This is a genomic window from Bradyrhizobium sp. P3_C3 (assembly GCF_056402655.1).
The window spans coordinates 1-45,733 of sequence record NZ_JBFUGY010000054.1 but is presented as its reverse complement, the minus strand read 5'-3'; the positions used below and the strand labels follow the sequence as shown (position 1 = coordinate 45,733).

Below are 45,733 nucleotides of genomic sequence, written 5' to 3'. Positions count from 1 at the left end.
CCAAAGCGCTACCAGCTACCCCGCAGCCCAAGACGAAGCCCGACGATGCGTTCGAGCCCGCTGAGGGCGCCGAGACACTGGGGCCGAGCGAAAACGCATCAGAGGCTCGGAGAATGCTAGGGCGCATCGGCACCCCGAGATGCATAGGAGAAGAGGCAGGGTCCTAGACAAAAGATTGACACCGCAAACTTCAGGACTGCAAGCTGCTGAAACAATTCCGAGATTTTACTTCCACTACAAGTACAAGCACTGCCACGGGCGGTACGCGTAGTCGCTAGCCCCGCTGTCATGCGCGCGTGAGACGCGATGTTCGTGCCTCACGCTCCACTGTCGTCGCCCGGCTCGACCGGGCGATCCAGTACGCCGCGGCCTCTCGGTTGAATCACTGGCGTCTCTGGAATACTGGATCGCCCGCTTTCGCGCGCGATGACGGCTGTGTGTGTGGCGGTTTGCGCCATGCCCTCACGAGATGAAGTGTTGCGAGAGCTCGCTAAGCCAGCCCTCAATTCGAGCTGTCGATCAAGCTCTCCAGCAGCCGCTTCAATTCGCTCGTCGACTTGTCGCCGTAGCTCTCCAGGATGTGCTCCTCCTGGTCCACCGCGAGCGAGTTGAGCTTCTTGCACAGCACCTTGCCGCGGTCGGAGATGAACATCAAAACCTTGCGGCGGTCGTTCGGGTCCTGCACGCGATAGACCAGCGTGTCGGAAACCATGCGGTCGATCATCTTGGTCAGCGTCGGATGATTGAGCAGCACCGCGTCCGCGAGTTCGCCCATCGAGTGGCCATCGCCGTCCGACAACACCTTAAGGATGCGCCACTGCTCGACGGGAACGCCTTCCTTGCTCAGGCGCAGTTCCAGCTGCCGGTTGATCTCCCGGTTGGCTTGCGCGAGCAGGTAGGCGAGGTGTTCGGTGATCGGGGAGTTCGGTTTTGCCACGGCTAAGACTTCGTCTTGACCCAAATGAGTGAATGTCTTGCAATCAATGCTGCTTCTATATGCACTTCAATTGTTGAATATTCAATATTTTCAAAATAGGATGTTTGCCTAACAAAAGGGCGGATGCCGCGGCCGCCTGCTCATTGTGCTTTCAGGTCTGGTGCCAGACAGGAGTTGGCGTGCACGCGACGGTAAACTTCCCGGCTCACGGCAGTCCGGCGATGCCGCCGTCCTTGCTGCTGAGGAATCTGTCGTCGTCGGGAGCCGATAGCTCGCTGTCGCCGGGCGATCATGCGTTCCTCAGGCGGCGTGGCGCGAACAAGCTGCGCATCGGCGGCTTCATCTGCTGCACGGGATCGCCGGGTGTGTGGGGCCCCTGCGCGACCAACAGCGCGCAACTCGCCGTTGCCGAGATCAACAAGCGCGGCGGCATCCTCGGCCGCGAGATCGAGTTGTCGATCTACGACGCCGGCGGGCCGCTCGATGAGGTGCTGAACCGCGCCGAGCAGGCGATCGCATTCGACGAGGTCGATCTCATCGTCGGGCTGCACACCAGCGCGGTCCGCGTCGGCTTGCGCGACGTCACCACGCGTCATCGCATCCCCTACATCTATACGCCGGTCTATGAAGGCGGCGAGCGCACGCCCGGCGTGATGGCGATCGGCGAGACGCCGCGCTGGCAGAGCCGGCCGTCGATCCACTGGCTTGCCGACGTCAAGAAGGCGTCGCGCTGGTACCTGATCGGCAGCGATTACGTTTGGCCCTGGCAATCGCACCGCGCCGTGAAGAACTACATCAGGGAAACCGGGGGCCACGTCGTCGGCGAGGAGTTCGTCCCCCTCGGCGAGGACAATCACGAGCCGCATCTGGCGCGCATCCGTGCCGCGCGGCCCGATGTCGTGCTGATCTCGCTGATAGGCACCGACAGCGTCACCTTCAATCGTGCGTTCGGCGAATGCGGCCTCGGTGCCACGACGCTGCGGCTGGCGGGGGCCATGGACGAGACGGTGCTGCTCGGTATCGGCGCCGACAACAGCGAGAACATGTTCTGCGCATCCGGCTATTTCTCCGGTATCGGCTCGCGAGCCAATGACGACTTCCAGATCCGCTATCGCGCGATGTTCGGGCCGAACGCCCCGCCGATCGGCTCGCTTGGCCAGTCCAGCTATGAAGGCCTGCGTTTCCTCGAAGCCGTGGCGAAAAAGGCAGGTTCGCTGTCGATGGCGCCCATGCTCGCGGCGGGCCGCAACATCGTTTACGGCGGCGCGCGCGGCCCGGTCGTCGTTCGCAACGGCCACGCCCGCATGCAGATGTATCTCGCGGAGGCCGACGGCCTCGACTTCAAGCTGATCAAGCCGGTCTGAGCCTGCTGCGGCAATCCGGACAGCCCCATCTTAAAATAATACTTGAAAAGGAAAATATTTCCGCTTTGAATGTTTCAGCAGGGCCGCTGCGCGCGTCGCGCCAATCGCGGCCGCGCGCAGGGACCGTACCAAGAAACTTCAGGAGAGCGCCGTGACAGTTGTCCTTCCCACGCCTGCCCAACTTCTTGACGTCGCCAAGCAGTGCGGCCTTTCGCTGACCGATGCCGATGTCGCCTCGTTCCGCGGCCTGATGCAGGGCTCGATCGAGGCCTATAATCTCGTCGGCGCGATGCCGGACGAAGTGCCGGAGGTCAAATATCCCCGCACGCCGGGCTACCGGCCCTCGCCCGAGGAGAACCCGCGCAACGCCTGGTACCGCAAGTCGACCGTGAAGGGTGCGGCGAGCGGCAAGCTCAAGGGCAAGACCGTCGCGCTGAAGGACAACATCATGCTGGCCGGCGTGCCCATGATGAACGGCTCGGCGACGCTCGAAGGCTACGTCCCCGATTTCGACGCCACCATCGTCACGCGCATGCTCGACGCCGGCGCCGAGATCGCCGGCAAGGTGCATTGCGAATCCTTCTGCATGTCCGGCGGCAGCCACACCGGTGCGGTCGGTGCCGTGCACAATCCGCACAAGATGGGCTATTCGGCCGGCGGCTCGTCCTCCGGTTCCGGCGTCGTCGTCGCGCTCGGCGAGGTTGACATGGCGATCGGCGGCGACCAAGGCGGCTCGATCCGCATGCCGTCCTCGTTCTGCGGCACCTACGGCATGAAACCGACCTGGGGCCTCGTCCCCTACACCGGCATCATGCCGATCGAGATCTTCGTCGACCACACCGGTCCGATGACCGCGACCGTCGCCGACAATGCGCTGCTGCTCGAAGTGCTCGCCGGCGACGACGGCTACGATCCCCGCATCAAGGCGCCGAAGGTCGAGGAGTACACCAAGGCGCTCGGCCAGGGCGTCAAGGGCATGAAGATCGGCATCCTCAAGGAAGGCTTCGAGCAGGCGAACGCGGAGGCCGCCGTCAACGAAAGCGTCCGCGAGGCCGCCAAGCGCTTCAAGGACCTTGGCGCCACGGTCGAGATCGTCTCGATCCCGATGCATCTTGTCGGTCCCGCGATCTGGACGCCGATCGGCACGGAGGGCATGACCCAGACCATGATGTATGGCGATGGCTATGGCCTGAGCCGTTCCGATCTCTACTCGACCTCGCTGATGGACTTCCATCGCGGCTGGCGACGGCAGGCGGATTCGCTGTCGGAGACGACAAAACTGTTCCTGATGCTCGGGACATACATCAACAACAGCTTCGGTCCCCGCTATTACGGCAAGGCCCTCAACATCTCGCGTCGCCTGACCGCGGCCTATGACAAGGCGTTCGGCGAATACGACCTGCTGCTGCTGCCGACCACGCCAATGAAGGCGACGAAGCTGCCGGAGCCCACCGCCAGCCGCGAAGACTATGTCGCCCGCGCGCTCGAGATGATCTCCAACACCGCGCCGTTCGACATCACCCATCATCCCGCGATGTCGCTGCCCTGCGGCATGGTCGACGGCCTGCCCGTTGGCCTGATGCTGGTCGGCCGCATGTTCGAGGAATCCACGATCTACCGCGCCGCGCATGCCTTCGAGCAGATCGGCGACTGGAAGAAGATGTGAGAGGAGAATTAATGCAGACGGACGGAAGACCAGAGCGTTTTCGAGCGAAGTGGGTACCGGTTCGCGTCGAGAAAACGCGTCAAAACAAGAATCTAGAGCCCCGTTCCGATTCCATCGGAACGGGAAAGGCTCCAGCGCATGGCTAACGCGTTCGTCGCGGCGTTCGAGATCCTGAGCTTTGGCGCGATCATCGTCCTGATCGTGCTGGGGCTCGGGATCATCGCCAGCATGATGGGCATCTTCAACTTCGCCCAGGGAGAGTTCGTCCTGCTCGGGGCCTACATCACCTATCTCGCCTACGCCAAGGGCCTGCCGATCTGGGCCGGCATGGTCGCGGCGCCCTTCGTGGTCGGTGCGCTCGGCTTCGTGCTGGAGGCGCTGATCATCCGCCGCTTCTACGCCGCGCCGATCGTGGCGATGCTCGGCACCTATGCGCTCGGCCTGATCATCCGCGAATCGGTGCGCGGCCTGATCGGCGGCTTCTATCTCACCGTGCCCGAGCCGATCGGCGGCTCGATCGATATCGGCGCCATGCACATCTCGGCCTGGCGTTTCACCATCATCGTCATCACGCTTTTGGTGATGGCGGGCTGTTACCTCCTGCTGTCGCGCACGAGTTTTGGCCTGCGCATGCGCGCCACCCTGGAAAATCCCTCGCTGGCGCGGGCTTCAGGCATTTCCACGCCCCTGATGTACGGCGCCACGTTTGCGTTCGGCTCCGCGCTCGCCGGCCTTGCCGGTGCGCTGATCGTGCCGGTGTTCAGCCTGTACGCCGATCTCGGCCTGCGCTTCCTGATCCAGGGTTTTGTCGCGGTGATGGTCGGTGGCGTCGGCTCCTTCATCGGACCGGTGGCGGGCGCCGGCGTCATCGGCACCCTCAGCGCCGCGCTGCCATGGGTGATGGCGCCCGTCATCGCCGACGTCCTCGTCTTCGTGCTCGCCATTGTCTTCATCAAATTTCGGCCACAGGGCCTCATCGCTGGAAAAGGGGTTTAGTCATGTTCGATCGTACTCAGCTTTCGCGTCGCCGCTTCCTCTCCAATCTTGCCTTTACCACCGGCGCGGTCGCGACCGGCGTCGGCAGCTGGGTGATCCCGGCGCCGTGGGCGAACGCGGCGGAAGGCCCGATCAAGGTCGGTATCGCGACCGATCTCACCGGCCCGATCGCCTATGCCGGCAATGCCGACGCCAATGTCGCCAAGATGGTGATCAAGGAGATCAACACGGCCGGTGGCCTGCTCGGCCGCCCGCTCGAGCTCTATATCGAGGACACTGCCTCGAACGAATCCGTCGCCGTCGGCAACGTCCGAAAACTGATCCAGCGCGACAAGGTCGACATGGTGCTGGGCGGCATCACCTCGTCGATGCGCAACGCGATCAAGGACCCGATCGTGGCGCGCGGCAAGACGCTCTACATCTATCCGCAGCTCTACGAAGGCAAGGAGTGCACGCCCTATCTGTTCTGCACCGGGCCGACGCCGGCGCAGCAGTGTGACGAGTTCATCCCCTGGCTGATCAAGAACGGTGGCAAGAAGTTCGCGCTGCCGAGCGCCAACTATGTCTGGCCGCACACGCTCAACGTCTACGCCCGCAAGGTCATTGAGGCGAACGGCGGCGAGGTCGTGTTCGAGGAATATTACCCGCTCGACCAGATCGACTTCTCATCGACCGTCAACCGCATCATCTCCAACAAGGTCGACGTCGTCTTCAACACCGTCATTCCGCCGGGTGTCGGCCCGTTCTTCAAGCAACTCTATGAAGCGGGCTTCCTCAAGAACGGCGGGCGCCTGGCCTGCGTCTACTATGACGAGAACACGCTCAACATCAACCAGGCCGCGGAGATCGAGGGGCTCGCAAGCTGTCTCGACTATTTCAAGGTGCTGACCAAGGAGAACCCGTTCGACGCAAAAATCCAGGCGGCGTATGAGAAGGACTTTCCCGGCAACTTCCTGTTCGCGGCCGGCAGTGCCGCGACCGGTACCTATCGCGGCCTCAAGCTGTGGGAAGCGGCCGTGAAGGAAGCCGGCAAGGTCGATCGCGACTCGGTTGCCGCCACTCTCGATCACGCCAAGATCGCCGAAGGCCCGGGCGGCCCGGCCGAGATGGTGCCGGGCAAGCGGCACTGCAAGATGAAGATGTACACCGCGGTCGCCAAGGGTGGGAACTACGAGATCGTCGGACGCAGCGACGGGCTCGTCGATCCCAAGGAATGCTGAGGCGGAATGCCGAAGTCGATGAGTGTGGTAAGAGAAGCCATCGCCGGCGACGAAGCGGACGATGCGATGGCTGAACGCGTGGCCGCGGAACAGGCCAAGGAACAGGTCAAGGCAGGACGAAAGGTCCTGCCGATCGTGGAGGGCGTCGTGCTCGTCGCGGCGCTGCTCGCGCCGCTGGTGCTGCAGGACTACCTCACGGTGTTCGCGACCCGCGTGATCATTCTCGCGCTGTTCGCGTTGTCGTTCGATCTGGTCTGGGGCTATGCCGGCATCATGAGCTTCGGCCAGGCCCTGTTCTTCGGCTCGGCCGGCTATGGCGTCGCGCTGCTCGCGCGCGACCTCGACATCACCAACATCTTCCTGGTGCTCCCCGCCGGCACGATCATCGGCCTCACCTTCGCGCTGCTGCTCGGCGGCTTCCTGCTGCTCGGACGGCATCCCTCCAGTGTCATCTTCGTGTCGCTGGGCACGCTGACCGGCTCCTACGCCGCCGATCGCCTCGCGCGCGGCTGGTACTATCTCGGCGGCCAGAATGGCATCCCCTCGATCGCGCCGATGTCGCTCGGCGGCTACGAATTTACTGAAGGCCCGGCTTTCTACTATCTCGTGCTCGGCATCCTCGTCGTGGTCTACCTGCTCTGCCGCTTCCTGGTGCGCTCGCAATTCGGGCTGGCGCTCGCAGGCCTGCGCGAGAACGAGCAGCGCATCGCCTTCTTCGGCTACAAGGCGCAGCATCTCAAGGCGATCATCTTCGCGATCGGCGGCGCCATCGCAGGTCTTGCCGGCAGCCTTTATGCCTTCCACGAAGGTTTCGTCTGGCCCAACATGGTCGGTGTCGTGGTCTCGACGCAGGTGGTGCTCTATGTTCTGTTCGGCGGCTCCGGCACGTTGATCGGCGCCGTCATCGGCGCCGTGATCGTCGAGGGCGTCAGCTTCTGGCTCTCTGACAATTATCGCGAGATCTGGCCGATCATCCTCGGTCTGCTGCTGCTGCTCGTGATCCTGTTCCGGCCGCTCGGCCTGATCAGTTTTGTGCTCGGCGAGCGCGAGCGGGTCGGCAGCTTTGGTGCCAAGCCCAAGGAGACTAAGAAGGAGAAGCGCAATGCCGCTCCTTGAGGCCGCCGGCATCAAGAAGATCTTTGGCAAGCTCACCGCGCTCGACGGCGCCGCGCTGACCGTCGGCGAGAACGAGTTTCACGGCCTGATCGGACCGAACGGCTCCGGCAAGAGCACGCTGATGAAGTGCATTGCGGGGGCCGAAGTGCCGACCCAAGGCAAAGTGAGTTTCATCAACACCGACATCACCGCGTTCACGCCGACCGAACGGGCCCGGGCCGGCATGAGCCTGAAATTCCAGATCACCAGCGTGCTGCCGACGCTGACGCTCTACGACAACATCCTGCTCGCGCTGCAGGCGCAGTCCTCGCTGTTCGATCTCGTATTCTCGCGCACGCGGGGCGCGCTGCACGACCAGGTCATGACCATGCTGACGCAGTTCCGCCTCGCCGATCGTGCCTTCGACGCGGCGGCGGCGCTGTCGCACGGCCAGCAGCAATGGCTGGAGATCGCGATGGCGCTCGCGGGCAAGCCGAAGCTGCTGCTGCTGGACGAGCCGACCGGCGGCATGAGCCTGGAGGAGCGCCGCGTCACCGGTGAGCTGCTTCAGCCGATCAAGAAACATTGCTCGCTCGTCATCGTCGAGCATGACCTCGATTTCATCCGCGACATCTGCGATCGGTTGACCGTGCTCGACCAGGGCAAGGTGCTGGCATCAGGCACCGTGTCGGAGATCCAGGCCAATAAATCCGTTCAGGAGATCTATCTGCGCCGTGCCTGAATTTTTGGACATCAAGCATCTCGACGCGGGCTATGGCCGCAGCCAGGTCCTGTTCGACGTCACCCTCGGCATTCCCTGGCGCGGCGGCGTCGCCGTGCTCGGCCGCAACGGTGCCGGCAAGACCACGCTGATGAAGACCATCGTCGGCGAGCTGCCGGCCTGGAAGGGCGAGGTTGCCTTCGACGGCCGCGACATCAGCCGCCGCGCGACCCAGGAGCGCGTGCGCGCCGGCATCGGCTACGTCCCGCAGGAGCATTCGGTGTTTGCGCGTCTGTCGGTGCGCGACAATCTCGCGGTCGGCTCGCTCGCCAGCAAGAAGGCCGACGCGGTCGACCAGGTGCTGACCATCTTCCCGAAACTCGGCCAGCGCCTCGACCAGCCCGCCGGCACCCTCTCCGGCGGCGAGCGCAAGATGCTCGCCATCGGCCGCGCGATGCTGGGCGATCCGAAGCTGTTGTTGCTGGACGAGCCGACCGAAGGCGTCTGGATCGGCGTGATCGAGGAGATCACCGAGCGCCTGATCGAGCTCGCGAAGAGCATCGCCGTCATCATCGTCGAGCAGCACCTCGACCTCGCGCTGCGCGTCGCGGACTATGCCTACGTGCTCGACCGCGGCAGGGTCGCGCTGCAAGGGCAGGCGAATGATGTGCGCGTCAATCCGGAGCTGATGCGGTATTTGGCGCCGTAGGTCGCGCTGCCAGTCTTTGAGTGAGGCGCAGCGCTCTCACTGTACCTCATCAAGGGGAATGACGGCGTCAGGCTGAGATGGATCGGAGAGATTAAGCGGAGCGCCGGCCTTACTTCACCGCCCCAAAGCGGCTGTCGAACGAGTTCGACGACACCACCGGCGCGGCGCCCATGATCTGCGTCGCTTCACTCGCGCCATCCGACACCGACGGCTTCAGCGCCGGCCGCGTCGCGGCGAGGCGCGTGTCCGGCTTCACCGGTTCGGCCGGCTTGGCGGCGGCGACGGCCGGCTTCGGCGCGTCCTTGGACGTATCGCGGCCAGGCACGAACCGGGTCACTGCGGCCTTCAGCCTCGACGTCGCGGTGGGTGGTGTTGCTGGCGCAGCGGTCGGGGCCACGGACGCGGTCGCCTGCGGCGGCGGCGTGGTCGCCGTCGTGTCGGCGGTGCCGAGGCCCATCTTGCGGCCGAGGTTGGAGAAGAAGCCGCCTGACGATTTCTCTTGGGATTTCTCGCTGGCCGGCGCGGCTGCGGCGACGCGGGTGGTGGCGGCGGGGGCGCTGACGGCGACGACCGGCTCCTGGTTCGCGGGAGCGGCGGCGGCCGCATCGAGATTGGGCTTGGGCGGATTGACGTGTCCGGGGATCGTGCCCGGCGCCTTCGCCATCGCCAGCATCTCCAGGGTCGAGCCTTCGGCATTCTCCGACAGTCCGGTCGATCCCTCCGGAATCTTCGAGGCAAAAATCTTGTTCATGCCGCCGTCGATGCCGGTGTTCATGCGCGCGATTGGCGTGCCCTTGGCGACGAGCTTGTTGTACTCGACCTGGTCGCGCGCATCCTTGTCGCGCACCGCGCTGGCGATGTTCTCGGGGATCACATAGGCCGGGCACTTCGCGGACGCGTCGAACACCGGATCGCGCTTCGCGTCAGGCGTCTTCGTTGCGTCGAACACGTATTTGCGCTCGCAGAAATCGACCTTCGGCTCCTGCCGCGTCACCTCGAAATGATCATAGCCTTCCTTGATCATCTTCCAGAACGGCATGTTCGGGTTGTTCCGGTGCTTGGCCATGTTCACCGGCGTCATCTTGAACGGATAGGCCTGCAGCTGGAACGCCTTCTGCCCGCCGAAGAACGACTCGCGGCCAAGCGAATAGATCTCCGCGATCTGCTCGTCGGTCATCGCGTAGCAGCCGCGCGACGAACAATCGCCGTGCACCATCAGCTGCGAGCCGGTGCGCCCCAGAGCCTTGTCGAACGCGTTCGGATAGCCCGTGTTGAACGAGAGATAGTAGGCCGACTGCGGATTCATCTGGCCCGGATTGATCGAGTAGAATCCCTCCGGCGCCTGGCGGTCGCCTTCGCGCACCTTCGGGCCGAGATCGCCCGACCAGCGGCAGATCGGATAGGTCTTGAGCAGCGCGAACTGGCCGTTGCGGGCCTGCTTCCAGACCTCGAGCTCGGCCTCCTGCTTGAACAGGCGCACCAGGATCGGCGATTGCAGGTCCATGTCCTTCTCGACCATCGCGGCGAGAAGCTTTGGCGGCACCGGCTGGTTGGCCTTGGCGTTGGTCGCGAGCGAAACCTGGTCGGTGTCGCAGCCGGCCAGCAGAACACTGGCCGTCAGCAGCGCAACCGAAGCCAAAAGCGCGCGAGCAAGCGAACGAGAAATCAAGATGGACCCCACACCGTGCCGGGCAGAGAGCGCGAACCCCAATCTCGAAGCATGATCCGACCGGAGATCCGGACCCGTCGTGACGGGTGTTTTCGAACCACGCTCCAGCGCTTGTGCCCTGAAGCCATTGATTAAAATTCTAACCTCTGGGTCATGTGGTCGCAACCCGAGCTGGGATCACGAGCCCGTTGGCCCAGTGGCATGGTCAACGAAGACTAAATGGACGCGACTTTGGGCCGTACTTGGGCCTTTTGGCCCAATCCGCACAGAGATCGCTGATTTGGGCAAAAAAAGGGTTAACGGGGAGTTACCGGGGCGGTCGGGGGCCGCCCGAAAGGTCTCGTAGGGTGGGCAAAGGCGCAAAGCGCCGTGCCCACCATCTCGCTCCCCATACTGTTTGGAAGGGTGGGCACGCTTCGCTTTGCCCACCCTACGGCACCGAAAACGGCCGAATCAGCCCAGTTTCCGGCCGATATCGAGGAATTTCTGCCGCCGCTGCTTGCGGATGGTGTCGCCGTCCAGGCCGCGGAGCTCGTCAAAGGCCTTGGCGATGGCATCGCCCGTGGTGGCGATCATGGCGGTGGGGTCGCGGTGGGCGCCGCCGACCGGCTCCTTCAAGATGCTGTCGATCACCCCGAAGCGCAGCATGTCCTGCGCGGTGATCTTCATGTTGTTGGCGGCTTCCTGCGCCTTGGAGCCGTCGCGCCACAGGATCGAGGAGGCGGCCTCGGGCGAGATCACGCTGTAGATCGCGTGCTCCAGCATCAGGACCTTGTTGGCGGTGGTGATGGCGATGGCGCCGCCGGACATGCCCTCGCCGGTGATGATGGCGACGTTCGGCACGGTCAGCGCCATGCAGGCATCGGTCGAGCGCGCGATCGCTTCGGCCTGGCCGCGCTCTTCGGCGCCGATGCCGGGATAGGCGCCGGCGGAATCGGCGAGCGACAGCACCGGCAGGCCGAACCGCTCGGCCATTTCCATCAGCCGCACGCATTTGCGATAGCCCTCGGGCCGCGCCATGCCGAAATTGTGCCGGATGCGACTCTCGGTGGAATCGCCCTTTTCCTGGCCCATCACGCAGATGGCCTCACCGCGGAAGCGGCCGAAGCCGGCAACCAGTGCCTCGTCCTCGCCGAACTTGCGGTCGCCGGCGAGCGGAGTGAATTCGGTGATCAGGCCCTTGATGAAATCGTTGAAATGCGGCCGCTGCGGATGCCGCGCGACCAGCGTCTTCTGCCACGGCGTCAGGTTCAGATAGAGGTCGGCCAGCGCCTGCGCCGCCTTGTCCTCGATCTTCCCGATTTCCTCGGAGATATCGGTGCCCGAGGCCGCAAGCGTCCGCAGCTCGTCAACCTTGGAGTCGAGCTCGGCGACCGGCTTTTCGAAGTCGAGATAGCTGCGCATGTGATCTGGCATCAACTCAATATAGCGAGGACGGGGCGGGGCGTCGAAGCAGGTTTGGATCGGCGGAAAGAAATGTAGCTTCTTCAATGAGTTGGCTTGTGCGCTCTAAAGCAGCCCGCCAAATCATGCGTGAGGCCACGGCTCTTTCTGCGGAGATGTGGCCGAAGTCAAGGCGGTTTCATGGGTTGCCCCGGCTGGGCTCTCGTGTCCCGGACGCGCTGCAGCGCTTCTATAGCGCTGCTGCGCAGAGCCGGGGCAAGAGACCTGTCTATTTCTCCGCCAGCGGGTGCAGGTCGCGCACCAGGCTCTTCAGGCGCTCCTCGACCACATGGGTGTAGATCTGGGTCGTGGAGATGTCGGTGTGGCCGAGCAGGGTCTGCACGATGCGCAGATCCGCGCCGTTGTGCAGGAGGTGGCTGGCAAAGGCGTGGCGCAGCACGTGCGGGGAGACCAGCCGGGCCTGCAGCCCCGAGGCGACAGCAAGCTCTTTCAGGTCGCGAGCGAAATGCTGCCGCGTCAGATGCCCGCTCTCGCCGAACGATGGGAATAGCCATTTCGAGGCGGCCACGCTGTTCTTCTTGTCGGCTTTTGCCGCTTCCGTCGCCGCGAGATAATCGGCCATCGCCTGCCGTGAAGCCTCGTTGAGCGGCACCAGGCGTTCCTTGTTGCCCTTGCCGCGCACCACGATCATGCGGGCGTCGCGTTTTGCCGCGGAGCGCGGCAGCGCCACCAGCTCGGAGACGCGCAGGCCGGTGGCGTAGAGCACCTCGAGCAGGCAATAGAGCCGCAACGCGCGCAGCCGTTTCGAGGGAGAAGCGTCCTCCGCCTCGCTCAATTCCTTGGCGCGGCTGAGCATGCGGTCGACATCCGCGATCGACAGCACCTTTGGCAGGCCGCGGCCGCGCTTGGGGCCGGACAGGATCGCCGCGGGATCCTCGGTGCGGATGCGCTCGTTCAGGAGAAAGCGGTAGAGATGCCGCATCGCCGACAGCCGCCGCGCGACGCTGGTGGACTTGAAGCCGCGGCTGTCGAGATCGCCGAGGTAATCGCGCAGGATCTGCGTCTCGGCGTCGGCAAAGCTGTGCCCGACGCGGCCCAAAAATTCCGAGAAATCGGTGAGGTCGCGGCGGTAGGCGTCGAGCGTATTGGGGCCGGCGCCCTGTTCCGCCGCGAGCATGTCGAGGAACAGGCCGGTGAGCTTGCTGTCTGAGGGCTGTACGCGCATGCCCTGGAGGCTAGCTCCTATTTCTTGAGAAACTTATCCGGCGGGATCGTCACCGTCATTTCCCGCGACTTCGGGCTCACGAAGTTCGCCAGCGCGAAGACCACGCCATAGACGATGCCGGCGAGCACGGCGACGACCGTCAGGAAGCGGAACAGGCTGGGCATCGGGCAAGGTCTCGGGAAGGTCTCAGGCGTCCAAATTAACCAATGAAATCATCCAACATGTTCGCCGTTTCGTGGCAAGAGTCCTCTGGCGAGGGCCCCGAGGGGGTCGTATAGGTGGCCAAAGCATGCCGCCTCCGGCGGCAGATCGAGCGAGACCCATGCCCGACGCCGCGTTGCCGATACAAGCTGCCCCTGAGGCCGACATCCTGTCGGCGCTCGGGACGCGCTCGATCGTGCTCGTCGGCATGATGGGGGTGGGCAAATCCACCATCGGCCGCCGCATGGCGGCCCGGCTCAAGTTGCCCTTCGTTGACGCCGACACCGAGATCGAGGTCGCTCATGCCGGCATGACCATACCGGAGATTTTCGAGCGCCATGGCGAGCCGTATTTCCGGGATGGCGAGGCGCGGGTGATCGCGCGCCTGCTCGACGGCGAGCCGATCGTGCTGGCGACCGGCGGCGGTGCCTTCATGCGCGAGGAGACGCGCAATCGCATTGCGGCCAAGGCGGTCTCGATCTGGCTCAAGGCCGACCCTGACGTCATCATGCGCCGGGTGCGCCGCCGCGCCGACCGCCCGCTGCTCCAGACCGCCGATCCCGAAGGAACCGTGACGCGCCTGCTCACCGAGCGCGAGCCGATCTATCGCCATGCCGACCTCACCATCGCCTCGCGCGACGTGCCGCACGACAGGATCGTCGAGGAATGCATCGAGACGCTGCGCGCCCATCTCTGCGGCGAACAGGCCGCCCAATCACCTGCCGACGTTGCGAGTGCCGTACGATGACTGCGCCGTTGAAACATTCAGATCCCGTCAACGTCGACGTCGCGCTCGGCGATCGCGCCTATGACATCGTCATCGGCCGCGGCGTGCTGGCCTCGCTCGGCGAACGGGTCGCGCGCTTGCGGCCCGGCGTGCGTACGGCAATCGTCACCGATCGCACCGTCGCAAAACACTGGCTCGAGCCGACCGAAGCGTCGCTCGCTTCTGCCGGCATTCCGACCTCGCGCATCGTGGTCGAGGAAGGCGAGATCTCCAAGACCTATGCCGGCCTCGAAAAGGTCAGCGAGGCCCTGATCGCCGCGAAGGTCGAGCGCAACGATCTCGTCATCGCGCTCGGCGGCGGCGTGGTCGGCGATCTCGCCGGCTTTGCGGCCGCGATCCTGCGCCGCGGCGTCGATTTCGTGCAGGTGCCGACCTCGCTACTGGCACAGGTCGATTCCTCCGTCGGCGGCAAGACCGGCATCAATTCGCCGCAGGGCAAGAATCTGCTCGGCGCTTTCCACCAGCCCGTGCTGGTCATTGCCGACACCGCCGTGCTCGATACGCTGTCGCCGCGGCAGTTCCGCGCCGGCTATGCCGAGGTCGCCAAATACGGCGTGCTCGGCGACGAAGCCTTCTTCACCTGGCTGGAGAAGAACCACTCCGACATTTTCAAGGGCGGCTCGGCGCGCGAGCACGCGATCGCGACCTCGTGCCGCGCCAAGGCCGGCGTCGTCTCGCGCGATGAGCGCGAGACCGGCGAGCGCGCGCTGCTCAATCTCGGCCATACCTTTGGTCACGCGCTGGAAGCCGCGACCGGCTTCTCCGATCGCCTCTTCCATGGCGAGGGTGTCTCGATCGGCATGACGCTGGCGGCGCAGTTCTCGGCGAAGCTTGGCATGATCGGCGAGGCCGATGCCGCGCGCGTCGAGCGTCACCTCATCGAGGCCGGCCTGCCGACGCGCCTGCAGGACATCGCCGGTTTCGCGCAGGAAGGGCTTGCCGACGCCGATGCGCTGATGGCGCTGATGGCGCAGGACAAGAAGGTCAAGCGCGGCAAGCTCACCTTCATCCTGTTGGAGGCGGTCGGGCGCGCCGTGATCGCGAAGGACGTCGAGCCGGCGCCGGTGCGCGATTTCCTCAAAGAGAAGCTCGCGCAGAAGGCTTGATGCGCGGCTAACCGGTTTTTGAGTGGTGCATGGACTGGCTCGGATTCACCATCGTCATTCTCTGCCTGCTCGTCTCGGGCTTCTTCGCCGCGAGCGAGACCGCGCTGACCGGCGCCTCGCGCGCCAGCATGCTGCGGCTCTCCAAGCAGGGTAACCACGACGCCGATGTCGTCTCGCAGCTGCTCGACATGCGCGAGCGCCTGATCGGTGCGCTGCTGCTCGGCAACAACATCGCCAATATCAGCGCGTCCGCGCTCGCCACCAGCATCTTCACGGCCTGGTTCGGCGATGTCGGCGTGCTCTATGCCACCGGCGTGATGACGGCGCTGGTCGTGATCTTCGCGGAGGTGCTACCGAAGACCATCGCGATCAACGCGCCCGACCGCATGGCGCTTGCGGTTGCCCGCCCGATGCGGCTGACGATGTATGTGCTGGGACCGTTGCTGCGGATCGTCGAGGTCATCGTTCGTCTGCTGATGCGCTTGTTTGGTTTGGCCGGCGAGCACCAGGCGATCCTGTCGCCGACCGAGCGCCTGCGCGGCGCGGTCGACCTGTTGCACCACGAGGGCAAGGTCGAGAAGCAGGACCGCGACATGCTCGGAGGCCTGCTCGATCTGCGCGAGCTGCAGGTCTCCGACGTCATGATCCATCGCACCGAGATGATGATGATCAATGCCGACCTGCCGCCGGAGGAACTGGTGCGCGAGGTGCTGGCGACCGAGTACACCCGCATTCCGCTCTGGCGCGAGAAGCCGGAGAACATCATCGGCGTGCTTCACGCCAAGGATTTGCTGCGCGCAATCCGCGCATCCGACGGTGACACCTCGCGCATCGACGTCTCCACCATCGCGCTGCCGCCCTGGTTCGTGCCGGAAATGCGCCCGGTCTCCGAGCAGCTCAAGGCGTTCCGGCGCCGAAAAACCCATTTCGCCCTCGTCGTCGACGAGTACGGCGAGGTTGAAGGTCTCGTGACGCTGGAAGACATTTTGGAAGAGATCGTCGGCGACATTTCCGACGAGCACGACGTCGTGGTCGCCGGCGTGCGCGCCCAGCCGGACGGCTCGGTCGTGGTCGACGGCTCGGTGCCGATCCGCGATCTCAACCGCGCCATGGACTGGCACCTGCCCGATGAGGAGGCAACGACAGTCGCCGGTCTCGTCATTCACGAGGCGCGCTCGATCCCCGACCGCGGCCAGAGTTTCACGTTCCACGGCTTCCGTTTCCGCGTCCTCCGCCGCGAACGCAACCGCATCACCGCGCTCCGTATTTCACCGGTGCCGCGTGACGCGGAGATGGAAGAGGCCAAGCCCAGGCGGGCGGGAACGTCGTTTTGACGCACGGTGTCATCGTCCGCCTTGTGCGCAGTTGCGCACGGGGGCGGACGATCCAGTACGCCGCAGCCTATCGATTGAATCTCGCCAGCAGTGTTTACTGGATGCCCCGCCTTCGCAGGGCATGACAGCCGAATTGGCGAGCTAGGTGCCGCCTTCCCCCGGTGCCTGAGCGTGGATCGCGAGCGCGTGCACGCTGCCGGCAAGTTCCGCGGCCAGCGCCGAATTTATCATGCGGTGGCGATCGACCCGGCTCTTCCCTTTGAAGGCCTGAGACGCAATATAAACGCAAAAGTGTGTCTCGCCGCTCGGTCGATGGCCGGCGTGGCCCTCATGCAAATGTGACTCGTCGACGACCTGCAGGCTTTCCGGCGTGAAAGCTTCCCGCAACTTGTTGCTGATAGTGTCTTTCATAAACATGAGTGCCATTAAAGCGCGCAGCCGCACTCCGTCAATTGCATAGGCCGCCTGCGGCGGCCGTACCTCGAAGACGCCGGAGTGAAACTTCGGCTGCGGGTTCCCAGCTAATTGCAATGTCAAGACTTGAAGGTTTTTGCATTGCGTAGTCAAAGTCAGTCATGCCGATCGATTCATCAAAGTTCTTCGACTCCATCCGGGTCAAGCCGAAAGGCAAGCAGCCGGAAGTGAAGCCGCGCGACGCCGTGGTCAACTGCGAATGGGCCGGGTGTCAGAACAAGGGTGCGCACCGTGCGCCGAAGGGCCGCGAGAACCAGCGCGAGTACTGGCACTTCTGCTTGAACCACGTGCGCGAGTACAACCAGAACTACAATTTCTTCTCCGGCATGAATGCCGATGCCGTCGCGCGCTACCAGAAGGATGCGCTGACCGGTCACCGCCCGACCTGGAAGATGGGCGCCAATGGCGGCAAGAAGGGTGCGGAAGCCGAGATCGACATGGCGTCCGATCCGTTCAGCATGTTCAGTGAGATCAACGGCCGCGCGGGCTGGCGGAAGGGTCCGCAGGCCGAGCCCAAGGCCGAGACGCGCAAGGTGATGAACGCCGAGCGCAAGGCGCTCCAGGTCATGGGTCTCGGCCCCAATTCCACGCTCGCCGACGTCAAGAGCAAGTACAAGGCGCTGGTCAAGCAGCATCACCCCGACGCCAACGGCGGCGACCGGTCGACCGAAGATCGCCTGATCGAGATCATCAAGGCCTACAATTATCTGAAGACGGTGGTCCGCGAGGCCTAGGCTACGCCTTCCGGGAAGGACAGTTCGCAAACCAGTCCTTCCGGCCTCCACTGCCGGGTAATGGTTCCGCGCAAGGTCCGGATGATGCCGTCGACCGCGCCGATTCCAAAACCCTTGCGCGTTGGCGCCTCGTTGACCCGGGGACCGCCGCTCTCCGACCAGTGCAGCACGAGAGGCTCTGCACCATTGGTCTCCCAGCTGATCTCCAGCCTGCCCGAAGGCCTCGACAGCGCGCCATATTTGGCGGCGTTGGTGGCGAGCTCATGCAGCGCGACTGCGATCGACTGGGCCAGCGTGGGCGGCAGGCGGACGTCGTCTCCCGCGATCCTGATCCGCTCGCCGTCCCGGCTTGCGTACGGCCGGAGTTCTTCTTCGACGATGGTCTTCAGATTCGCGCCGGTCCAACGCGAAGCCGAGAACAGCCTCTGCACGTTGGCAAGCGCGCTGAGCCGGCCTGCAAACACGGTCTGGAACTCTTCCGCGGTATCCGCCTTCGTCAGCCGCAGCATCGCCTGAGCCACCGCGAGCAGGTTGTTGGAACGGTGATCGACCTCGGAGGTGAGGAGCAGCGTCCTCTGCTCTGCCTCCTTGCGAGCCGTGATGTCGACCAGCATGTTCACCGCACCAACCAAACGCCCCCGTTCGTCGCGCAGCGGCGTCGGATATGGCATGAAGCAGATCCGGGAGCCGTCCGGCCGCTCGGCCACGGCCTCGACGTCGCGCACGGGCCGGTTCTGCTTGAGCGCGATTGCCATCGGGCATTCATCGTGGGGAAGCGCCGTGCCGTCGGGCAGATAGAGCTTCCAGGTCACGCACCACATCTCGCCGATCTTCGGCATGCGTCCGGCAAAATCGATGCAGGCGCGATTGAAGAAGGTGATGCAACCTTCCGCGTCGGTTGTGTAGATCGCGGCAGGCAGAGCCTGCAGCAAGTCGCGGAATCGTCTTTCAGAATCCGTGCCGGCCTCGGTCCGGTTGGCGGCATAGCCGGCGGCGATCTCGCCGATCCTGGCCTCGTCCGCTTGTCCAAACAGGTCCAGCATTGGAATCTTGATCCGAGGGGGCTCACGGTTAAGTCCCCAAACCCGGAGATGTTCCAAGTTCGTCGACCGGACCGTGCGCGCGTTCCCGCAATTACGGCGCGACGGCTCTGTCGTGTCATCGTGCGTCCGAGCGAGGCACGACAGCGCAGTGAACGGCCCGGCTGTCGTGCGCTTTCTGCTCTATTCGCCGGAAGCCTTCGGCATTTCCCCCACATATGACGAACTCGGCCGGATCAGCCGCCCCGTCCGCTGTTGCTCGCGCGCATGGGCGGTCCATCCCGCTGCACGCGCCACGGCGAAGATCGGCGTGAAGGCCTGGCGTGGAATGGCGAGAGCATCGAGCAGAATCGCCGTGAAGAACTCCACGTTCGTCTCCAGCGGCCGGTCCGGATTCTTCTTGCGCAGCGCGCTGCGGATATAGGCCTCGACCTCGCCGGCAAAGGGCAGGTCGGCACCGTCCGCCGAAAGCCGCCCGATCGCGGCCTTGAGCACGTCGGCGCGCGGATCGCGCACGCGATAGACGCGATGGCCAAAGCCCATCAGCCGCTCGCCGCGGGCGAGTGCGGCATCGACCCATGGCTTGATGCGTTCGCTGGAGCCGATCGCATCGAGCATTTCCAGCACCGGCTCCGGCGCGCCGCCGTGCAAGGGGCCGGTCAGCGCGCAGTATCCGGCGGTGACGGCGGCAAACAGATCGGCCTGCGTCGAGGCCACCACGCGGGTGGTGAAGGTCGAAGCGTTCATGCCGTGGTCGCAGACCGTGACGAGATAGGCGTCCAGCGCCGCGACCTCGCGCGGCTCCGGTGAGGCGCCGCGCAGCATCCGCAGCGTATCGGCGGCGTGGCTCGCATTCGGATCGGGCGCAACCGGCTCGAGCCCCCTGGCACGACGGACCAGCGCGCCTGCGATCACCGGAAACGCGCCGACGATCGTCGCCTCATGTTCCAGCCCGTTCTCCGCGCGCAGGCCCGCGACCGCCGCGCGGAACCCGTCGACGATGCCCATGCCGCGTGTCGCCGGCAACAGCTCCGGCAAACGCGCGAACGCACGCTCGCGCGCCGCGCCCAGGCTCGCCCGCACATTGGCTTCGCTCAGCGTGGTCTTGCTCGCGCCATTCCAGAGCCGGGCGGTGACGCCCTCGAAGCTCGACTGGCTTGCGAGGGTGCCGACATGCTCGCCGGCGATGATCAGTTCGCCGCGCTCGCCATCGACATGGCTCAGCGCGGTCTCGGCCGCGGGAACGCCGTCCAGCCCGATCTGGCTTTTGGTGAGGTGGATGTTCATGACCCAATCTCCTTTGCACTGCACCAGGAGAAAATCAGGCCTCTCGACAGATTGATCAATCTTGATTACATAAATCAATATGAATAATTCCGAGGAACTCTATCTGTCGGCCCGGGAAGCCGCGGCCGAGCTCGCGATCTCGCCGGCCACGCTCTACGCCTATGTCAGCCGTGGCCTGATCCGCTCCGAGCCGACGCCGGATTCGCGCAAGAACCGCTATCGGGCCGAGGACGTCCGCGCCCTTAAGGAGCGCCGGGTGCCGTCGCCGGAGCCGCGCGGCCTGCGCAGCTTCGACGCTGACCTGCCGGTCATGGACACGGAGATCTCGACCATTACCGAGGAGGGCGCGATCTACCGCGGCGTCAATTGCGTCGATCTCGCTGAGAACGACACGCTGGAGCACACGGCGACGCTGCTGTGGGACGTCTCCGACGTCGATCCCTTCACGCCGGACAATCAGCCCCAGATCTCCGACGAGATGCGCGCGATCGCAGAGGCCGCGCGCCGCGCCGCGCCGATCGACCGCGCCATCGCAGTGCTGGCGCTCGCGACCAGCGCGGACGCGCGTGCCTTCACCCGAGCGCCCGATGGCCGCGCGATGGTCGGCGGGCGCATTGTCCGCCTCCTGGTTGCGACCATGCTGAACGCCGAGCCATCATCCGAGCCGCTGCACCAGCAGATCGCGAAGGCCTGGGCGCCAGACAACAAGCACGCGCCCGACCTCATCCGCCGCGCGCTGGTGCTGCTCGCCGATCACGAATTGAACGCCTCGACCTTCACCGCGCGCTGCGCGGCATCGACCGGCCTCAACCTCTATGACTCCGTGATCGCCGGCCTCGCCGCGTTGAAAGGGCCGAAGCATGGCGGCGCCGGCGTGCTGGCCTCGCAGCTCGTCAAGGCGCTGGTCGATCGCGATGTCGAGCCCATGGTCCGCGAGCGCGTCGCGCTCGGCGAGCGCTTTGCCGGCTTCGGCCACGGCGTCTACAAGCGCGGCGATCCCCGCGCGCAGTCGCTGCTGAACGCGCTGGCGCGTGCCGGCGCGCCGCGCAAATTCACGCGCGAAGTGCCGGAGCGGATCGTCGAGGCGACCGGCGAGCTCGTCAATATCGACTATGCGCTCGCCGTCCTCGTGCACGCGCTGCGCCTGCCCCTAGGCAGCGAGCTCGCGCTGTTCGCGATGGCCCGCAGCGTCGGCTGGATCGCGCACGCCAGCGAGCAATTGCAGTTCGGCAAGCTGATCCGTCCGCGGGCGCGCTATGTYGGACCGGCGCCGGGAAGAAGGGCTAGTTAGAATCTCTCTGCGAGCGCGTCGTCCTCCGCTGTCGTCCCTGCCCCGTGCGCAATTGCGCACTAGGCAGGGACGACACCGGCGCACTAAGCCCGCGGCTTGGACGTCGCGGCGAGGCCGTTCTGCCGGCGGCGGTAGTACCAGATGCCAAGGCCGCCGATGATCGCCACGGTCACCACCATCAAGATCCAGATGTGCTTGAACGGATGCCCATGGTGCGGCACGCCGAAATATTGGTGGAAGGCCGATACCGCCAGCACGCCCGGCAGCACATGGGCGGGAGCCCAGACCAGGATCGCCGGGATGTTCACCGCATAAAACGTCGCCGGCGCCATCCCCAGTGCCCCGGCGGTCACGGGCACGAAGGCGCGGATCGGCGGCACGAAACGGGCAAAGAACACGGCCCAGGTACCGAAGCGGTTGAAGAAGCTTTCGCTCTCGGCAACCACGCGCGGATAGTTGGTCAGCGGCCAGGTGTTGAGGATTTCGCGTTGCCGCCGGTGCCCGATCCAGTAGGCCGAGCCGTCGCCCAGCACGGCGCCGATTGCCGCCGCCAGCAGCACCAATTGCAGCTTCAATTCCCCGCCTGGAACCAGCGCGCTCAGCGCCAGAATGATGGTCGAGCCCGGGATCACCGATCCCACCACCGGAACGGCTTCGAGCAGCGCCGCCAGGAACAGGGTCAGATAGGCCAGCCACGCATGGGCCGAAACGAAGGATATGAGCGGATCGAGAAAGGACGTCACGTCGTCTTTCGTGGGGGGCTGGAGCACCGGGGTTCGGACCCTACATCAGTAGGTGCACGCGGTAAAAGTGCCATTCGCGTGGGCAGGCCACGCCTCCCGCCCGAAATTCGAGCGTGATTCGCAAGGCAGCCCTCCAAAAATCGCGTTCCTTGCCTATCTAGATGAAAAGACAATGGAACTTTGATTGGGGCGCGGGCTTCTGCCGGCACGTTGTCTCTGATAAGTTCGCAACCGCACCCAGCCGCAGCCAACGTGCAAATAACTGGTCTCGGGATCGCCCGGGGCCTCGGAGGATTGATGACGACCGCCGCTCTGTCCAAAGTTGAGGAAATTTCCGGTCTGCCCGACATGAAGGTGTCGGTGCGCCAGGTGTTCGGGATCGACAGCGATCTTGAAGTCCCGGCCTATTCCGAAGTCGATCCTCATGTGCCCGAAGTCGATTCTGATTACCGCTTCGACCGTGCCACCACGCTTGCCATTCTCGCCGGTTTCGCCCGCAACCGCCGCGTGATGGTGACCGGCTATCACGGCACCGGCAAATCCACCCATATCGAGCAGGTCGCTGCCCGCCTGAACTGGCCCTGCGTGCGCGTCAACCTCGACAGCCACATCAGCCGTATCGACCTCGTCGGCAAGGACTCCATCGTGGTCCGCGACGGCAAGCAGGTCACCGAATTCCGCGACGGCATTTTGCCCTGGGCGCTCCAGCACAACATCGCGCTGGTGTTCGACGAATACGACGCCGGCCGTCCCGACGTGATGTTCGTGATCCAGCGCGTGCTGGAAGTCTCCGGACGCCTGACGCTGCTCGACCAGAACAAGGTGATCAAGCCGCATCCGGCCTTCCGCATGTTTTCGACCGCCAACACGGTCGGCCTCGGCGACACCTCGGGCCTCTATCACGGCACCCAGCAGATCAACCAGGGCCAGATGGACCGCTGGTCGATCGTCACCACGCTGAACTATCTCGCCCATGACGAGGAAGTGGAGATCGTGCTGGCCAAGGCCAAGCACTATCGCACGCAGGAAGGCCGCGACATCGTCAACAAGATGGTCCGCCTTGCCGATCTCACCCGTAACGCCTTCGCCAATGGCGATCTGTCGACGGTGATGAGCCCGCGCACGGTGATCACCTGGGCCGAGAACGCTGATATCTTCGGCGATATCGGCTTCGCGTTCCGGGTCACCTTCCTCAACAAGTGCGACGAGCTCGAGCGTCCCCTGGTCGCCGAGTTCTACCAGCGCTGCTTCAACGCGGAGCTGCCGGAATCGGCGGTCAACGTGGCGCTCAGCTAGACCATGCCAAACATCACCGTCGAGCGCACCATTGGGACCACCAAAAAGGCTGTGCTCGCCGGGCTCGGCGCCTATAACGACGAGCAGTTCGGGAAGCAGAAGGTCAGGAGCATCGCGGTCTCGCTGAAAGACCGCGGCAAGATCGTCGGCGGCATCGTCGGACACCTCTGGGCCACGGTTCTGTTCATCCAGTACTTCTGGATCGACCAGAAGCAGCGCGGCAAGGGTCTTGGCACGAAGCTGATCGCGGCGATCGAGGACGAGGCAAGACGGCAGGGCGCGATCCAGGCCCATGTCGACACGATGAGTTTCCAGGCGCCGGGCTTCTATCGTTCCTGCGGGTACGAGGAGTTCGGCACCCTCAAGGGCTATCCCGGCGGCGTGACGCGCCACTCGTTTACGAAGTCGCTATGAGCACATCATCATCCAATTCCAAATTCCGTAACACCAAGGAAGCCCCGACCGAGCCGTTCAAGCGCTCGGTGGCCTCCTGCTTGAAGGCGATCGCGAAATCGCCCGAACTCGAGGTCAGTTTTGCGGCCGAGCGCCCCGGTTTGGCGCCGGGCAAAGCGCGGCTGCCGGAGCCGGCGCGAAAAATGACAAAACGTGACGCTGCGATCGTGCGCGGCCACGCCGACTCCATCGCGCTCAAGATCGCCTGTCACGATGCAAAGCTGCATCGCAAGCTGATGCCCGGCAATCCGCAGGCGCGCGGCGTGTTCGAGGCGGTCGAGCAGGCCCGCGTCGAGGCGATCGGCGCGCGCCGCATGGCGGGCGTTGCGAAGAACCTCAGCGCGATGCTCGACGACCATTTCCATCGCGGCAAGTTCGACGAAATCACCGACCGTGCCGACGCGCCGCTGGCGGATGCGCTGGCGATGCTGGTGCGCGAGCGCCTGACCGGCATGGCGCCGCCCACGGCGGCGAAGAAGATGGTCGATCTCTGGCGGCCCATTCTCGAGGACAAGATCGGCAAGCGGCTCGACCGGCTCGATGGCCTGGTCGAGGACCAGACCAGGTTCGGCGACGCCGTGCATGACCTGCTGACCGCGCTCGAGCTCGGCGACGAGCGCAGTGCCGACAGCGAAGACAACGACGACGACGAGGAAAACCGCGACGGCGACAACGACCAGTCAGGCGCCGAAGGCTCGCCCGATTCCGACGCCGCGCAGGAGATGAGCGCCGACCAGGCGCAGGCCTCCAGCGAGGAGATGAGCGAGAGCGCGATGGAAAGCGCGCAGGCCTCGACCTCCGACACGTTCGACGACGGCGAGCTTGGCGACGACGAGACGCCGGGCGAGGCGACGCGTCCGAACGCGCACGGCAAGAACGAGCCGCGCGGGCCGGAATATCACGCCTTCGCGCCGAAATTCGACGAGGTCATCGCGGCCGAAGACCTCTGCGACCATGACGAGCTGGAGCGCCTTCGCGCCTATCTCGACAAGCAGCTCGCGCATCTGCAGGGCATCGTCGCCCGCCTCGCCAACCGCCTTCAGAGGCGCTTGATGGCGCAGCAGAACCGCGCCTGGGACTTCGACCTCGAAGAGGGCATTCTGGATCCGGCGCGGCTGTCGCGCGTGGTGACCGACCCCTATCACCCGCTGTCCTTCATGCACGAGAAGGAGGCGACGTTCCGCGACACCGTGGTGACGCTGCTGCTCGACAATTCCGGCTCGATGCGCGGCCGCCCGATCACGGTCGCCGCGACCTGCGCCGACATCCTGGCGCGCACGCTGGAGCGTTGCGGCGTCAAGGTCGAGATCCTCGGCTTCACCACGCGTGCCTGGAAGGGCGGGCAATCGCGCGAGGCGTGGCTTGCCGCCGGCAAGCCGGCCAATCCCGGCCGCCTCAACGATCTCCGCCACATCATCTACAAGTCGGCGGATGCCCCCTGGCGCCGTGCGCGCAAGAACCTCGGCCTGATGATGCGCGAGGGTCTGCTGAAGGAGAACATCGACGGCGAGGCGCTGGACTGGGCGCACAAGCGCCTGCTCGGCCGGCCCGAGCAGCGCAAGATCCTGATGATGATCTCCGACGGTGCACCGGTCGACGATTCCACGCTGTCGGTCAATCCCGGCAACTATCTCGAGCGGCATCTGCGCCACATCATCGAGGAGATCGAGACCCGCTCGCCGGTCGAGCTGATCGCGATCGGCATCGGCCATGACGTGACGCGCTACTATCGCCGCGCGGTGACGATCGTGGATGCCGAAGAGCTCGGCGGCGCCATCACCGAGAAGCTCGCCGAGCTGTTCAGCGAGACCAACACCGCGCCCACGCATCAGGCCGGTCGCCCGCGACGCAAATTGCATTCGTGAGCACGCAATCGTCCCGCCGCAGCTTTCTTGGCCACGCGGCGGCGGGACTTTCCACTCTCGCACTCTCCCGACTGGCGCAGGCGCAGCCGACGACCGAGCCGCCGCCGCGCACCGCGCAGATCGAGCACGCCGTCACCGAGGCTGTCAGCGTCGAGGTGARCGCGCGGCCGATTCCCAATTTCGAGCCGCGCGACCGCTCGCGCGTGCGCTTCGGTCAGCTGCAATATCGCAGCGGCCTGGTGCTGACCTCGCCCTATCGCGGCTTCGGTGGCCTGTCCGGCATCCGGCTCGATGCGAAGGGCGAGCGCTTGCTCGCGATCTCCGACCAGGGCGGCTGGTTCACCGGCAGCATCCGCTATTCCGGCGGCAAGATGATCGGGCTCGACGATGTCGAGGCGTCCCCGATGCTCAATTCCGAGGGCCGGCCGATCACGGAGAAGCGGTTCTGGTACGACACCGAGTCGCTCGCGCGCGACGGCAATGTCGTTTATGTCGGGCTCGAACGCGTCAACCAGATCCTGCGCTTCGATTTCGCCAAGGGCGGCACGCGCGCCCGCGGCGAGGTGTTGCCGACGCCGCCCGCCGTGCGGAAGTTGCCGTCCAACAAGGGGCTCGAGGCGCTGGTCTTCGTCCCGAAGGGCCAGCCGCTCGCGGGCGCCCTGATCGCCTTCTCCGAGCGCGGGCTGGATGCCGACGGCAATCTGGTCGCGTTCCTGATCGGCGGTCCGTCGCCCGGCCAGTTCAGCGTCCGCCGCACCGAAAAATTCGACATCAGCGATGCCGTGCTGCTGCCGTCCGGCGAGCTTCTCATCCTCGAACGCAAATTCTCCTGGTTCACCGGCATCAACATCCGCATCCGGTCGATCCCCCTGAAATCCATCGCGCCCAACGCGCTGGTCGACGGGCCTGCGCTGTTCGCCGCCGATCTCGGCCACGAGGTCGACAACATGGAAGGCATCGACGCCCACGTCACGCCCGAGGGCGAGACCGTGCTGACGCTGGTGTCGGACGACAATTTCTCGATGCTCCAGCGCACGCTGCTGCTGCAGTTCACGCTGGTGGAGTGAACGTCCGCCCGCCCTTCTCCGACAAACCGTCATGCCCTGCCGCGCCATCCTCGCCCTCGCCCTCATTTTCACGCTCGCCGCGCTGTCGCCGGCCTTTGCCACGGCCGAGCATCGGTATGGAAAGAACGAATACGCCATCATCCAGGGCGGCCGTGCGCCGAATGGGAAGCTGTCCGTCGCAGCCCATGGCGGCGGCGCGTCCGGGAGCGAAGGCTTTCGCATCTACCTGATGGCTGAGCCCGGCCATCGTCGGCTGATGACGCTCGACAATGTCAACGACGACAACATTCTGGACTCGGCGCCGGATGCCTTCCACGCCGCCTGGTCGCAGGATTCGCGCACCGTCGCGGTCTCGTTCCGCAGCGAGCGCCATATCGTCACGCTGAATCTCTACGCCATCGACGGCGGCCGCGCGCGGCTGGTCGCCGGGCCGGATCTGTTCCGCGACGTGACCGGCCGCAGCGTCGACATCAAGACCGACGGCGACATGCGCACATCCGTGCCCGCGCTGACATGGCAGGCGCCGCGCCGCTTTCACCTCACCGAGTACCGCGTGTTCGTGCTCGACGACACCGCGCTCGCCGACAAGCTCGGGCCGCTCGGCAAGGCCAGCAAGCGCGACGGCGGCGGCAACACGATCCAGTTCTCGGCCGAAGCCGACGGCGAACTGTTGCCCGACGGCCGCATCCGTATGGGCAAGCCCGCGCCGGGCAGGTTCGAGGAGTTGGAGTAGGGGCCCCGAATTCGATCGTCGTCCCGGGCTCGCGCTTCGCGTGCCCCGGGATGACAGCGGAGTTCCTGGCAAGCGGCCGAGGGTTATCTCCGCCTTGTGATCATATGACGCGCGCAATGCATGGCGCCGCGGGCGGGCATGTCCGCGGCGCAGCTGGCAATTCGCCGTAGGGCTACTAAACTTCATGCAATCGCTTCCATTCCTCCATCCCCCGGAACTCCCCGCATGAGCGCCCTGTTTTCCCCGATCAAGCTGCGCGGCCTGACGCTGAAGAACCGCGTCGTGGTGTCGCCGATGTGCCAGTATTCGGCCGACGACGGCGTCGCCACCGACTGGCACTTCACCCACATCAACAATCTCGCGCTGTCGGGCGCGTCGATGTTCTGCATCGAGGCGACCCATGTCGAGGCGATCGGGCGCATCACGCCGGGCTGTCTCGGGCTTTACAGCGACGCCTGCGAAGCCGCGCTGAAGCAGATCCTTTCCTCCGTGCGCAAGCATTCCTCGACGGCCATCGCGATGCAGCTCGCCCATGCCGGCCGCAAGGCCTCCAGCGCGCGGCCCTGGGACGGCGGCCAGCTCATTCCGCAGAGTGACGGCGGCTGGCAGACGGTGGCGCCGTCGGCGTTGCCGCACAAGGAGGGCGAGGCCGCGCCGCTGGCGCTCGATGCCGCGGGCCTGAAGCGCATCCGCGACGCCTTCGTCGACAGCGCCAAGCGCGCTGCCCGGCTCGGCATCGACGCGATCGAGCTGCATGGCGCGCACGGCTATCTCATGCATCAGTTCCTGTCGCCGATCTCGAACAGGCGCACCGACGATTATGGCGGTTCGCTCGAAAACCGCATGCGCTTTCCGCTCGAGATCTACGACGCGGTGCGCAGCGTGTTTCCGCACGACAAGCCGGTCGGCATGCGGGTGTCGTCGACCGACTGGGTCGAGGGCGGCTGGGATCTGGCGCAGACCATCACGTTCGCAAACGCGCTGAAGGCGCGCGGCGTCGACTGGATCGATGCTTCCTCCGGCGGCGTCTCGCCGCTGCAGAAGATCCCGCTCGGCCCCGGCTATCAGGTGCAGTTTGCCGAGGCCATCAAGCGCGAGACCGGATTGCCCACCATCGCCGTCGGCCTGATCACCGAAGCCAAGCACGCCGAGGAGATCGTGGCATCCGGCAAGGCCGACATGGTCGCGCTCGGCCGCAGCTTGCTCTACGATCCCCGCTGGGGCTGGCACGCCGCGGCCGAACTCGGCGGCGAAGTCGAAGCCCCGCCGCAATACTGGCGCTCGCAGCCGTCGACGCAAAAGGCGCTGTTCGGCAAGACTACGTTCGGGGCAAGGTAGGGCGCGAGGGGGGCGCTGCAATCACAACTGTCGTCCCTGCCTAGTGCGCAATTGCGCACGGGGCGCAGGGACCCATACCGCGTGATCTCACTATAATGCGCGGTATGAGTTGCCACTGCACAACTTAAAGTCTTCGCCAAATCTCTCCCTGTGGTGATGGATCCCGGATCTGCGCTTCGCTTGTCCGGGACGACAGTGGTGGGTGCGGCGCGGGCCATCGTCCCCTCACTATCCCGCGCCCTCACGCATCCGTAACTCTCCTCACCTTCCACGCACCACAAAACTGGCCTACCCTCCCGCGCACCCAACTCCTCAGGGAGGCCCGCCATGCGGTTTCGTGTTCGCAAGACTGCCCACGTTTTCGAGCGCGTGGGCCTCGCGATGGCCGGCGCGGCGTGCGGGCTGTTCGTCGGCGCCTATGTGGGATCTTCGATCGCCCCGCTGACCACGCAAGGCTTCCTGCTGCTGATGATGCTGCTCGGCTTCGTCGGCTTCTATCTCGGCATCGACACGCCACAGCTGCCCTTTGACGACGCGCACAGCGCGATCGACGCCGCGGAATTCCTCAGCGCCGCCGGCACGCTCTGCGCCACGCTGACCGCGCTCGCCTCCGTCGGCGTCATCGTGCTCCGCCTCGAGCCGCACCTGGCGTGGACCTGGCTCGCTTTGTTCGGCTGGATCGCCGGCGTCGCCATGCAGATCGTCGCCGGCACGAAAGCCAGGATGCGGGCGTAGCTACGACAGCTGTTGGAAAAGGTCGCGCCACAAGCACACCGCGTTCCCTCCCCCCTTGCGGGGGAGGGCTAGGGAGAGGGGTAGCCACACGGCACGCGCCATCGAATGAAGCGAGCCTGTGTTGCATCACCTCGCACGCAGCCAACACCTATTGCTGGGCCACCCCTCTCCCCAACCCTCCCCCGCAAGGGGGGAGGGAGCAGAGCGGAATGCTCGGCGGGATTATTCAGTTGCGGCGAGCACCGCTAAAACACCACGCCGATCCGCGAGCCGCGCTTCCAGGCGATGCGGCAGCGCTTCTTGGTGTTGACGTGGAGCAGCTCGAACCTGTCGGGGATATTCACCTGCCCGCCGAGATCGACGCAGGCGCCGCCGGGCGAATAGTCGATCAGCGTGCAGGGGATCACCGGCGCGCGCGGATCGGTGATGATCTTGGCCTGGCGGGACACCAGCCCGGACGGTTTCACGCGGGCATGTCGGCGCGGATGCATTGGCACTCTCCTCCAATTCCGCGGACGGCGCGGGTGGTCTTGAGCGGCATGATGGAAAAGAGTTGATGCGATCCGACTAAGGGCGGCCCGAGAATTTTAATGAAAAGTAGCAGCGAACGCAGAAAGCGCCGGTAGCGGGGTGCGGCGGTCTCCATCTCCACTGTCGTCCCTGCGAAAGCAGGGACCCATACCGCGTGATCTATGGGTTGTCGGCGGTGGGCGTACCGAGCCACTGGTCCGCGCCAAACGGCTCCCTGTGGTTATGGGTCCCTGCTTTCGCAGGGACGACAGCTGAACGTGTGGCGCGCTCCCGCCTCCCATGACGAGCTTCGGGCGGCACCTCACACTCGCTCCGTCTCCGGCGTCTCCGCTGCCTCCGCATGCGGCCTCACCGGCATCGGCACGGTCACATAATCCTTCGGCAAGTTCACCGGCCGGTAGCCCGGCTCCACCGCCATCCGCTTCAGCACGCTCTCGTGCACATGGGCGCCTTCGGGGATCACGCGCGGCTCGCAATCGGGGATGTAGAAGCCCAGAAAAACCTTCCGCTCCGGCCATTCCTTGTATTTCGCGCTCTTCGGCAGATATTCCAGCACGCGCCAGAGCGCCGTCATCGAATTGTGCAGCTCGCCCACCTTGCCGGTGTAGGCAGGCTCGACGTATTGGAACGGCGAGTTCTTGCGCTGGATGCCCCAGGCGAGCTGGTTCACGGTGCGCGGGTTGAAGTTCAGCCCCGCCTTCGCCGCTTCCTCGATCATCCAGATCAGCGGATATTTGGACTCGCCGCTCTCGATTTCCGGATAGCCGCCGCCGACGTCGCAATGCACGCCGGCGAACCACACCTGCATGATGTCCTGCGGCACCTTCTTCTCGTCGGGCACATAGCGGTTACTCCAATATTCCTGCGGCTCCTTGTACGCCTTGAGGCGGAACATGCAGCGCCGCTCGTCGATCGCGATCGCCTGCCGGAAGATTTTTACGCTCGGATTGCGCAGCGTGAAGGCGAGCTCCTCCAGGCTGAACACGAAGAAGAAATTGTCGCGCCGCGGCACGATCACGCTCGCCACCGTGTCCCAGACGCCGATGAAGTGGATGGTCGGCCAGCGCGTCGAGGTGATGCGCGCGAACTGGGCGGCGAGGTCGAATTCGTCCTTCGGCAGCGGCCCGCTCTCGTCGAAGGCGACATCCTTGAGGTCCTCGATGTCGTTGCCGCGCCCGGTGCCGGAATATTGCTTGTAGGCGACGAGGCCCGAGCCTGCGAGGTTCGCCTGCTCCGGCGAGATCAGCCCGATCTTGTGGATCAGCCCCGCCAGCACCCGCACGGTGTAGGCGCCGCGCGAGAAGCCGAACAGATAGATGCGGTCGCCCGGCGCATAATGCTCGACCAGGAAGCAATAGGCTGACAGCACGTTGTCATCGAGCCCGTAGCCGGTGGCGAGCCCCAGCACCAGATTGACGTTGGCCTTGAGCCGGTGCCACGTCGAAGGCTCCGTCACCGTGCCGACCCCCGGATCGTAAAACACCATCTGCCGCGGCCGCGTCTTGTCGGTCTTGCGCAGGCAGCGATAGAGTTTCAGGACGTTCGAGATGTTCTCCGAGATCTCGTTGCCGGTGCCGTCACAGCAGATCACGAGGTTTTTCGGCTCCGTTTTGGGTTTGTGCTGGTCGTCGTGCTCCACGGTATGCCCCTCCCGGTGATGCTACCGGGGCGAGTATAGCCAAAATGGATGGCAGCGAGGAGACGAAGTCGGCGGCGGTGGCAACGTGCCCCATTGCCCCATCATCTGTTGACATTAACCACCTGTTAACCATGTCGTCGCCTAATGAGGACGGTGGGGGTCACCATGTCGGCCCATATGACGCGACCGAAATTGATGCCTGTTTTAGCCGATCCAGCCTTTCATGCGCTGATCGGGCCGGCGGTCCGCGTCACGGCTGTCCTACGGAGCAAAGCCATGTTCGGGAAGGACGATCTAGTGGACAATCTCAGTCGCGATCTCGATCGTGCGCGCCTGCGCCGCGATGCACTCGCATCCGAAGCCACGACTCTCACGGCTCAGATCGCCGAAATCGAAGCCCGCCTTTCGGAAGAGAAGACCAGGCGGGAGCGTGATCGCGTCTTGGCCGAGATCGAAGCGATAAGAACGCGAATCAAACAAGCCGCCGGCGCGTTCGCACCGGTCGTCGACGGTCTCTCCAGGGCGATCGAGTCGGCCTCGGCCGTCGTGCCCGAGGCTCGCGAGCTCAACAGTTTCATCGTGTCGGTGGCGACCGAAATCGACAGCGTGCTCGATCCCCTGATGCGCGAACTGGATCAGCGCGCGGATGCGGTGCGGGCAGGGCAGGCCGTGCTGGACCTCCCGCGTTCGGCCAATGAAGCACCGCCCATCGAGCCGCCAAAAGACGGCAACGATCGCCTGCTTCGCTTCCCGGCATGGCTGTCTCGCGACAAGGAGCCGGAAAAAAGGGAAACGGCGGAGACCCCGCGCAGCACGGCAGCGTGAACGATCGGCGCGCCGCGCAGATCGGAAGCTCGCCTGCGGCTATCCTTCGAGACGCCCGCCTACGGCGGGCTCCTCAGGATGAGGACGCGTTTCGCGGTGAGATATCAGAGCCTCATATCACAGTGGTTCGGCACAGCCGGGGCCACAAACTCGTCATGCCCGGGCTTGTCCCGGGCATCCACGTTCTTCGTGCCGTGGGAAAGGCGTGGATGGCCGGGACAAGCCCGGCCATGACGCTGTGGGGCATCGCACGCGAGCTCACTAAGACCAAATGCGATCGCCCCGCGCTTCCCCCGCGCCCGCTCAATTAGCGGAGCGGCGCAGGAAGGCCGGGATGTCGAGAAGGTCTTCGTCGGCTATATTGCGCGGAGAGGTGCGGCCGTAGGGATCGAGCGGCTGAGGCGCCGCGCGGCGCGCATATTCCGGATCGGGCCTTGCCGGTTGCACTGCGGGTCGGCCGGCCGCCGGGCGGAGCGGCGGGCTTTCCACCTGCGGAAGCGGCGCACTGCGCTGCTCGATGCGATCGGCGATGCGGCGGCTGTCGTCGCGCAGCCTGCCGGCGAGCTGCGTGAGTGCGGTTTCCACCGGCGCCGCCAGCTGCGCCGGGTCGACATTGTCGATCCCGGTCGCCACCACCGAGACGCGGACGATGCCTTCGAGGCTTTCGTCGAACGAGGCGCCGACGATGATGTTGGCGTCCGGGTCGGCCTCGTCGCGAATCCGCGTCGCGGCTTCGTCGACCTCGTACAGCATGAGATCCTTGCCGCCGGTGATGGAGATGATGAGGCCACTGGCGCGCTTGATCGAGGGGTTCTCGATCAACGGATTGGAAATGGCCGCCACGGCGGCGGCGAGCACGCGCTTCTCGCCGGAAGCCTCGCCCCGTCCCATCATGGCCTTGCCCTTCTCCCGCATCACGGAGAGAACGTCGGCAAAATCGAGATTGATCAGGCCTTCCTTGACGATGAGGTCGCTGATGCAGGCCACGCCCGAATAGAGCACCTGGTCGGCAAGGGCAAAGGCATCGGCGAACGTGGTCTTCGCGCTGGCCACCCGGAACAGGTTCTGGTTCGGGATGATCAGCAGGGTGTCGACCGTCTTCAGCAGTTCCTCGATGCCGGCTTCGGCAAAGCGCATGCGGCGCTGGCCCTCGAAATAGAACGGCTTGGTGACCACGCCGATCGTGAGGATGCCGAGCTCGCGCGCGGTCCTGGCGATGATGGGTGCAGCCCCGGTGCCGGTGCCGCCGCCCATACCGGCCGTCACGAACACCATGTGCGCGCCGGTCAACTGATCGCGGATCGTATCGATGACCTCCTCGGCTGCGGCGCGTCCCAATTCGGGCTGAGAGCCGGCGCCGAGGCCTGCGGTGACCTGGGTGCCCAGCTGGATCAGGCGTGGCGCCTTCGACATGGCAAGCGCCTGCGCGTCGGTATTGGCGACGACGAAGTCGACCCCCTGCAGCCCGGATGTGATCATGTTGTTGACGGCATTGCCGCCGGCGCCGCCGACCCCGAATACGACAATGCGCGCCTTCATCTCGTGAATATCGGTCATGCCAGTCATTCTGTCCTCGCGATTGCTCCGGCAGGCCGGGATGGAGAAGGGTTCGAGTGCTATCTGCGAGCCGCGCGGTCTGCGCCCACGATGGCCGCGGCCAGATGTCCCAATCGACGCGCGGCTCCCGCGGTCGTGCCGCCAGCCTGGCGACCGGTCCGTAAGTCCGCCACTTCGTCTTCCAGTCGTGCCGCCCACGCATTGGCTGCCGCCGTCTCGGCAGCCGCCTGCAGCAGCTCGACGGCCAGGCGATCGGCGCGCTCGCGCTCGCGCTCGAACACGGCCCTGTAGGCGGCTGCGACGTCTTCGAGCCGCGCGATCTCCGCCTTGAATGCTTCGGTCTCCATAGCGTTTTCGAGCGAAGTGGGTACCGGTTCGCGCAAGGAAAACGCGTCAGAACAGGAATCTGGAGCCCCGTTCCGATCTCGTCGGAACGGAAATGGCTCCAATGCCTCGACCCTTGCCAGGGAGGCATCGACGTGGTCCGCCCGGCGGGCCCGTCGCGGGCGGGGCGTGTAGCGGAGTTCGGAGAGATCAACGCTCACCAGGGCCTTGCCGTCATCCGACCGCGAGCGCGGCAAACGGCGACGTCTCGCCAGGGCACGAGCGGCCTCGCGCGAGATATTGAGGCGGGCACTGAGATCGGCATACGTCAACAACGCAACGCACATCGGCGCTTCTCCTGGAGCAAACCGGGAAGGCATTTCGAGCTAATGATGGCTGGACGATTGCCGCAGGCTAGGCTGCGTTGGTTAACGGACGGTTAACGCGCGCGGGGTGTTGTTTACGGGGGCGGTCACCGTGCCGCCCCCGGAATCGTAGAGCGCGATATGCTGCGGCTGCGTCCTGTCGAGTTTGCGCAGGCAGAGATGGAGCTTCAGGACGTTGGAGATGTTTTCGGAGATCTCGTTGCCAGTGTCGTCACAGCGGACGACGAGGTTTTCGGCTCGGATTGGATGCGTGCTCCACTGGATGCGGCTCTGAGCGATGCCAGCGGCTCAGTATAGTTGCACTTAGATTACAAAGCACGCATTAGACGAACGTGGAATATTGGCCGGCGACTCTGTTAAGTAGGTTGGGGAAGCTGGTCCAACTATTAGTTGATCAAGACCTTATCTTGTTTCAGTGCGATTTCTTGATGCGTGGCACCTCACTTCGAATAGAAACTAATCCGCGGCTCTTGTTGGAGCATGTGTCCAGCATCCGTTCTCTAGCTGATCGAGAGAAGGAGGCGCTAGGGTTCTTGCCAGAGGCCGCCTACCGAGATGCGATTGCGCAGCGGCGGCTGTTCGCAATGTTCGCGAGAAGTGCGGATTCAATCGAGATCGCGGGCTTTATTTTATTCAGTGGCGTGTTTCCTAATGCGCGAGTGCAGCAGGTTGCAGTTGCGCCGTCTCATAGGCGCAATGGGATTGCATCGGCGCTTGTTAATGCACTCGTATCACATCTTGAGAACCGCGGGTATTTGAACGTTACCGCTGCAGTTGCTTCTGACTTGGACGAGGCGCAAGCGTTCTATGAGAAGAAGGGATTTGTCGCTAGACGAGTTCGAGATGGAGGTGCCGCACGGCAGCGTACCATAGTGCTGCGATCGAAAGAGTTGGATACAGCGAGCTTGTTCTCGTTGATGGCTCCGCCGACTGCCGGAGACGAATTAGTCGCGAACCTTAAGCTTCGGTCGCCCGGTGCTTTTGAAGCCCCGTTGTACGCGATTGACCTCAATGTTCTATTCGACCTTATAAAGCAACGCGCTCGTTCGGCTGTCGCCAATCGCCTATTTGGTGCTGCTTTGGCGCATCACGTGCGGCTTGCTGTGGCTCCGGAATTTATTGTGGAGTTAGAGCGGACCTCTCATGGAGAGGCCGTAGACAGTACCCTCCAGCTTGCTCGGCAACTACCTAGAATCCCATCCGCGCCGAAGCTCGAAGTAGATCGACTTGCTGCGATCATTCACAAGGCTGTTTTCGAAGAAACAGGTCTGTCGCAAGCCAATTCTAAGCAGGCACTGAGTGATGCTCGTCATTTGGCGGAGGCTGCGTTAGCACGAGCGTCGGGTTACATTACGAGCGATACCCATCTTCTCAACGCACGAGAGTCTCTGCTTGAGCTTGTCGGTCTCGACGTTGCTAGCTTGGACGAATTCGTCGAGTTGGTGCCGGTAGAGGACACCAAGCTTGAGAGAGGCATTCTTCGGGGGACGCAGTGCGAGACAACGTCGGCAACAGCTTCTGAGGCTCGAACATATCTAGTCTCTCAATCTCTAAACACGATCCTTGTTGAGCAATTTCTGCCGACGAGGTCGACTGCTCGGAAAGTCAGAGTTCGTGCGGTACTTGAAAGCGAGGAGATCGTAGGAGCCAGCCTCTATTTGGCTCCGGTGGCTATCGACGCCGCCGCCAAGATGCTGGTGCATGTCCGGACGGATCATATTTCGTCCGAGACGTTTGCCGAACACTTGCTGGATGAGTCGATACGAGAAGCAAGCCTTGCGGGGCCAGTAACGATAGAGCTCCGAAGGATTGCCGGGCAAACAGTAGTAAATCAGGCCGCAAAGCTAAGGGGATTTCTACCGACCTCCGATCCTGATGTTCTGATTAAGGTGGCGTTAGGTCGTCCGCTTACAGCTAACACATGGTCTCCGCTTGCGCGTCAGATGAGGCGTAGGACGGGGCTATCGCTTCCAGACAATCTCCCGCACGAGACGGCTGTAGAGATTCAAGCCCCAGATGGCGCCTTCCTGTCGGTCAAGATGCCTGCGCTCGAAGCGGCCCTAAGCCCTACGATAATTGCGTGGCCGGGTCGTGACGGGGTGATTGTGCCAATCGCAAAATCGTTCGCCGACGATTTATTGGGCACGGCCGAGCAGCTTGCTTTGTTCGGCAGGCCATCGGCAGCATTCCTCGGGCTTCGTATCTATTTCAATAGCCCGAGAACGTCGCATCTTATGCGCCCAGGATTGCCAATTCTGTTCTACGAGTCCAAGCGAACCGGCGGGCGTGCAGCAATAGTCGCGGCTGCTCGCATAGTCGACACGACGATCTTGCCTAAAGCGCAAGTTTCAGGCGAACTCTTTCGACGAGCAGTAGTGGAAGATTTGGACGCTCTAACCACGTCGTCTGAGGTTTTGGCGACCTCCTTCGACAATTTGATAAGATTCCCGAATCTTGTAACACTCGAAGCCCTCCGGGCCGTTGGAGCTGAAGGCGCGTCCAATTTGCAAACCTCGACTGTCTTGCCGAGCATGCTGCTAGGAAAGATTTTGGATCTTGGATGGTCAAGTGACTGATGCAAGTGACGCAATCATTTCGATCCATCCCGAATATGCGACGGCGATCCTTGACGGAACGAAGACTATCGAACTAAGGCGCCGCATACCGTCGCTAGGCGAAGGCACTCGTTTATGGATTTACGCGACCCGTCCGACGGCTGCGGTTGTTGGCATGGCAACCATCGCAGGTGTTAGTCGTGCTCATCCGCGGACGATTTGGCAAAAGCATCGAAGCGAGACCGGCGTAGATTACGCCTCCTTCACGGAATACTTCGCCGGAGCCACGGAAGCCGTTGCAATTCTGCTGGCGGCTGTAAAACAGGTGCAACCGATAACTCTCGGGGAATTGAGAAGAGTTCGCGCGGGCTTTCACCCACCGCAAGTCCTTGTTCGTCTGACTTCCAAGGAAGCGGAGGCCTTGGAGAAACTCGCGAAATCCTGAATAGGCAAATTGGGGTTGCGCTTCATATCCTCAGTCTTCCCCAGAAACAAAAACGGCCGGATCTTTCGATCCGGCCGCGACGCAAAACTCTACTGGCTAAGACTACGCCACGCGACGCAACTTAGCCCCCGCCCGATTTCAAAATTGGATTAGCTGGCCTTCTTCGCCGGCGCGGCCGTCGGGCCGACCTTCTTCTGGATGGCGCGCTTCAGCTCGAGGGCGCGCGGCGACAGGACGTCGGCCTTGGCCTTGAGCAGGAAGGGGTCGAGGCCGCCATTGTGGTCGACGCTCTTGACCGCGTTGGTGGAGACGCGCAGGCGCACGTTGCGGCCGAGCGCTTCGCTGATGAACGTCACGTTGACGAGGTTCGGCAGGAAGCGGCGCTTGGTCTTGATGTTGGAGTGGCTGACCTTGTGGCCGACGAGGGGGCCCTTGGCCGTCAGTTCGCAGCGGCGAGACATGGTAGAAATCCTCTTCTGTCCCCCAAACGATTTGCGGCCGCCATTCTGGGCGCCACGGGGGCTAATTCTGTGTCCTTGCAGGGAGCGGGCGGACGTATAGGGGGGAAGGGACGGGACGTCAAGGTTTTGGGCGGGGATTCATGCTCCGCGGCATCCCCCACAACAGGTGTCATCGCCCGGCTTGACCGGGCGATCCAGTACTCCGCGGCGGAGCGGCTGGAGCCGAGGGGCTACGGCGTACTGGATGCCCCGGTCAAGCCGGGGCATGACGGCGGAATGGGCGGGGCGAGGTGCGCGTCCCTGACACACCCACGATCACCAAAACGGCAATGATTGAAGTGCCTTACCATCACATAAAGGGCGTATTCACCCCCGAAGTATCAAGTGGAGTTCCGCATGCCTCCGCGCCCGGACACATTGTTTGCCGCGGTTTTTGGCTTAAGTAACAACCGTTCGCGCCCCGATTGGATTGTTTCGTGCTCGCATCCCCCCGACTTTGGCCCCAAGGCTTGGTCAGTCCGCGCTCTGCCGGCCGGCTGGCTTTCGCAGCCCTTTGCGGGCTCGTCGTGGCGTGGGGGGCGGAGCCTGTGGCGGCGCAGGGCAAGCTCGAGGCGCAGTATGAGGCGACGCTGGCCGGCATTCCCGTCGGCAAGGGCGCCTGGAATATCGACATCGGGGACGACGTGTTCGCGGCTGCGGCCTCCGGCGGCACCACGGGGCTGCTGAAATCGTTCGCGGGCGGGTCCGGCACCGGCGCCTCGCAAGGTAGGGTGGTCAACGGCGCGCTGGTCGCGACCGGCTACCAGGCCTCCACCACCACCTCGAAGAAGACCGAAGAGATCCGCATCACGCTCGACAAGGGCAACGTGAAGGAGTTCGGCATCGTGCCGGAGCCGCCGGTCGATGCCGACCGCATCGTCGTCACCGACGCGCATCGCCGCGGCGTCTGGGATCCGATGACGGCCTCGCTGCTGCGCGTGCCCGGCACCGGTGACCCCGTGACGCCGGACGCCTGCCACAACGCAGCACCCGTGTTCGACGGCCGCATGCGCTACGAGCTGAAACTCGATTTCAAGCGCATGGAGAGCGTGAAGGCGGAGAAGGGCTACAGGGGCCCGGTCGTGGTCTGTGCGCTCTATTTCGTGCCCGTGGCGGGCTACATCCCCGATCGTCCCGTGATCAAATATCTCGCCGCCCAGCGCAACATCGAGATCGCCTTCGCCCCCATTGCGGGCACGCGCATCCTGGTCCCGTTCTGGCTCAAAGTGCCGACGCCGCTCGGCCCGGCCATGCTGGAAGCCACCAGCTTCATCACCTCGGCCCAGCCGCCAAAGGTCGCCAAGACGCAGTAGGGCTTTAGCCGCGTACTCCCTCCTTAGACCGTCACCCTGAGGTGGCCGCTTCTTCAGCGGCCCTCGAAGGGCGACAGCCCGCCTGTTTCCGCAGGGGCATGCCCGCCGCATCCGGGCCGTCCATCCTTCGAGGCTCCCGGCGCGATGCTGCGCACCGCGCCACTCGCACCTCAGGATGACGGGGAGGCAATTTGGCTGGAAAAAAATGTAATTCTTTCAACGGCATGTCTACTGTGCATGGGGTTGTTTTCGCGAAAATGAGTTTGGGGGGGCGTGATCCCGGGAATCCATTTGACTCCTGCCCGATTCTGATTCGACTCCGCGTCGTCCCCAATTTTAAGGAACCGGTCATCGAAACGCTGCTTGTGCGGCAGGGTAAAACTCCATCTAGTGCACAACCAATAAGAGTCCCGCGACATGTGGCGTGAACGGAACAGGCTTCAGCGGGAGTCAGCGATTCGGCCGCGATTCGTTCTAGAGTCGTTCCGAAGCTTAAAGCCAACGGGAAAAGCGTCGCAAAGTGAGACAGTTGCGCGAGGTTTGGGGAGTGCGCTCCCACACGCTCGGTGTCATCGCCCGGCTTGACCGGGCGATCCAGTACGCCGAGGCCGTTGTGGTTGAGCGGACAGGCCGCGGCGTACTGGATGCCCCGGGCAAGCCGGGGCATGACAGCGGAATGCTTGGCTGCAGCGTAGCGTTCGGAGACATGGCCGACACCTCCCAGCCCTCAACACACCCCAAAACAGCACTGACATTCGCCCAAATCGCCACTACCTAATCCCCAGACATGGCCTTCTCCTCTTCCCCCTTCGCCTCCGAGCGCGCACCTGGCGCGGGCGTCACCGCGGTGCTCGGGCCGACCAACACCGGCAAGACCCATCTCGCCATCGAGCGGATGCTCGCGCATCCCTCTGGCGTGATCGGGCTGCCGCTGCGGCTGCTCGCGCGCGAGGTCTATAACAAGATCGCCGCACGGGTCGGCAGCGAGGCCGTCGCGCTGATCACGGGCGAGGAGAAGATCAAGCCGAAGAACCCGCGCTATTGGGTCTCCACCGTCGAGGCGATGCCGCGCGACCTCGACGTCTCCTTCCTCGCCGTCGACGAGGTCCAGATCGCGTCTGACCTGGAGCGCGGCCACGTCTTCACCGACCGCATCCTCAACCGCCGCGGCCGCGACGAGACGCTGCTGTTGGGCGCGGCCACGATGCGCCCGATCATCGAGCGGCTGCTGCCCGGCGTGTCTATGATCACGCGGCCGCGCCTGTCGCAGCTGGAATTCGCCGGCGACCGCAAGATCACACGCCAGCCGCGCCGCACCGCCATCGTCGCCTTCTCCGCCGATGAGGTCTACGCCATCGCCGAGCTGATCCGCCGCCAGCATGGCGGCGCGGCCGTGGTGCTGGGATCGCTGTCGCCCCGCACGCGCAATGCGCAGGTGGAGATGTTCCAGAACGGCGACGTCGATTACCTCGTCGCCACCGACGCTGTCGGCATGGGCCTCAATCTCGACGTCGACCACGTCGCCTTCGCCTCGGACCGCAAGTTCGACGGCTACCAGTTCCGCCGCCTGACGCCGGCCGAATTCGCGCAGATCGCCGGGCGTGCGGGCCGCGCCACCCGCAACGGTACTTTCGGGACGACGGGCCGCTGCGGGCCGTTCGAGCCCGAGCTCGTCAACGCGCTGCAGAACCACACCTTCGACAATGTGAAGATGCTGCAATGGCGCAATGCGAAGCTGGATTTCGCCTCGCTCGGCGCGCTCCAGGTGTCCCTGAACCAGTCGCCCGGCCATGAGGCGCTGACGCGCGCGCCGATCGCCGAGGACATGCGCGTGCTCGACCATGCCGCCCGCGACGTCGAGGTGCGCGATATCGCGCATGGCAAGGCGGCGGTGGAACGGCTGTGGGAGGCCTGCCAGGTCCCCGATTACCGAAAACTGTCGCCGGCCGCCCATGCCGAGCTCGTGACCACGCTCTACGGCTTCCTGATGCAGAAGGGCTGCATCCCCGATTCCTGGTTCGCGGCCCAGGTCGACCAGGCCGACCGCATCGACGGCGACATCGACACGCTGTCGGCCCGGATCGCCCAGATCCGCACCTGGACCTTCGTCGCCAACCGCCCGGACTGGCTGAAAGACCCCGAACGCTGGCAGGGGATCGCCCGCGAGGTCGAAAATAAATTATCGGATGCGCTCCATGAACGCTTGACTGAGCGTTTCGTTGATCGCCGGACCAGTGTATTGATGCGCCGCCTGCGGGAGAACACGAGCTTGAATACTGAAATCGGCAAGACCGGCGAAGTCATCGTCGAAGGCCATGTCATCGGCCGCCTCGATGGCTTCACCTTTGCACCGGATGCGGCGGAAGCAGGCTCCGATGCGAAAGCCTTGCAGGCTGCAGCGCAAGCGGTGCTCGCCGGCGAGATCAACGCGCGGGCCGAAAAACTGGGCAATGCGCCGGACGATCAGTTCGTGCTGACCTCGGAAGGCACCATCCGCTGGACCGGCGATGCCGTGGCGCGCCTGTCTGCCGCGGAGGAGGCGCTGCATCCGCGCATCCGCATCATCTCCGACGAGCGCCTCACCGGTGCGCCGCGTGAGAAGGTGCAGGCCCGGCTCGAGCTTTGGCTCAAGACCCATATCGAAAAGCTGCTTGGGCCGATGTTCGAGCTGTCGAAGGCCGAGGACGTCACCGGCATTGCCCGCGGCATCGCCTATCAGCTGGTCGAGGCGCTCGGCGTGCTCGAGCGTCCCAAGATCGCCAACGAGCTGAAGGATCTCGACCAGCCCTCGCGCGCCGTGTTGCGCAAATACGGCGTCCGTTTCGGCGCCTATCACATCTATTTCCCCGGCCTCTTGAAGCCCGCCGGACGCGCGCTGGCAGCACTGCTGTGGGCGCTGAAGCAGGACAATGTCGATCTGTCCTCGCTGTCGGGCGCGCAGCATCTGGCATCTTCGGGCCGCACCTCGTTCCCGGTCGACAAGCAGCTGCCGCGCGATGCCTATCGCGTGCTCGGCTACAAGCAGGCCGGCGAGCGCGCCGTGCGCGTCGACATTCTGGAGCGGCTCGCCGATCTGATCCGCCCGGCGCTGGCCTGGCGCGAGAACTCGCCCGGCGAAAAGCCCGCCGGCGCGTTCGACGGCCGCAGCTTTGTGGTGACGCAGGCGATGACCTCGCTCACCGGCTCGGCCGGCGAGGATTTCGCCTCGGTGCTGCGTGCGCTCGGCTATCGCATGGAGAAGCGTGCGCCGCTGCCGCCGAAGCAGGTGGCTGCCGCTGCGGAGACGCCGGCTGCCGAAGCAAGCGCAGAGGCTCCGACTGAACCGACCGCGACCGATGACGCCGCCGCAAGCGCGGACACCGCGATCGAAGCCGCCGCCGAGCCTGTCACCGTCGAAGACGCGCCCGGCATGGAGCAGCACGACGAGCCCGCGCATGAAGAGCCGGCGCTTGAAGCATCGCCTGATGCCCCCGTCACGCCCGAGGATGCCCCCGGCATCGCGCCGCCGGCGGAAGAGGCTGCCGCGCCCACCGAGGCGGTGGAAGCCGCTCCCGCCGAGGCCGCTGCAACGGAAGCCGCTGCATCCGCCGATGCCGCCGCGCCGGTCGAGGCTGCCGCTGCGCCTGGCGAGCCCGAGCTCGTCGAGGTCTGGCGTCCCGGCGGCCGTCACGACGATCGCAAGCCGCGCCACGAGCGCCATCGCCATCAGCGTCACCACAATCAGCGCCCGCRGCAGGCCGGTGCCGAAGCTGGCGCCGCCCCCGCCGAAGGCGAGGCCGCGCAGTCAGCCGACGGCGAGAAGCGCAATGAGCGCCATCGTCACGGCGGTCATCGCAGGGATGGGGCCAGGGATTTCCGCAAGCCGCGCGAGGGTGGCGGTGAAGGTGCGCCGCGTCCAGAGGGGCGCGACGACAAGAACCGCCGCTTCGAGGGCAAGGATCGCGACAACAAGGATCGCGATCGCAACAAGGGCAAGTTCGGCGGCGATCGCGACAAGGGCCGCGACAATCGCGGTCGTGACCGCGACAAGGGCCGCGACCGCCAGGGCGGGCCGTCGCTGCGCCCCTACGCCTCGAGCGCGAACCCGCGCGAGCGCGATCGTCCGGCCGATCCGAACTCGCCCTTCGCAAAGCTCGCTGCGCTGAAAGAGCAGCTGTCCGGTCGCAAGGAGTGATCCCACGACCGAGCGGCAGCGTCTCGACAAATGGCTGTGGCACGCGCGGGTGGTGAAGGCGCGCACCTCCGCGGCCGAGCTCGTTGAGTCCGGCCACGTTCGCATCAACGGCACACGCGAGAAGTCGCCGGGCCATGCGATCAAGATCGGCGACGTGATCACCATCGCGCTCGATCGCACCGTGCGCGTGTTGAAAGTAACCGCTTTCAACGAGCGCCGCGGCGATGCCGCCTCGGCCCGAGTGCTCTACGAGGAGCTGAGCGAAGCAAAGCGCAATTAATTGCGCTTTGAATTCATTTCTTGGTCGATCAAACGCGTAAAGCCGTCATGATCGGCCGTTCCCGACCTTGCGGCGCCGGGCCATCCGCGCTACGCAAGCCGCGACTTTTAAAAGAGCTTTTCGGAGCGTTGGATGACTTACGTCGTCACTGAAGCCTGCATCAAGTGCAAGTATACCGACTGCGTCGAGGTCTGCCCGGTCGACTGTTTCTACGAGGGCGAGAACATGCTCGTCATCCATCCTGACGAATGCATCGACTGCGGCGTGTGCGAGCCGGAATGCCCCGCCGACGCCATCAAGCCGGACACGGAACCGGGCCTCGAAAAGTGGCTCCAGGTCAACGCCGACTACGCCAAAAGCTGGCCGAACATCACCCAGAAGAAAGAATCACCCCCCGACGCGAAGGAATTCGACGGCCAGGAAGGAAAGTTCGAGAAATATTTTTCTCCGAACCCGGGCTCAGGAGACTAATTCTCGCCCAAACTTAACCCTAATACCTTCGTCAGCGCCGAAAACCAGCCCTCAAGACCCCTAAATCATTGATTTTTGCGGGAAATGTGCTATATTGAGCACATTAAGCTGAACCCCCGTCAGCCCAGTTGGCCCCGTTGGGTTCCCGTGAAACCAAATGTCGAACAGGGGCGTGGCAGTTTCCGCGCGCAGGCTGTGTCACAGAAAACGCGTAAAAAGAGTACTTCAGCGAGGGCTTCCCATAAGGAGGCCAAAAAAGTCGCCGCGGCCAGCCGTAGCGCATCCAAGGGTCGGACCGCGACTAAGGCACCGGCTGCAAAGTCCTCGAAGAACAAAAGAAGCGCAATGCCTCACAAGACTGCCAAACCGGCCGCGAAAGCGACCGTTGCCAAGCCTGCTGCTGCCAAGGCTTCCGCTGCCAAGCCCGTTGCTCCGAAGGCTCCTGTTGCTGCCGCCCCTGCCAAAGCCCCCGTTGCTGCTGCGAAGCCGGCCGTGAAGGCTGCTGCACCCGCGCCGAAGGTCGAGGAAAAGAAGGTCGTGACCCAGCGCCAGGGCTTCAAGGCCAACGAATTCGTCGTCTATCCCGCTCACGGCGTTGGCCAGATCCTGGCCATCGAGGAGCAGGAGATCGCCGGTGCGAAGCTCGAGCTGTTCGTCATCAATTTCATCAAGGACAAGATGACGCTGCGCGTGCCGACCGCCAAGGTCGCGAATGTCGGCATGCGCAAGCTGTCCGACCCCGCGCTGGTGAAGAAGGCGCTGGAGACGCTGAAGGGCCGCGCCCGCGTCAAGCGCACCATGTGGTCGCGCCGCGCCCAGGAATACGAAGCAAAGATCAATTCGGGCGACATCGTCGCGATCGCGGAAGTCGTGCGCGACCTCTACCGTTCCGAGTCGCAGCCCGAGCAGTCGTACTCTGAACGCCAGCTCTATGAAGCGGCGCTCGATCGTCTCTCCCGCGAGATCGCGGTTGTGCAGCACTCGACCGAGACCGAAGCGGTCAAGGAGATCGAGGCCCAGCTCGCCAAGAGCCCGCGCCGCACCAACGCCAAGGCGGAAGCCGCCGACGGCGAGGGCGAGGCGGATGCCGACGGCGATACCGATGGCGACGACACCGCCGTCGCTGACGAGGCCGCGTAAGCGTCTCGCGTCGATCGCAAGCAATCAAAAGCCCGGCCGGTTGGCCGGGCTTTTTTGTTTTGAGTGGATCAGGCTTTGCGACGGTGCGACCCGTGCGTTGGCA

General features: G+C 64.4%; 40 protein-coding genes and 2 pseudogenes. 27 read left to right on the top strand and 15 right to left on the bottom strand.

The genetic code is table 11. The annotated features are described in order from the left end of the window. Positions 1 to 502: 502 nt before the first annotated feature. Positions 503 to 937 carry a MarR family winged helix-turn-helix transcriptional regulator gene (locus tag AC1DW2_RS38290; protein WP_014490415.1) on the bottom strand — a complete coding sequence of 145 codons (435 nt, stop codon included), beginning with the start codon at positions 935 to 937 and terminating at the stop codon, positions 503 to 505. A gap of 179 nt (positions 938 to 1,116) precedes the next feature. Here AC1DW2_RS38290 and AC1DW2_RS38285 point away from each other — a divergent pair, with 179 nt between their 5' ends. The 7 genes from AC1DW2_RS38285 (at position 1,117) to AC1DW2_RS38255 (ending at position 8,708) form a co-directional block, all read left to right on the top strand. Further along, positions 1,117 to 2,301, top strand: coding sequence for a substrate-binding domain-containing protein (locus AC1DW2_RS38285; protein ID WP_014490414.1), 1,185 nt, complete (start codon positions 1,117 to 1,119; stop codon positions 2,299 to 2,301). Between the two features lie 151 nt (positions 2,302 to 2,452). Further along, positions 2,453 to 3,967 (top strand): amidase, encoded by a 1,515-nt coding sequence (locus tag AC1DW2_RS38280; protein ID WP_477008571.1) that lies wholly within the window; start codon positions 2,453 to 2,455, stop codon positions 3,965 to 3,967. 138 nt (positions 3,968 to 4,105) lie between these two features. Further along, positions 4,106 to 4,963 carry a branched-chain amino acid ABC transporter permease gene (locus tag AC1DW2_RS38275; RefSeq protein ID WP_441496783.1) on the top strand — a complete coding sequence of 286 codons (858 nt, stop codon included), beginning with the start codon at positions 4,106 to 4,108 and terminating at the stop codon, positions 4,961 to 4,963. Positions 4,964 to 4,965: 2 nt separating this feature from the next. Continuing rightward, positions 4,966 to 6,183: a substrate-binding protein gene (locus AC1DW2_RS38270; RefSeq protein ID WP_063980619.1), complete on the top strand. Its 1,218-nt coding sequence runs from the start codon at positions 4,966 to 4,968 to the stop codon at positions 6,181 to 6,183. A 6-nt stretch (positions 6,184 to 6,189) separates the two neighbouring features. Beyond that, positions 6,190 to 7,299: a branched-chain amino acid ABC transporter permease gene (locus tag AC1DW2_RS38265; protein WP_354113806.1), complete on the top strand. Its 1,110-nt coding sequence runs from the start codon at positions 6,190 to 6,192 to the stop codon at positions 7,297 to 7,299. Beyond that, positions 7,286 to 8,020 carry an ABC transporter ATP-binding protein gene (locus tag AC1DW2_RS38260; RefSeq protein WP_028149473.1) on the top strand — a complete coding sequence of 245 codons (735 nt, stop codon included), beginning with the start codon at positions 7,286 to 7,288 and terminating at the stop codon, positions 8,018 to 8,020. The genes AC1DW2_RS38265 and AC1DW2_RS38260 overlap by 14 nt, the downstream gene beginning before the upstream one ends. Beyond that, on the top strand, positions 8,013 to 8,708 hold the full coding sequence (locus tag AC1DW2_RS38255; RefSeq protein ID WP_247316462.1) for a branched-chain amino acid ABC transporter ATP-binding protein: 696 nt from the start codon (positions 8,013 to 8,015) through the stop codon (positions 8,706 to 8,708). Before AC1DW2_RS38260 ends, AC1DW2_RS38255 begins: the two co-directional genes overlap by 8 nt. 109 nt (positions 8,709 to 8,817) lie before the next feature. On the opposite strand, the gene AC1DW2_RS38250 is transcribed toward AC1DW2_RS38255, so the two are convergent. The 4 genes from AC1DW2_RS38250 to AC1DW2_RS38235 form a co-directional block, all read right to left on the bottom strand. Beyond that, on the bottom strand, positions 8,818 to 10,377 hold the full coding sequence (locus AC1DW2_RS38250; RefSeq protein WP_354113807.1) for a murein L,D-transpeptidase family protein: 1,560 nt from the start codon (positions 10,375 to 10,377) through the stop codon (positions 8,818 to 8,820). Positions 10,378 to 10,830: 453 nt separating this feature from the next. Further along, on the bottom strand, positions 10,831 to 11,793 hold the full coding sequence (locus tag AC1DW2_RS38245) for an acetyl-CoA carboxylase carboxyltransferase subunit alpha (RefSeq protein WP_071916974.1): 963 nt from the start codon (positions 11,791 to 11,793) through the stop codon (positions 10,831 to 10,833). A 256-nt stretch (positions 11,794 to 12,049) separates the two neighbouring features. Further along, positions 12,050 to 13,006 carry a site-specific tyrosine recombinase XerD gene (gene xerD, locus AC1DW2_RS38240; RefSeq protein WP_441496786.1) on the bottom strand — a complete coding sequence of 319 codons (957 nt, stop codon included), beginning with the start codon at positions 13,004 to 13,006 and terminating at the stop codon, positions 12,050 to 12,052. A gap of 17 nt (positions 13,007 to 13,023) precedes the next feature. After that, positions 13,024 to 13,170, bottom strand: a complete 147-nt coding sequence (locus AC1DW2_RS38235) for a hypothetical protein (protein WP_035730492.1) — start codon at positions 13,168 to 13,170, stop codon at positions 13,024 to 13,026. Between the two features lie 158 nt (positions 13,171 to 13,328). On the opposite strand from AC1DW2_RS38235, the gene AC1DW2_RS38230 reads away from it, so the two are divergent. The 3 genes from AC1DW2_RS38230 to AC1DW2_RS38220 are packed head-to-tail and all read left to right on the top strand — an operon-like array spanning position 13,329 to position 16,434. Continuing rightward, a complete protein-coding gene (locus tag AC1DW2_RS38230; RefSeq protein ID WP_477008570.1) occupies positions 13,329 to 13,955 on the top strand; it encodes a shikimate kinase in 627 nt (208 codons plus the stop codon). Beyond that, a complete protein-coding gene (aroB, locus tag AC1DW2_RS38225) occupies positions 13,952 to 15,100 on the top strand; it encodes a 3-dehydroquinate synthase (RefSeq protein ID WP_441496788.1) in 1,149 nt (382 codons plus the stop codon). The genes AC1DW2_RS38230 and aroB overlap by 4 nt, the downstream gene beginning before the upstream one ends. Positions 15,101 to 15,129: 29 nt before the next feature. Continuing rightward, positions 15,130 to 16,434 carry an HlyC/CorC family transporter gene (locus AC1DW2_RS38220; protein ID WP_063980627.1) on the top strand — a complete coding sequence of 435 codons (1,305 nt, stop codon included), beginning with the start codon at positions 15,130 to 15,132 and terminating at the stop codon, positions 16,432 to 16,434. 141 nt (positions 16,435 to 16,575) lie between these two features. Here AC1DW2_RS38220 and AC1DW2_RS38215 read toward each other — a convergent pair whose 3' ends face one another. Then, complete coding sequence (locus tag AC1DW2_RS38215; RefSeq protein ID WP_477008573.1) at positions 16,576 to 16,851, bottom strand: BolA family protein; 276 nt, start codon at positions 16,849 to 16,851, stop codon at positions 16,576 to 16,578. Between the two features lie 158 nt (positions 16,852 to 17,009). On the opposite strand from AC1DW2_RS38215, the gene AC1DW2_RS38210 reads away from it, so the two are divergent. Next, entirely contained in the window at positions 17,010 to 17,642 is a 633-nt protein-coding gene (locus tag AC1DW2_RS38210; RefSeq protein WP_441496789.1) for a J domain-containing protein, read from the top strand. Here the strand turns inward: AC1DW2_RS38210 and AC1DW2_RS38205 are convergent. Together AC1DW2_RS38205 and AC1DW2_RS38200 are read right to left on the bottom strand one after the other, a co-directional pair. Continuing rightward, positions 17,639 to 18,685 carry a sensor histidine kinase gene (locus AC1DW2_RS38205; RefSeq protein WP_477008569.1) on the bottom strand — a complete coding sequence of 349 codons (1,047 nt, stop codon included), beginning with the start codon at positions 18,683 to 18,685 and terminating at the stop codon, positions 17,639 to 17,641. The two genes, AC1DW2_RS38210 and AC1DW2_RS38205, sit on opposite strands and share 4 nt — an antisense overlap. A gap of 180 nt (positions 18,686 to 18,865) precedes the next feature. Then, entirely contained in the window at positions 18,866 to 19,969 is a 1,104-nt protein-coding gene (locus AC1DW2_RS38200) for a citrate synthase/methylcitrate synthase (protein WP_441496790.1), read from the bottom strand. Between the two features lie 79 nt (positions 19,970 to 20,048). Between AC1DW2_RS38200 and AC1DW2_RS38195 the strand changes: the two genes are divergently transcribed. Beyond that, positions 20,049 to 21,260 carry a citrate synthase family protein gene (locus AC1DW2_RS38195; protein WP_354113812.1) on the top strand — a complete coding sequence of 404 codons (1,212 nt, stop codon included), beginning with the start codon at positions 20,049 to 20,051 and terminating at the stop codon, positions 21,258 to 21,260. 83 nt (positions 21,261 to 21,343) lie between these two features. On the opposite strand, the gene AC1DW2_RS38190 is transcribed toward AC1DW2_RS38195, so the two are convergent. Further along, entirely contained in the window at positions 21,344 to 22,003 is a 660-nt protein-coding gene (locus AC1DW2_RS38190; RefSeq protein WP_441496791.1) for a DedA family protein, read from the bottom strand. A gap of 297 nt (positions 22,004 to 22,300) precedes the next feature. Between AC1DW2_RS38190 and cobS the strand changes: the two genes are divergently transcribed. The 7 genes from cobS to AC1DW2_RS38155 all read left to right on the top strand — a co-directional run bounded on the left by cobS (position 22,301) and on the right by AC1DW2_RS38155 (position 29,490). Further along, entirely contained in the window at positions 22,301 to 23,299 is a 999-nt protein-coding gene (gene cobS, locus AC1DW2_RS38185; RefSeq protein WP_063980631.1) for a cobaltochelatase subunit CobS, read from the top strand. Positions 23,300 to 23,302: 3 nt separating this feature from the next. Beyond that, the gene (locus AC1DW2_RS38180; RefSeq protein ID WP_028149462.1) at positions 23,303 to 23,713 is read left to right on the top strand and encodes a GNAT family N-acetyltransferase; all 411 of its coding nucleotides are present in this window, start codon (positions 23,303 to 23,305) and stop codon (positions 23,711 to 23,713) included. Then, positions 23,710 to 25,617 carry a cobaltochelatase subunit CobT gene (gene cobT, locus AC1DW2_RS38175; RefSeq protein ID WP_014490393.1) on the top strand — a complete coding sequence of 636 codons (1,908 nt, stop codon included), beginning with the start codon at positions 23,710 to 23,712 and terminating at the stop codon, positions 25,615 to 25,617. The genes AC1DW2_RS38180 and cobT overlap by 4 nt, the downstream gene beginning before the upstream one ends. Further along, a complete protein-coding gene (locus AC1DW2_RS38170) occupies positions 25,614 to 26,684 on the top strand; it encodes an esterase-like activity of phytase family protein (protein WP_477008568.1) in 1,071 nt (356 codons plus the stop codon). The genes cobT and AC1DW2_RS38170 overlap by 4 nt, the downstream gene beginning before the upstream one ends. Positions 26,685 to 26,715: 31 nt before the next feature. Next, a complete protein-coding gene (locus AC1DW2_RS38165) occupies positions 26,716 to 27,417 on the top strand; it encodes a hypothetical protein (protein WP_477008567.1) in 702 nt (233 codons plus the stop codon). Positions 27,418 to 27,642: 225 nt separating this feature from the next. Then, entirely contained in the window at positions 27,643 to 28,755 is a 1,113-nt protein-coding gene (locus AC1DW2_RS38160; RefSeq protein WP_441496794.1) for an NADH:flavin oxidoreductase/NADH oxidase, read from the top strand. 327 nt (positions 28,756 to 29,082) lie between these two features. After that, the gene (locus AC1DW2_RS38155) at positions 29,083 to 29,490 is read left to right on the top strand and encodes a hypothetical protein (RefSeq protein ID WP_063980635.1); all 408 of its coding nucleotides are present in this window, start codon (positions 29,083 to 29,085) and stop codon (positions 29,488 to 29,490) included. 245 nt (positions 29,491 to 29,735) lie between these two features. Here AC1DW2_RS38155 and AC1DW2_RS38150 read toward each other — a convergent pair whose 3' ends face one another. Both AC1DW2_RS38150 and AC1DW2_RS38145 read right to left on the bottom strand, forming a co-directional pair. Further along, positions 29,736 to 29,981 carry a PilZ domain-containing protein gene (locus AC1DW2_RS38150; RefSeq protein ID WP_028149457.1) on the bottom strand — a complete coding sequence of 82 codons (246 nt, stop codon included), beginning with the start codon at positions 29,979 to 29,981 and terminating at the stop codon, positions 29,736 to 29,738. A gap of 341 nt (positions 29,982 to 30,322) precedes the next feature. After that, a complete protein-coding gene (locus tag AC1DW2_RS38145) occupies positions 30,323 to 31,660 on the bottom strand; it encodes a DUF2235 domain-containing protein (protein WP_441496795.1) in 1,338 nt (445 codons plus the stop codon). A gap of 165 nt (positions 31,661 to 31,825) precedes the next feature. Here AC1DW2_RS38145 and AC1DW2_RS38140 point away from each other — a divergent pair, with 165 nt between their 5' ends. Next, the gene (locus AC1DW2_RS38140; protein ID WP_135216439.1) at positions 31,826 to 32,485 is read left to right on the top strand and encodes a nucleotide exchange factor GrpE; all 660 of its coding nucleotides are present in this window, start codon (positions 31,826 to 31,828) and stop codon (positions 32,483 to 32,485) included. Between the two features lie 303 nt (positions 32,486 to 32,788). On the opposite strand, the gene ftsZ is transcribed toward AC1DW2_RS38140, so the two are convergent. The 3 genes and pseudogenes from ftsZ to AC1DW2_RS38125 form a co-directional block, all read right to left on the bottom strand. Next, entirely contained in the window at positions 32,789 to 34,051 is a 1,263-nt protein-coding gene (gene ftsZ, locus AC1DW2_RS38135; RefSeq protein WP_346016144.1) for a cell division protein FtsZ, read from the bottom strand. A 50-nt stretch (positions 34,052 to 34,101) separates the two neighbouring features. After that, entirely contained in the window at positions 34,102 to 34,713 is a 612-nt protein-coding gene (locus AC1DW2_RS38130) for a hypothetical protein (protein ID WP_441496796.1), read from the bottom strand. Positions 34,714 to 34,830: 117 nt separating this feature from the next. Beyond that, positions 34,831 to 35,016: pseudogene (locus AC1DW2_RS38125) on the bottom strand (phospholipase effector Tle1 domain-containing protein); the annotation flags it as partial. Positions 35,017 to 35,180: 164 nt separating this feature from the next. On the opposite strand from AC1DW2_RS38125, the gene AC1DW2_RS38120 reads away from it, so the two are divergent. Both AC1DW2_RS38120 and AC1DW2_RS38115 read left to right on the top strand, forming a co-directional pair. Continuing rightward, complete coding sequence (locus AC1DW2_RS38120; RefSeq protein WP_477008572.1) at positions 35,181 to 37,328, top strand: GNAT family N-acetyltransferase; 2,148 nt, start codon at positions 35,181 to 35,183, stop codon at positions 37,326 to 37,328. After that, positions 37,321 to 37,752, top strand: coding sequence for an ASCH domain-containing protein (locus AC1DW2_RS38115; protein WP_166346198.1), 432 nt, complete (start codon positions 37,321 to 37,323; stop codon positions 37,750 to 37,752). Before AC1DW2_RS38120 ends, AC1DW2_RS38115 begins: the two co-directional genes overlap by 8 nt. Before the next feature lie 149 nt (positions 37,753 to 37,901). Here the strand turns inward: AC1DW2_RS38115 and rpmB are convergent, their stop codons facing one another. Continuing rightward, positions 37,902 to 38,213, bottom strand: coding sequence for a 50S ribosomal protein L28 (rpmB, locus tag AC1DW2_RS38110; protein WP_063980641.1), 312 nt, complete (start codon positions 38,211 to 38,213; stop codon positions 37,902 to 37,904). A gap of 509 nt (positions 38,214 to 38,722) precedes the next feature. Here rpmB and AC1DW2_RS38105 point away from each other — a divergent pair. From AC1DW2_RS38105 to AC1DW2_RS38085, 5 genes and pseudogenes are all read left to right on the top strand, one after another. Then, entirely contained in the window at positions 38,723 to 39,565 is an 843-nt protein-coding gene (locus tag AC1DW2_RS38105; protein ID WP_441496798.1) for a DUF3108 domain-containing protein, read from the top strand. Between the two features lie 787 nt (positions 39,566 to 40,352). Then, positions 40,353 to 43,739 carry a helicase-related protein gene (locus AC1DW2_RS38100; protein ID WP_477008566.1) on the top strand — a complete coding sequence of 1,129 codons (3,387 nt, stop codon included), beginning with the start codon at positions 40,353 to 40,355 and terminating at the stop codon, positions 43,737 to 43,739. A gap of 10 nt (positions 43,740 to 43,749) precedes the next feature. Continuing rightward, a pseudogene (locus AC1DW2_RS38095) lies at positions 43,750 to 44,019 on the top strand (RNA-binding S4 domain-containing protein); the annotation flags it as partial. Positions 44,020 to 44,151: 132 nt separating this feature from the next. Beyond that, entirely contained in the window at positions 44,152 to 44,490 is a 339-nt protein-coding gene (gene fdxA, locus AC1DW2_RS38090) for a ferredoxin FdxA (RefSeq protein WP_063980643.1), read from the top strand. A gap of 345 nt (positions 44,491 to 44,835) precedes the next feature. Beyond that, on the top strand, positions 44,836 to 45,630 hold the full coding sequence (locus AC1DW2_RS38085) for a CarD family transcriptional regulator (RefSeq protein WP_084794942.1): 795 nt from the start codon (positions 44,836 to 44,838) through the stop codon (positions 45,628 to 45,630). The last annotated feature ends 103 nt before the right edge of the window (positions 45,631 to 45,733 follow it).

Excerpts from the sequence above, each read along its gene's own strand:
- AC1DW2_RS38160 (WP_441496794.1), top strand. The coding sequence starts at position 27,643 with ATGAGCGCCCTGTTTTCCCCGATCAAGCTGCGCGGCCTGACGCTGAAG.
- AC1DW2_RS38230 (WP_477008570.1), top strand. The coding sequence starts at position 13,329 with ATGCCCGACGCCGCGTTGCCGATACAAGCTGCCCCTGAGGCCGACATC.
- AC1DW2_RS38215 (WP_477008573.1), bottom strand. The coding sequence starts at position 16,851 with ATGTTTATGAAAGACACTATCAGCAACAAGTTGCGGGAAGCTTTCACG.
- AC1DW2_RS38130 (WP_441496796.1), bottom strand. The coding sequence starts at position 34,713 with ATGTGCGTTGCGTTGTTGACGTATGCCGATCTCAGTGCCCGCCTCAAT.
- xerD (WP_441496786.1), bottom strand. The coding sequence starts at position 13,006 with ATGCGCGTACAGCCCTCAGACAGCAAGCTCACCGGCCTGTTCCTCGAC.
- AC1DW2_RS38085 (WP_084794942.1), top strand. The coding sequence starts at position 44,836 with ATGCCTCACAAGACTGCCAAACCGGCCGCGAAAGCGACCGTTGCCAAG.
- AC1DW2_RS38150 (WP_028149457.1), bottom strand. The coding sequence starts at position 29,981 with ATGCATCCGCGCCGACATGCCCGCGTGAAACCGTCCGGGCTGGTGTCC.
- AC1DW2_RS38200 (WP_441496790.1), bottom strand. The coding sequence starts at position 19,969 with ATGAACATCCACCTCACCAAAAGCCAGATCGGGCTGGACGGCGTTCCC.
- cobS (WP_063980631.1), top strand. The coding sequence starts at position 22,301 with ATGACGACCGCCGCTCTGTCCAAAGTTGAGGAAATTTCCGGTCTGCCC.
- AC1DW2_RS38205 (WP_477008569.1), bottom strand. The coding sequence starts at position 18,685 with ATGCTGGACCTGTTTGGACAAGCGGACGAGGCCAGGATCGGCGAGATC.
- AC1DW2_RS38265 (WP_354113806.1), top strand. The coding sequence starts at position 6,190 with ATGCCGAAGTCGATGAGTGTGGTAAGAGAAGCCATCGCCGGCGACGAA.
- rpmB (WP_063980641.1), bottom strand. The coding sequence starts at position 38,213 with ATGTCTCGCCGCTGCGAACTGACGGCCAAGGGCCCCCTCGTCGGCCAC.
- AC1DW2_RS38260 (WP_028149473.1), top strand. The coding sequence starts at position 7,286 with ATGCCGCTCCTTGAGGCCGCCGGCATCAAGAAGATCTTTGGCAAGCTC.
- AC1DW2_RS38270 (WP_063980619.1), top strand. The coding sequence starts at position 4,966 with ATGTTCGATCGTACTCAGCTTTCGCGTCGCCGCTTCCTCTCCAATCTT.
- AC1DW2_RS38235 (WP_035730492.1), bottom strand. The coding sequence starts at position 13,170 with ATGCCCAGCCTGTTCCGCTTCCTGACGGTCGTCGCCGTGCTCGCCGGC.
- AC1DW2_RS38245 (WP_071916974.1), bottom strand. The coding sequence starts at position 11,793 with ATGCCAGATCACATGCGCAGCTATCTCGACTTCGAAAAGCCGGTCGCC.
- AC1DW2_RS38140 (WP_135216439.1), top strand. The coding sequence starts at position 31,826 with ATGTCGGCCCATATGACGCGACCGAAATTGATGCCTGTTTTAGCCGAT.
- aroB (WP_441496788.1), top strand. The coding sequence starts at position 13,952 with ATGACTGCGCCGTTGAAACATTCAGATCCCGTCAACGTCGACGTCGCG.
- AC1DW2_RS38165 (WP_477008567.1), top strand. The coding sequence starts at position 26,716 with ATGCCCTGCCGCGCCATCCTCGCCCTCGCCCTCATTTTCACGCTCGCC.
- fdxA (WP_063980643.1), top strand. The coding sequence starts at position 44,152 with ATGACTTACGTCGTCACTGAAGCCTGCATCAAGTGCAAGTATACCGAC.
- AC1DW2_RS38155 (WP_063980635.1), top strand. The coding sequence starts at position 29,083 with ATGCGGTTTCGTGTTCGCAAGACTGCCCACGTTTTCGAGCGCGTGGGC.
- AC1DW2_RS38210 (WP_441496789.1), top strand. The coding sequence starts at position 17,010 with ATGCCGATCGATTCATCAAAGTTCTTCGACTCCATCCGGGTCAAGCCG.
- AC1DW2_RS38180 (WP_028149462.1), top strand. The coding sequence starts at position 23,303 with ATGCCAAACATCACCGTCGAGCGCACCATTGGGACCACCAAAAAGGCT.
- AC1DW2_RS38220 (WP_063980627.1), top strand. The coding sequence starts at position 15,130 with ATGGACTGGCTCGGATTCACCATCGTCATTCTCTGCCTGCTCGTCTCG.
- AC1DW2_RS38120 (WP_477008572.1), top strand. The coding sequence starts at position 35,181 with ATGCGTGGCACCTCACTTCGAATAGAAACTAATCCGCGGCTCTTGTTG.
- AC1DW2_RS38275 (WP_441496783.1), top strand. The coding sequence starts at position 4,106 with ATGGCTAACGCGTTCGTCGCGGCGTTCGAGATCCTGAGCTTTGGCGCG.
- ftsZ (WP_346016144.1), bottom strand. The coding sequence starts at position 34,051 with ATGACTGGCATGACCGATATTCACGAGATGAAGGCGCGCATTGTCGTA.
- cobT (WP_014490393.1), top strand. The coding sequence starts at position 23,710 with ATGAGCACATCATCATCCAATTCCAAATTCCGTAACACCAAGGAAGCC.